Annotated in this window: 50 protein-coding genes, 2 pseudogenes and 2 riboswitches (2 of these 54 only partly in view); of the genes and pseudogenes, 34 read left to right on the forward strand and 18 right to left on the reverse strand. The window is 60.7% G+C overall.

The annotated features are described in order from the left end of the window. The 11 genes and pseudogenes from ACSQ9D_RS09525 to ACSQ9D_RS09575 all read left to right on the forward strand — a co-directional run. Window positions 1–363: the 3' portion of an ATP-dependent metallopeptidase FtsH/Yme1/Tma family protein gene (locus tag ACSQ9D_RS09525; protein WP_436282024.1), read on the forward strand. The gene continues 153 nt to the left of window position 1, outside the view; the window shows 363 of its 516 coding nt (coding positions 154–516); the start codon falls outside the window, past its left edge; its stop codon occupies window positions 361–363. After that, window positions 264–1,682, forward strand: coding sequence for an ATP-dependent zinc metalloprotease FtsH (gene ftsH / locus ACSQ9D_RS09530; RefSeq protein ID WP_436283804.1), 1,419 nt, complete (start codon window positions 264–266; stop codon window positions 1,680–1,682). The genes ACSQ9D_RS09525 and ftsH overlap by 100 nt, the downstream gene beginning before the upstream one ends. Continuing rightward, window positions 1,675–2,694, forward strand: coding sequence for a lysylphosphatidylglycerol synthase transmembrane domain-containing protein (locus ACSQ9D_RS09535; protein ID WP_436282025.1), 1,020 nt, complete (start codon window positions 1,675–1,677; stop codon window positions 2,692–2,694). The genes ftsH and ACSQ9D_RS09535 overlap by 8 nt, the downstream gene beginning before the upstream one ends. Window positions 2,695–2,806: 112 nt before the next feature. After that, window positions 2,807–3,475, forward strand: coding sequence for a CBS domain-containing protein (locus ACSQ9D_RS09540; protein WP_436282026.1), 669 nt, complete (start codon window positions 2,807–2,809; stop codon window positions 3,473–3,475). 135 nt (window positions 3,476–3,610) lie between these two features. Then, window positions 3,611–5,236: an MBL fold metallo-hydrolase gene (locus tag ACSQ9D_RS09545; protein WP_436282027.1), complete on the forward strand. Its 1,626-nt coding sequence runs from the start codon at window positions 3,611–3,613 to the stop codon at window positions 5,234–5,236. Beyond that, window positions 5,223–5,513: a hypothetical protein gene (locus ACSQ9D_RS09550; RefSeq protein WP_436282028.1), complete on the forward strand. Its 291-nt coding sequence runs from the start codon at window positions 5,223–5,225 to the stop codon at window positions 5,511–5,513. Before ACSQ9D_RS09545 ends, ACSQ9D_RS09550 begins: the two co-directional genes overlap by 14 nt. A 23-nt stretch (window positions 5,514–5,536) precedes the next feature. Continuing rightward, window positions 5,537–6,745 carry an acetate/propionate family kinase gene (locus ACSQ9D_RS09555; RefSeq protein ID WP_436282029.1) on the forward strand — a complete coding sequence of 403 codons (1,209 nt, stop codon included), beginning with the start codon at window positions 5,537–5,539 and terminating at the stop codon, window positions 6,743–6,745. Beyond that, a complete protein-coding gene (locus ACSQ9D_RS09560) occupies window positions 6,730–9,105 on the forward strand; it encodes a phosphoketolase family protein (protein ID WP_436282030.1) in 2,376 nt (791 codons plus the stop codon). Before ACSQ9D_RS09555 ends, ACSQ9D_RS09560 begins: the two co-directional genes overlap by 16 nt. A gap of 1,062 nt (window positions 9,106–10,167) precedes the next feature. Next, on the forward strand, window positions 10,168–10,623 hold the full coding sequence (locus ACSQ9D_RS09565; protein WP_436282031.1) for a DUF2267 domain-containing protein: 456 nt from the start codon (window positions 10,168–10,170) through the stop codon (window positions 10,621–10,623). A gap of 59 nt (window positions 10,624–10,682) precedes the next feature. Continuing rightward, window positions 10,683–12,614 (forward strand): annotated as a pseudogene (locus tag ACSQ9D_RS09570) (mechanosensitive ion channel family protein). Between the two features lie 358 nt (window positions 12,615–12,972). Beyond that, window positions 12,973–14,919 (forward strand): DNA cytosine methyltransferase, encoded by a 1,947-nt coding sequence (locus ACSQ9D_RS09575; protein ID WP_436282032.1) that lies wholly within the window; start codon window positions 12,973–12,975, stop codon window positions 14,917–14,919. 274 nt (window positions 14,920–15,193) lie between these two features. Here the strand turns inward: ACSQ9D_RS09575 and ACSQ9D_RS09580 are convergent, their stop codons facing one another. The 3 genes from ACSQ9D_RS09580 to mauJ form a co-directional block, all read right to left on the reverse strand. Continuing rightward, a complete protein-coding gene (locus tag ACSQ9D_RS09580; protein ID WP_436282033.1) occupies window positions 15,194–15,976 on the reverse strand; it encodes a universal stress protein in 783 nt (260 codons plus the stop codon). Between the two features lie 697 nt (window positions 15,977–16,673). After that, window positions 16,674–17,315 (reverse strand): GNAT family N-acetyltransferase, encoded by a 642-nt coding sequence (locus tag ACSQ9D_RS09585; RefSeq protein ID WP_436282034.1) that lies wholly within the window; start codon window positions 17,313–17,315, stop codon window positions 16,674–16,676. A 190-nt stretch (window positions 17,316–17,505) separates the two neighbouring features. Continuing rightward, window positions 17,506–18,984 (reverse strand): methylamine utilization protein MauJ, encoded by a 1,479-nt coding sequence (gene mauJ, locus ACSQ9D_RS09590; protein ID WP_436282035.1) that lies wholly within the window; start codon window positions 18,982–18,984, stop codon window positions 17,506–17,508. A gap of 150 nt (window positions 18,985–19,134) precedes the next feature. Between mauJ and ACSQ9D_RS09595 the strand changes: the two genes are divergently transcribed. The 3 genes from ACSQ9D_RS09595 to ACSQ9D_RS09605 all read left to right on the forward strand — a co-directional run bounded on the left by ACSQ9D_RS09595 (window position 19,135) and on the right by ACSQ9D_RS09605 (window position 23,747). Next, window positions 19,135–20,808: a RecQ family ATP-dependent DNA helicase gene (locus ACSQ9D_RS09595; protein WP_436282036.1), complete on the forward strand. Its 1,674-nt coding sequence runs from the start codon at window positions 19,135–19,137 to the stop codon at window positions 20,806–20,808. 460 nt (window positions 20,809–21,268) lie between these two features. After that, window positions 21,269–22,249, forward strand: coding sequence for a Vgb family protein (locus ACSQ9D_RS09600; RefSeq protein WP_436282037.1), 981 nt, complete (start codon window positions 21,269–21,271; stop codon window positions 22,247–22,249). A gap of 307 nt (window positions 22,250–22,556) precedes the next feature. After that, window positions 22,557–23,747, forward strand: coding sequence for an aminotransferase class I/II-fold pyridoxal phosphate-dependent enzyme (locus ACSQ9D_RS09605; RefSeq protein ID WP_436282038.1), 1,191 nt, complete (start codon window positions 22,557–22,559; stop codon window positions 23,745–23,747). A gap of 134 nt (window positions 23,748–23,881) precedes the next feature. On the opposite strand, the gene ACSQ9D_RS09610 is transcribed toward ACSQ9D_RS09605, so the two are convergent. Further along, entirely contained in the window at window positions 23,882–24,220 is a 339-nt protein-coding gene (locus ACSQ9D_RS09610; protein WP_436282039.1) for a gamma-glutamylcyclotransferase family protein, read from the reverse strand. Between the two features lie 87 nt (window positions 24,221–24,307). Between ACSQ9D_RS09610 and ACSQ9D_RS09615 the strand changes: the two genes are divergently transcribed. Continuing rightward, entirely contained in the window at window positions 24,308–24,589 is a 282-nt protein-coding gene (locus ACSQ9D_RS09615) for a universal stress protein (protein WP_436282040.1), read from the forward strand. A gap of 12 nt (window positions 24,590–24,601) precedes the next feature. Here the strand turns inward: ACSQ9D_RS09615 and ACSQ9D_RS09620 are convergent, their stop codons facing one another. The 3 genes from ACSQ9D_RS09620 to ACSQ9D_RS09630 form a co-directional block, all read right to left on the reverse strand. Further along, a complete protein-coding gene (locus ACSQ9D_RS09620; RefSeq protein ID WP_436282041.1) occupies window positions 24,602–25,531 on the reverse strand; it encodes a universal stress protein in 930 nt (309 codons plus the stop codon). 118 nt (window positions 25,532–25,649) lie between these two features. Beyond that, the gene (locus tag ACSQ9D_RS09625; protein WP_436282042.1) at window positions 25,650–27,170 is read right to left on the reverse strand and encodes a MutS-related protein; all 1,521 of its coding nucleotides are present in this window, start codon (window positions 27,168–27,170) and stop codon (window positions 25,650–25,652) included. Continuing rightward, window positions 27,167–28,780, reverse strand: a complete 1,614-nt coding sequence (locus ACSQ9D_RS09630; RefSeq protein WP_436282043.1) for a MutS-related protein — start codon at window positions 28,778–28,780, stop codon at window positions 27,167–27,169. The genes ACSQ9D_RS09625 and ACSQ9D_RS09630 overlap by 4 nt, the downstream gene beginning before the upstream one ends. A 118-nt stretch (window positions 28,781–28,898) precedes the next feature. After that, a riboswitch (Fluoride riboswitch) is annotated at window positions 28,899–28,960 on the reverse strand. Window positions 28,961–29,068: 108 nt separating this feature from the next. Next, window positions 29,069–29,147: riboswitch (Fluoride riboswitch) on the forward strand. A 115-nt stretch (window positions 29,148–29,262) separates the two neighbouring features. On the opposite strand from ACSQ9D_RS09630, the gene ACSQ9D_RS09635 reads away from it, so the two are divergent. Genes ACSQ9D_RS09635 through ACSQ9D_RS09645 form a run of 3 tightly spaced genes read left to right on the forward strand, consistent with a single transcriptional unit; the run spans window position 29,263 to window position 31,966 of the window. Further along, window positions 29,263–31,095, forward strand: a complete 1,833-nt coding sequence (locus ACSQ9D_RS09635) for a DUF190 domain-containing protein (protein ID WP_436282044.1) — start codon at window positions 29,263–29,265, stop codon at window positions 31,093–31,095. Between the two features lie 47 nt (window positions 31,096–31,142). Next, a complete protein-coding gene (gene crcB / locus ACSQ9D_RS09640) occupies window positions 31,143–31,532 on the forward strand; it encodes a fluoride efflux transporter CrcB (protein WP_037063547.1) in 390 nt (129 codons plus the stop codon). After that, window positions 31,529–31,966, forward strand: coding sequence for an EamA family transporter (locus ACSQ9D_RS09645; RefSeq protein ID WP_436282045.1), 438 nt, complete (start codon window positions 31,529–31,531; stop codon window positions 31,964–31,966). The genes crcB and ACSQ9D_RS09645 overlap by 4 nt, the downstream gene beginning before the upstream one ends. A 145-nt stretch (window positions 31,967–32,111) precedes the next feature. Here the strand turns inward: ACSQ9D_RS09645 and ACSQ9D_RS09650 are convergent, their stop codons facing one another. The 3 genes from ACSQ9D_RS09650 to ACSQ9D_RS09660 all read right to left on the reverse strand — a co-directional run bounded on the left by ACSQ9D_RS09650 (window position 32,112) and on the right by ACSQ9D_RS09660 (window position 33,202). Continuing rightward, window positions 32,112–32,444, reverse strand: a complete 333-nt coding sequence (locus ACSQ9D_RS09650; RefSeq protein ID WP_436283805.1) for a hypothetical protein — start codon at window positions 32,442–32,444, stop codon at window positions 32,112–32,114. A gap of 64 nt (window positions 32,445–32,508) precedes the next feature. Beyond that, window positions 32,509–32,640, reverse strand: coding sequence for a hypothetical protein (locus tag ACSQ9D_RS09655; RefSeq protein ID WP_436282046.1), 132 nt, complete (start codon window positions 32,638–32,640; stop codon window positions 32,509–32,511). A gap of 244 nt (window positions 32,641–32,884) precedes the next feature. Beyond that, complete coding sequence (locus ACSQ9D_RS09660; RefSeq protein WP_436282047.1) at window positions 32,885–33,202, reverse strand: hypothetical protein; 318 nt, start codon at window positions 33,200–33,202, stop codon at window positions 32,885–32,887. Window positions 33,203–34,725: 1,523 nt separating this feature from the next. Here ACSQ9D_RS09660 and ACSQ9D_RS09665 point away from each other — a divergent pair. Beyond that, window positions 34,726–35,691 (forward strand): hypothetical protein, encoded by a 966-nt coding sequence (locus ACSQ9D_RS09665; RefSeq protein WP_436281172.1) that lies wholly within the window; start codon window positions 34,726–34,728, stop codon window positions 35,689–35,691. Window positions 35,692–35,951: 260 nt separating this feature from the next. Here the strand turns inward: ACSQ9D_RS09665 and ACSQ9D_RS09670 are convergent, their stop codons facing one another. The 4 genes and pseudogenes from ACSQ9D_RS09670 to ACSQ9D_RS09685 form a co-directional block, all read right to left on the reverse strand. After that, window positions 35,952–36,335, reverse strand: a complete 384-nt coding sequence (locus ACSQ9D_RS09670) for a phasin family protein (RefSeq protein ID WP_436282048.1) — start codon at window positions 36,333–36,335, stop codon at window positions 35,952–35,954. A 110-nt stretch (window positions 36,336–36,445) separates the two neighbouring features. Next, a complete protein-coding gene (locus tag ACSQ9D_RS09675; protein WP_436282049.1) occupies window positions 36,446–36,883 on the reverse strand; it encodes a universal stress protein in 438 nt (145 codons plus the stop codon). A gap of 149 nt (window positions 36,884–37,032) precedes the next feature. Next, window positions 37,033–37,224: a hypothetical protein gene (locus ACSQ9D_RS09680; protein WP_436282050.1), complete on the reverse strand. Its 192-nt coding sequence runs from the start codon at window positions 37,222–37,224 to the stop codon at window positions 37,033–37,035. A 162-nt stretch (window positions 37,225–37,386) separates the two neighbouring features. Continuing rightward, window positions 37,387–37,467 (reverse strand): annotated as a pseudogene (locus tag ACSQ9D_RS09685) (hypothetical protein); the annotation flags it as partial. 143 nt (window positions 37,468–37,610) lie between these two features. Between ACSQ9D_RS09685 and ACSQ9D_RS09690 the strand changes: the two are divergent. The 8 genes from ACSQ9D_RS09690 to ACSQ9D_RS09725 are packed head-to-tail and all read left to right on the forward strand — an operon-like array spanning window position 37,611 to window position 46,049. Next, window positions 37,611–37,916: a helix-turn-helix domain-containing protein gene (locus tag ACSQ9D_RS09690; protein ID WP_436282051.1), complete on the forward strand. Its 306-nt coding sequence runs from the start codon at window positions 37,611–37,613 to the stop codon at window positions 37,914–37,916. Then, window positions 37,913–39,928, forward strand: a complete 2,016-nt coding sequence (hyfB, locus tag ACSQ9D_RS09695; protein ID WP_436282052.1) for a hydrogenase 4 subunit B — start codon at window positions 37,913–37,915, stop codon at window positions 39,926–39,928. Before ACSQ9D_RS09690 ends, hyfB begins: the two co-directional genes overlap by 4 nt. Next, the gene (locus ACSQ9D_RS09700) at window positions 39,919–40,875 is read left to right on the forward strand and encodes a respiratory chain complex I subunit 1 family protein (RefSeq protein ID WP_436282053.1); all 957 of its coding nucleotides are present in this window, start codon (window positions 39,919–39,921) and stop codon (window positions 40,873–40,875) included. Before hyfB ends, ACSQ9D_RS09700 begins: the two co-directional genes overlap by 10 nt. Continuing rightward, a complete protein-coding gene (locus ACSQ9D_RS09705) occupies window positions 40,875–41,540 on the forward strand; it encodes a hydrogenase-4 component E (protein WP_436282054.1) in 666 nt (221 codons plus the stop codon). Before ACSQ9D_RS09700 ends, ACSQ9D_RS09705 begins: the two co-directional genes overlap by 1 nt. Beyond that, a complete protein-coding gene (locus tag ACSQ9D_RS09710) occupies window positions 41,537–43,000 on the forward strand; it encodes a hydrogenase 4 subunit F (protein ID WP_436282055.1) in 1,464 nt (487 codons plus the stop codon). The genes ACSQ9D_RS09705 and ACSQ9D_RS09710 overlap by 4 nt, the downstream gene beginning before the upstream one ends. A 15-nt stretch (window positions 43,001–43,015) precedes the next feature. Continuing rightward, window positions 43,016–44,527 (forward strand): hydrogenase expression protein HypE, encoded by a 1,512-nt coding sequence (locus tag ACSQ9D_RS09715; protein WP_436282056.1) that lies wholly within the window; start codon window positions 43,016–43,018, stop codon window positions 44,525–44,527. 12 nt (window positions 44,528–44,539) lie between these two features. Then, window positions 44,540–45,073, forward strand: coding sequence for an NADH-quinone oxidoreductase subunit B family protein (locus ACSQ9D_RS09720; RefSeq protein WP_436282057.1), 534 nt, complete (start codon window positions 44,540–44,542; stop codon window positions 45,071–45,073). A 13-nt stretch (window positions 45,074–45,086) separates the two neighbouring features. Next, window positions 45,087–46,049: a DUF4365 domain-containing protein gene (locus ACSQ9D_RS09725; protein ID WP_436282058.1), complete on the forward strand. Its 963-nt coding sequence runs from the start codon at window positions 45,087–45,089 to the stop codon at window positions 46,047–46,049. Window positions 46,050–46,216: 167 nt separating this feature from the next. On the opposite strand, the gene ACSQ9D_RS09730 is transcribed toward ACSQ9D_RS09725, so the two are convergent. Next, the gene (locus tag ACSQ9D_RS09730) at window positions 46,217–48,895 is read right to left on the reverse strand and encodes a cation-translocating P-type ATPase (RefSeq protein WP_436282059.1); all 2,679 of its coding nucleotides are present in this window, start codon (window positions 48,893–48,895) and stop codon (window positions 46,217–46,219) included. A gap of 368 nt (window positions 48,896–49,263) precedes the next feature. On the opposite strand from ACSQ9D_RS09730, the gene ACSQ9D_RS09735 reads away from it, so the two are divergent. Together ACSQ9D_RS09735 and ACSQ9D_RS09740 are read left to right on the forward strand one after the other, a co-directional pair. Then, window positions 49,264–50,613, forward strand: coding sequence for a cation diffusion facilitator family transporter (locus ACSQ9D_RS09735; RefSeq protein ID WP_436282060.1), 1,350 nt, complete (start codon window positions 49,264–49,266; stop codon window positions 50,611–50,613). A 76-nt stretch (window positions 50,614–50,689) separates the two neighbouring features. Next, the gene (locus tag ACSQ9D_RS09740) at window positions 50,690–50,968 is read left to right on the forward strand and encodes a metal-sensing transcriptional repressor (protein WP_436282061.1); all 279 of its coding nucleotides are present in this window, start codon (window positions 50,690–50,692) and stop codon (window positions 50,966–50,968) included. An 86-nt stretch (window positions 50,969–51,054) separates the two neighbouring features. Here the strand turns inward: ACSQ9D_RS09740 and ACSQ9D_RS09745 are convergent, their stop codons facing one another. Further along, window positions 51,055–51,726 carry an ArsR/SmtB family transcription factor gene (locus ACSQ9D_RS09745; protein WP_436282062.1) on the reverse strand — a complete coding sequence of 224 codons (672 nt, stop codon included), beginning with the start codon at window positions 51,724–51,726 and terminating at the stop codon, window positions 51,055–51,057. A gap of 37 nt (window positions 51,727–51,763) precedes the next feature. On the opposite strand from ACSQ9D_RS09745, the gene ACSQ9D_RS09750 reads away from it, so the two are divergent. The 3 genes from ACSQ9D_RS09750 to ACSQ9D_RS09760 are packed head-to-tail and all read left to right on the forward strand — an operon-like array spanning window position 51,764 to window position 54,105. Beyond that, window positions 51,764–52,540 (forward strand): MBL fold metallo-hydrolase, encoded by a 777-nt coding sequence (locus ACSQ9D_RS09750; protein ID WP_436282063.1) that lies wholly within the window; start codon window positions 51,764–51,766, stop codon window positions 52,538–52,540. 3 nt (window positions 52,541–52,543) lie between these two features. Continuing rightward, the gene (locus ACSQ9D_RS09755) at window positions 52,544–53,830 is read left to right on the forward strand and encodes an MFS transporter (protein ID WP_436282064.1); all 1,287 of its coding nucleotides are present in this window, start codon (window positions 52,544–52,546) and stop codon (window positions 53,828–53,830) included. After that, the gene (locus ACSQ9D_RS09760; protein ID WP_436282065.1) at window positions 53,827–54,105 is read left to right on the forward strand and encodes a hypothetical protein; all 279 of its coding nucleotides are present in this window, start codon (window positions 53,827–53,829) and stop codon (window positions 54,103–54,105) included. Before ACSQ9D_RS09755 ends, ACSQ9D_RS09760 begins: the two co-directional genes overlap by 4 nt. Before the next feature lie 205 nt (window positions 54,106–54,310). Here ACSQ9D_RS09760 and ACSQ9D_RS09765 read toward each other — a convergent pair whose 3' ends face one another. Then, on the reverse strand, window positions 54,311–55,675 hold the full coding sequence (locus tag ACSQ9D_RS09765) for an ATP-binding protein (protein ID WP_436282066.1): 1,365 nt from the start codon (window positions 55,673–55,675) through the stop codon (window positions 54,311–54,313). Then, window positions 55,672–56,331: a response regulator transcription factor gene (locus tag ACSQ9D_RS09770; RefSeq protein WP_436282067.1), complete on the reverse strand. Its 660-nt coding sequence runs from the start codon at window positions 56,329–56,331 to the stop codon at window positions 55,672–55,674. Before ACSQ9D_RS09770 ends, ACSQ9D_RS09765 begins: the two co-directional genes overlap by 4 nt. Window positions 56,332–56,487: 156 nt before the next feature. On the opposite strand from ACSQ9D_RS09770, the gene ACSQ9D_RS09775 reads away from it, so the two are divergent. Both ACSQ9D_RS09775 and ACSQ9D_RS09780 read left to right on the forward strand, forming a co-directional pair. After that, a complete protein-coding gene (locus ACSQ9D_RS09775; protein WP_436282068.1) occupies window positions 56,488–56,811 on the forward strand; it encodes a hypothetical protein in 324 nt (107 codons plus the stop codon). Window positions 56,812–56,846: 35 nt separating this feature from the next. Beyond that, window positions 56,847–57,095 carry the 5' portion of a DUF2271 domain-containing protein gene (locus tag ACSQ9D_RS09780; RefSeq protein WP_436283806.1) on the forward strand. 222 nt of this gene lie beyond the right edge of the window, so the window shows 249 of its 471 coding nt (coding positions 1–249); it begins with the start codon at window positions 56,847–56,849; the stop codon falls past the right edge of the window.

Here is a 57,095-nt window from a genome sequence, read left to right on the forward strand (position 1 = left end):
ACAGTGACGGAAACCACGATCGAAGGCGTCTTCAAGGAATCGCAGTCCGGCAAGACCCATTTCGTCTCCGCTCGCGTCGATCCGGTCGCCGCTGAGGTCTTCGAAAAAGCCGGCGTCGAGGTCTCTGGTGGCACTGACAGCAACTGGCTCACTATAATGCTTTCCTGGGCAATCCCGACTCTCCTGCTGTTCGGTCTTTGGCTTTTCATCTTTCGTGGGATCGCCGAACAGCAAGGCATGGGCGGCCTGGTCAGCATCGGAAAATCGAAGGCCAAGGTCTATCTGGAACGCGCGACTGGCGTCACCTTCGACGATGTGCGGACGAGGCGAAGGCCGAGTTGCAGGAGATCGTGTCCATTCTGAAGGACAAGGTGCGCTACGGGCGTCTCGGCGCTCACATTCCGAAGGGCATCCTGCTCGTCGGGCCGCCCGGAACGGGCAAGACGCTTCTGGCTCGCGCGGTTGCGGGAGAAGCCGGCGTCCCTTTCTTCTCGATCTCCGGATCGGAGTTCGTCGAGTTGTTCGTCGGCGTGGGCGCCGCGCGGGTGCGCGATCTCTTTCAGCAGGCTCGTCAGGCCGCGCCATGCATCATATTCATCGACGAACTTGACGCACTTGGGCGCGCTCGAAGCCAAGTCGGTGGATTTGGCGGAAACGATGAAAAGGAGCAGACCCTCAACCAGCTTCTGTCCGAGCTCGACGGCTTCGACCCGCGCGTGGGCATCGTGCTGTTGGCCGCAACCAATCGCCCCGAGATCCTTGACGCGGCACTACTTCGTGCAGGACGCTTCGACCGGCAGGTCGTGGTAGAACGGCCCGATCGCAAGGGGCGTGCGGCAATCCTGTCGGTGCACGCGAAGAAGGTAACAATCGAGCCCGGCTTGCACATGGACGACGTAGCCGGTCTGACGCCCGGCTTCACAGGAGCGGACCTCGCAAACCTCGTCAACGAGGCGGCCATATGCGCGACGCGCCGGAACGCGGCCGCTGTTACCATGGCGGACTTCATACAGGCGGTGGAGCGGATCATCGTCGGAACCGAACGCAGAAGTCGAATGCTCACGCCGGACGAAAGGAGACGGGTCGCCTATCACGAGATGGGCCACGCGCTGGCTGCGGCCTCGCTCGTGAAGACGGATCCGGTTCAAAAGGTGTCGATCATCCCGAGGTCGATCGGCGCTCTCGGCTACACGCTGCAGCGGCCGACCGAAGATCGCTTCTTGATCACCACGAGCGAACTCAAGGAGCGGATGATCGCGCTGCTCGCCGGGAGGGCGGCGGAAGCTCTGGTCTTCGACGAGGTCTCGACGGGCGCTGCGGACGATCTCGCGAAAGCGACCGATATAGCCAGAGAATGTGTCACACGGTTCGGAATGAGCGAGGTCGGACAAGCGGTTCTGGAACCTCGCCGGCTGCAATGGCTGAACGACGGGCACCCCGGCGCGTATGACAGGGACTATTCGGAGGCCACCGCCCGTCAGGTGGACGTCGCCGTCCACGAGATGATCGATGGCGCGTTCGAAGAGGCCAAGAAGATCTTGTCAACGAGAATGAAGGACCTAATCGCCGGTGCGGACTTGCTGCTCGAGCGCGAGACGATCACGCCCGAGGATTTTCCGCCACTTCAACGGAAGGCTGGCGATCCCAAGACCGCGACGACCACGGAGGCGACCGTTGGCTAACGCGAAGGGACATTCGGCTGCGTCGGACGACCTGCTTCTGAAATCTGAGCAATCTTCGGGACGTGCGATCATGGGTTGGCTCGCCGGCGCGCTGATATTTGCCGGCGTGATGGGACTCTTGTTGCACTTCGCCGACATCGCCGAACTGCTGGCCGTGTTGAAAGCGGCGAGTCCGCTTTGGATCGCAGCGGCTATATCGTGTCAGCTTGGCACCTACGCCTGCGCCGCCGCCGTCTGGCAGATGGTCACGAGGCGTGCAGGTTTTCAGCTTCGACTTGCGGACCTTCTCAAACTGGCTGTCATGGAACTCTTCGCCAACCAGGCGATCCCTACAGGCGGCCTGAGCGGAAGTCTGCTGGTTGCCCGCGGCCTCGTGCGGAGACGGATCCCATCTTCCATCGCCATAACCGCCTTGCTGGTCGCCGCCCTTTCCTACTACGCCGCCTACTTTCTAATGGCGGCGCTTGCCTTCGTCCTACTGTGGTCAACCGGCGACCTTAGCGACACGTGGGAATGGCTCTCGATCATGTTTGCCGCGATCGTTATCTTGATCACCGTCTCCCTCGTCGCCGTGACGGTTACCAAGGGCCGTTGGATCCCAAGGTCTCTCCTCCGCAGGCCGCTGATGGCGCGCCTTGCAAAAGCGCTTGCACAGGTTCGGACCGACATGGCTAGCGATCCGAAGGTATTGGGCCCGACAATCTTCTTTCAACTGGCGATTTTCGTTCTGGACGCGACCACGCTCTGGTTCGCCGCGCGAGCTCTCGGGGCGAGCATCGGCCCCTCTCCTGCGTTTCTCGCCTTCGTTCTCGCGTCGGTCGTTGCAACCGTCTCACCTATCCCGCTCGGCCTGGGCTCGTTCGAAGGAGGCTGCGTCGCAGTCCTCCACTTGCTTGGAGTCAGCATCGAAGTCGCTCTTGCTGCCACGCTGATCTTCCGAGGAATGTCGTTCTGGATGCCCATGTTTCCGGGAATGTGGTTAACCCACCGGGAGGCACGGGCGGATCTTTGACCTCCGTCAATGCGTACGTCGTGCAGATGTATGATTGTATCGGCCGTCCCTCTTCAGCCGATGTCGTGGATCGAGCAGCTTGAGAAAGAGGTTCTGGATCGGAGAACCACACATGATAGTCGAGAACGCAATGACCCCGTCCCCGATCACCGTCGGCGCATCCTGCACGGTGTTGGAGGCGGCCGAAATAATGCTCGCCAACCGGATCAGTGGCCTTCCTGTCGTCGATGACGACGGAGTGCTGGTGGGCATGATTACCGAAGGCGACTTCCTGCGGCGATACGAGCTCAACACGGACCGCAGACGGTCCTGGTTGCAAAGCTGGCTTGCAGGCCCCGGAACGATCGCCGACGAATACGTGCGCTCTCACGGACGGCGTGTTGACGAAATAATGAATTCGCACCTCGTGGTCGTGCCTCCGACCGCGGCGCTTTCCGACGCCGTGCGCCTGATGGAGCGAAACGAGGTGAAGCGACTCCCCGTGATCTCGGACGGAAGACTCGTCGGCATAATATCGCGTTCAGACCTGCTGCGCGCCCTGACGAAAGTGGAAAAGCCTTCGGCTCCATCCACTCAGGACGCCCAAATCCAGGAGGCGGTCGATGCCGAAATGGCGAAGCAAGGCTGGAGCAGGATACGCTGCCAGGTCAGAAACGGAGTAGCCGAGCTCTCCGGTACTATCTTCGACGAACGGGAGCGTCTCGCCGCGAAGGTTGCCGCTGAGAATGTGCCAGGCGTCAGAGCGATCACGGACCATCTCACCTGGATTGATCCGTACTAGGGAGTGGCTCGGCCGCCGCCGGTTGGCGAAGAGGATCGCATCTGAGCTTTCCGATTGGATCGAGGCCAGATTGATCTCCGTCAAGGAAGCGGTGCCCTCCTCCTGTATGCTCTCGTCAAAGCTTATAGGTGGAACATGCAGGAACCAAAGTTATCCTTCCATGGCGCGGCCGGCTCGGTCACCGGTTCCTGCTTCCTTCTCCAGGTGGCGGATTCCCGGATTCTGATTGACTGCGGCATGTTCCAGGGTTCGAAGAGCGAGAAGGAGCTCAATTACCGGCCCTTCCCCTTCGATCCGGCGGAAATCGACGCCGTTCTCCTGACTCACGCCCACATCGACCATACCGGTCTGCTTCCAAAGCTCGCAAAGGCAGGATTCGGCGGACCTATATATGCTACCCGACCGACCATGGAACTGTGTGGAGTCATGCTGCAGGATTCCGGACACATCCAGGAATCCGAAGTCAAGCAGCTCAACCGCCGCAACCGCAGGCGGTCACGGGAGCCTGTCGAGCCCATCTACACGGCTGACGACGCCCGCATGGTGATGCCCCAGTTCGTATCCGTTCCGTACCAGCAGTGGCGAGAAACGGTGGGCGGGGTCAAGTTCCGCTTCTGGAACGCTGGACACCTGCTCGGATCGGCCTCTATCGAGATCGAAGTGGCCGTTGCCGATGGTCCGCGGCGTCTTCTCTTTTCGGGCGATATCGGCACCCGCTACAAGATGCTGGAAGGGCTGCCTCAGGCTCCTGCGGGCGTCGACTACCTCGTCTGCGAAAGCACCTATGGCGACCGCGAGCGCGAGGACTACACGCAGGACGCTCGCCGCAACCGCTTGAGAGAGATCGTAGGCAAGGCGAACAATCCGAACGGCGCGCTTCTGATCCCCTCCTTCGCCGTGGAGCGCACGCAGGAAGTGCTGACGGACCTGGTTGCATTGATGGACGACGGCAGTCTTCCTCGTTCGCCGATCATGATCGACTCGCCACTGGCCTCCAGAGCGACCGAAGTGTTCAAAGCTCAGGCCGGAGAGCTTGCAAACGCCGCCGCGTTCACACGTGCGCTCAACGCGCCTAATGTCAGGTTCACCGAATCCGCAGAGCAGTCGAAGGCTCTCGATCTCGTGCGCGGATTCCATATCATCATTGCGGCAAGCGGCATGTGTGAAGCAGGACGCATCCGGTACCGCCTGCGCAACTGGCTCTGGCGACAGGAGTGCACGGTTCTCTTGGTGGGCTTCCAGGCAGCAGGAACCCTCGGTCGAATCCTCCAAGACGGCGCCCGCGTGGTGCGTATCCAGGGCGACGAGATCGTGGTGCACGCGAAAATCATAGCCTTCGATGCCTACAGCGGGCATGCAGACGCCAGCGATCTTGAGGAATGGGTTTCTGCGCGGGCGCCTATTGAAAAAGGAGTGTTCCTCGTTCACGGCGAGCCCGCAGCGCGCAGCGCTCTGACGAGACGACTGTCGAAAACCCTGAAGGTTCCCGTGATGGAGCCTCGGCTCGACGATGGTTTCCTCCTCACCGAGGACGGCGCCCGTCTGATCGAGGATGCGGCACGTATCCGGCTTGCAGCCGAGCAACTTGGCCGCCCGGATTGGCACAACGACTTCCAGAGCTTCGTCCTCGACCTGTCCGACCGTTTGACGCAGGCGGCTGATCAGAAAGGACGGGCCATCATTCTCCGCAAGGTCAAACGGGCCCTGGAACCGGAGCAAGATGCCGTCGGTGCAAAGGAGAACGAAAATGCTGTCCACTGATCGGGATTGCAGACCTGGCGGCGAACACTTCGCCGTTCCGAGCCAGGGCGAAGTGGAAGGCAAGCTTCTTGTTTGCGAGGTTGTCGCTGTCGCCTGCCTGCAGGAACTCCTGAAAAAGGAGCATGCGCCTGTCGTAGGCAGAGTTCGGCGTCGGATCCTGCACGACCTCAAGCATCGATGCCGGTCGCTGAAGCTTTGCGCGGACGACGAGAAGGCAACTGCCGAGTATGCGTTGCAGATTCTGGAGTCCGCCGTGACAGAGGCCGGCTCCCGATAGGCCAAAGGCCGAGCGAGGTCATCATGAACAAGGAAGTTGGGATTGCCATCAATGCCGGTTCGTCGAGCTTAAAGATCGGCATCTTCGACATCAGTTCCGGTGCTGCCAAGCGCCTCGGCCGGGCTATCGTCTCCCTCGGCGAGCACCCTCGCCTCAAGTATGGCAGCGATGACGATATCCAAGAGATCGATCTGCCCGCCGCCTCGGAGGGCCTTAGCATCCACGTCATCTCAAGCGTTCTTGATCGGCTGTTGCACGGCGATTACCATATCGGCTTTGTCGGACACCGCGTCGCGCATGGTGGGCTGATTTTCAAAGGGCCGACGCTTCTCACCGGCGGCGTCATGTCGCAAATTGGAAGTTTGACGCCAATGGCCCCGCTTCACCAGCCTCAGGCGCTGAACGTGATGGATGCCGTCTTCTCCCTCTATCCATCCGTCATTCAGACGGCATCGTTCGACACGGCGTTCCACACTTCGCAATGCAGTCTCGCGACAAGGCTGGCAATTCCCAGCGCAATGCACGACGCGGGCATACGTCGATACGGCTTCCACGGCCTCTCTTACAAGTACATAGCCAACTATCTTCAAAGATTCGCACCTTATATCGGCGGCGCCAGGGTGGTCTGCGCTCACCTTGGATGCGGCGCAAGTCTGTGCGGCATGGTCGACGGCGTCAGCATCGACACCAGCATGGGATTTTCCACTCTTGACGGTATCCCGATGGCGACACGGCCGGGCACGCTCGATCCTGGGGTGCTGATCCACCTGCTCAGATCCGAGTTTGCGGATGCCGACAAACTGGAGACCTTTCTTTATCACCAATGCGGCCTTCTGGGGGTTTCGGGAATAAGTGGCGACACTCAAGCGCTGCTGGAAGATTTCCGCCCCGCCGCAAAGGAGGCACTCGATCTGTTCTGTTTCAGAATTGCCGGCGAGGTTGGCCGTCTTGCCGTTTCAACAGGCGGCGTCGATGCGCTGGTGTTTACAGGGGGCATCGGGGAACATCAGCCGGAAATCCGTAGAGGCATCGAGAGGCACCTGTCATGGATGGGACTCTCGCTGAACGTGGCCGCCAACAAGACGAATGCGACAGTCCTGAACGCCAAGGACAGCGCCATCGAAGCGTTCGTCATCCCCACTGACGAGGAGCAGGTGATCGCCGACGAGGCACTCACCGTCATCAGCCAACATGGACTTCATCGAGGAGAGCGACAATGGCAGACAATGTGACCCTGCTGGGACAGGAACTCGATCTGACCGACCGCTATTGGCGCGCCGCCAACTATCTGTCGGTCGGCCAAATCTATTTGATGGACAATCCGCTCCTGCGCGAGCCGCTAAGACCCGAGCACATCAAGCCGCGGCTGCTCGGCCACTGGGGGACGACACCCGGACTCAACTTTATCTACGCCCACCTGAATCGCATTATCAAGCACCGTGACGTCGACGTTCTCTATGTCTGCGGCCCCGGTCATGGCGGGCCGGGAATGGTGGCCAACACCTATCTCGAAGGCACCTATAGCGAGATTTACCCCGAGGTGTCAGAAGACATCGCCGGTATGCGCAAGCTCTTCAAGCAGTTCTCCTTTCCGGGTGGAATTCCAAGCCATGCAGCACCCGAGACGCCCGGTTCGATTCACGAAGGGGGAGAACTCGGCTACGCGCTCGTCCATGCCTTCGGGGCAGCCTTCGACAATCCCGGTCTAGTAGTCGCCTGTGTCATTGGCGATGGGGAGGCCGAAACCGGACCTCTGGCGGCGGCGTGGCATTCGAACAAGTTCCTTAATCCCGAGCGCGACGGCGCGGTTTTGCCGATCCTCCATCTGAATGGCTACAAGATCGCCAATCCGACCATTCTCGCACGAACGCGTGACGGCGATCTCGAAAGTCTGTTCTGGGGGCACGGCTATCAGCCAATCTTTGTCGAAGGACACGAGCCCGCCGAGATGCATCGGAAAATGGCACAGGCGCTCGACCAGGCATTCGATCTAATCGAGGCATTCCAAAGGGATGCTCGGTCCCAGCCCGAGTACAGCGACGTGCCCCGATGGCCGATGATCGTGCTGCGCAGCCCGAAAGGATGGACTGGCCCCAAGGAGGTGGACGGCAAGAAGGTCGAGGGCTTCTGGAGGTCCCATCAGGTTCCGGTTGCAAACTGCCGAGGTGACGAGGACCACCGAAAGATCCTCGAGGACTGGATGCGGAGCTACGAACCAGAGGACCTTTTCGATGGGGACGGCCGCCTGAAAGCGGAGCTGCGTGCGCTTGCTCCGCAAGGTGACAAGAGAATGGGCGCTATTCCTTACGCGAATGGGGGTCGCCTCCGAACCGAACTGATCCTGCCGAAGCTTGCCGAACATGCAGTTGAAGTGGGCGAGCGCGGGTCACTCCAAGTCCAGTCGACCGAGGTTCTCGGAAGATACTTGCGCGACGTCCTCAAGCTCAATGCCGGCCGAAGCAACTTTCGAATCTTCGGACCGGATGAGACCGAATCCAACCGCCTCGGGAGCGTCTTCGAGGAGACCAACCGGGTATGGTTGCAGAAGATCGAGGACTACGACGTCCATCTCGCTCGAGACGGGCGGGTCATGGAAATCCTGAGCGAACATTTGTGTCAGGGATGGCTCGAAGGCTACCTTCTCACAGGTCGGCATGGGTTCTTCTCGTGCTACGAAGCCTTCATCCACATCGTCGATTCGATGTTCAACCAGCATGCAAAGTGGCTCAAGGTTTCGCGGGAGCTGGCATGGCGGAAGCCGATTTCCTCGCTCAACTATCTGCTGACGTCGCACGTCTGGCGGCAGGATCATAACGGCTTCTCGCATCAGGATCCGGGTTTCGTCGACCTCGTTGCTAACAAGAAGGCCGACATCGTTCGCATCTACCTGCCCCCGGACGCCAACACGCTGCTGTGGGTTGGCGACCATTGCCTTCGGACCTTTAACCGCGTCAATGTCATCGTTGCGGGAAAGCAGCCGGAATCTCAGTACCTGTCGATGGACGAAGCGATCGGGCATTGCGAAGCCGGCCTAGGCGTTTGGGAGTGGGCGAGCTTCGAGGAAGACACGGTCTCGCCCGATGTCGTCATGGCCTGCGCGGGTGACGTGCCGACGATGGAAACGCTCGCCGCGGTCATGCTTCTTCATGACGCGATCCCGGCGTTGAAGATCAGGACCGTCAATGTCGTCGATCTCCTGGCCCTGCAGGATCAGGATCAACACCCCCATGGCCTGGACAACCAGACGTTCGACGAAATCTTCACCAGGGACAGGCCAGTGATCTTCGCCTACCACGGCTATCCCAGCCTCATTCATCGCCTGACGTACCGGCGGACGAACCATGAGAACATCCACGTTAGAGGCTTCGTGGAGGAAGGCACGACCACGACGCCGTTCGACATGACGGTGATGAATCAGCTTGACCGGTATCACCTCGCTTTGGAGGCGATCGCACGGGTAACGGGTCTGGCTGCGAAGGTGCCGGACGTGACTGAGAAGCTGAAGGCCAACCTCGCCGAGCACGCCGCATTCATCAGGGAGTACGGCGAGGATATGCCGGAAATCACAAGCTGGAGATGGCGACGGGCGTGAGGCGACGATCTCGAAGGCCTAGCGAAGCCGCGACAACAACGTCTGGAGGAGTGCTGCCTCGTCCCTGCCCGACCCGGCAGCAATGTCCGCCAGGGCGACGTCGGGTGCGGCGGCCTTGAAACCGGCGCCGGCCAGTTTCGGAACGACGGCCTCCGCGTCGTTCCGAGAAGAGGCGCGACCTCGGAGACGGAATTCTTGAGGATCATGCTGGCGAAGGCGAAATGGGGTGGCCGGCCGGCGCGGCCACGCTCAGTTCCTGGACCTGGAACTACATAGAAAAGTGCCGCGGCGAGCGAGAGCGATCGAAACGAGGAACAAGCCAGTAAAGAACGGCGTCGCGTAGCGCTGAATGTTGATTGTCATTCTCCACCTCTCGGCAACGACGCTACCACGGCACGGAAAAACGGTTGATCCATAGTCAAACATTGTTCATGTCGCCAACGCACTCTCATCCGCGGCGGAGCGCACCGGCGCCGAGGGTTCGATCTTCAGCCTCCTCATCACATCTAAGCGCCACCCTTCCCGATCTATCCGAAGATCCGCTCGCTCGTGCTGACACCTCCGTTCTATTGAGTAACGCGCAGAGGTGATGAGCTTCTCTGCGCGTGAGGAGCACCGTCGTAACGGCTATTTCGGCAGGCCCTCCACTCGTCGTATCAATCACGTTGAAGAGACCATACTTCGTCGGGACACAGACATATCTTGCTCTCCGCTTCATGACTGCTGACCTCAACTCAGCGCGTGCCCGCCCCGAGGGTTCCTGTGCTATTCGTTGCAACGGTTGCAGCCGAATTGAGTGAAATGGCACGGACATCTGCAAGACTATCACCGGACCGCGCACACGCTTTGAGCAAGATCAAACAGGAACTGCGGCTCGTGGACTCGAGTGTCTTTTGCGGATTCCTCGGTGGCCTCCTCCTGCTGCTTTTGCTCGAGATTTGACTGAGAACGACGCAAGTCCACGCCCCGCCAAGTTTGACAAAGATCAAGGACAGCGATCGCTGTAGAATCCATCCTGCAACGAACGTGCCGCGGGTCGCACTTTCGAGACAGGAGGGTCTGATGCGTTATAGCCCCATTCTTACGTTTCCGGACGCTGCACAGGAAGGCGCGATGTGGGTTCGAGAGCTTGCGGAACTGCTTGGCTGCGAGCAGCGGGTCGCCTACGAGGTGTTGCGGACAACCCTCCATTCGGTGCGTGACAAGCTTTCAGTGGATGACAATGCCAAAGTTGGCAACGATCTGCCAACGCTGCTTCGAGGGCTCTACTTTGAAGCATGGAATCCGATGAAGAGCCAGGGACATGATGATCTTCACGATCTACCGGCGTCGCTCCGTGCGGCATTGCCACACTCCGTTTGCACAGACCCGAACGTGTTCTCCAAGATCGTGCGTCTATTTGAAAGTCGTCTCCGTGACAAGACGCCTACCAAGCTCGATGTCGCACTAAAGCTCTGCGTCGCCCTATGTGAAACCAGCAACTCGGTTGGGGATGCCTCCAAAACTCAGCCGTCGTAGTGCTCGACCTCACCGTCGCCAAGTGTCGCGCGCTGGACTTGGACCGCGGGGATTTTGAAATGAGATGGATGATCGTCGGGTTCGTTGCTCTGTTCGCTTCCTTTGGGTCGGCGGCGCAGTCGGCAGCGCCTGCCCCCGCGCCGGATCAAAAGATCCAGCAGTTGGTGAGCCTATTGGAGGATCCTGACGTTCGAGCCTGGCTTGAAAGTAAGAAGTCTGGCCCCCCAACATCTGATGTGGTCGTAAGCGGGTTCAGCTTCGCAACATGGGAAGCGTCGATCCGCGCGCGTATCAACGGCGTCCTGTCCGCCCTACCGCGAGTGCCTGAAGAAGTTCGCATGGCTGCGACGCGGACGCGCGCAGAAGCCACCGCGCAAGGGTACGCGCCCGTTTTTGTCATTTTTCTGGGCCTCGTCGCCGTGGGTTTCGTGGTCGAATCCATCTGGCGTCGACTCGTTGCCCCCACCGACAGCACGTTCGTCAGACTCGCGTCCATCGGCATATTCTCTGCCGGGATGGCCGTGATCTTCTTTGCCGTCGACTGGCCTCCGCTGGCACGCTTGACGCTCCTCGCCTACATCTGCGCGCTCGTTGTCATTCGGTCGACGGCCTTGATGCCAATGACGGCCCTTCCACCTTCACAGCGCCGTCGTTTGTCGTTCCTAACGGCAATCGTCTCCGTCGCCGTTGCAACGTCTGCACTCGCGGGGCCATTGGGCATTGAACCCGGCGCCGCCGAGGCCATCTCAATCTGTTTTTCGCTGATAGTCCTCGCGCTGAGCCTTGAGACCGTCTGGGCTACGATCGAAACCTCGGCGTCGTGGAAGGCGGCGATAACCGCGTTTGGCGTGGCACTCTGGGTAGCATGGTGCCTCGAAATGAAAGGACTTTTCTGGCTCGGCATCTACGCGATCGCCCTTCCCCCCATACTGCGGGGAACCACACGCATGTCGGCGGCGCTGTCTGCCGATGCCGGCACACTCCGACGCCTGCTCGTCGCCCATGCTGTGCGAGTGGTGGTCGTCGGCCTGGCAATCGGTTGGCTCGCCCTCGTCTGGCGCTTCAATCCGGACGCGCCTGGCCGACAAGACCCTTGGGTGGAAGCCCTTGTCTACGGAGGCATGAAGAGCGTCGTCGTTCTCCTTCTTGCCGACCTTGTCTGGCAGTTAGTCAGGCACTGGATCGACCTGTCGTTGAGCACCGCCTCCGACACCGCGTCCCTTTCCCCCGCCGATGCCGCGCGCCGGGCACGGTTCCGCACCCTGCTACCTATTTTCCGAAATGCCATCGCGGTGACGGTTCTTGTTATCGCTGGCCTTGTCGTGCTTGCGCAGCTCGGGATTCAGATCGGACCTCTGCTTGCAGGTGCCGGGATCTTCGGCGTCGCGATCGGCTTTGGATCGCAGACCCTCGTGAAGGACATCATCAGCGGCGTTTTTTACATGTTCGATGACGCCTTCCGTGTTGGGGAATACATTCAGGCAAAGGACTACAAGTGAACAGTCGAAGGCTTCAGCCTACGATCAGTCCGCCTCAGGCATCATCGGGGCCCGGTGTTCACGGTCCCATTCGGCGAGCTCGGCGCGATCGAGAACATGAGCCGCGACTGGGTCATCGACAAGTTCCGGATCTCGGTCGGCTACGACACCGACATCGAGAAGGCTCGCAAGCTTACAAAGAAGGTTGGCGCCGAGTTGAAGGCAGACGCGGAGCTGGGGCCGCTGTTCATCGAGCCCCTAAAAATGAAGGGCGTCGAAGAGTTCGGCGATTACGGCATCGTCTTGAGCTTCGGAATGACCACAGTTCCCGGCATGCAGACCTACATCCGACGCAAGGCGTACGCGAAGCTACGCGAGGCTTTCCTGGCGAACGGCGTCAGCTTCGCCCAGCCGAGGGTCCAGGTCGGCGGTGAAGACAAAACCGGGGCAGCGGCCGCGGCGGCTACGGCTGTACGCGCGCACCAAATCGATGTGGCGGCGCCGTCCGGCTGAGTCCAGCTCGTCTATCGAGAATGCGAGTTCAAAAAGCAGGCCGCCTAGGCGAAACGTGGTTCTACGCTCCGCGTTCGCCTTCCCAGGCAAGGCTCGTTCGATGAGAACGGATCCGAGCCCCTTCCTGGGTCCATCATCCCATGGAATATCATATTCGCATCCTGGCCCATCATGCTTTGGCCGCTCATGGCCATTGCCGTTGGCACCAACATGTAGCCCTGGCCCGGCAAGCGCGGCCACGGGATTCCGAGTTTAACGCATGCGCCGAATCCTTTGAGATCGCTAGCATTTTACCGATCCGTTTACCTGCCCCGAAAGATCCTGTGTCGTATGAGACGTCCCGAAAGGGGACATTCTCATGGCGGACATCGACATCAAGGCGCAGGCGCTTTCCGACGCCCGGACGCGAATCCTGAAGCTTCAGGAGCAGATGACCGATCGCCTCCTGCAGATGGCCGCCGAGGTCGAAACGTTGATGGAGATCGTCCCACCAATGGAGGCGAGGACCTTCCTCAAGGCCCGGTGCAATCTGCCAGCAGTCGAACTGTCGACCTACGTAGGATTCGCGAAGACCCTGAAGGGAGCGGAGGAAGTCCTCCGTAAAGCTCGGGTTTCCTTCCCTGTGTTGAAGGCGCTCGTCGCGGCGGACCCCGAGGCCAAGCAGGAAGTCCTCGAGCGCATGCAGATCGGCGCCCAGATCGACACGAAGGACGTTGCCGCGATCCGGCGGAGGCTTTCCGACGCCAAACTGACGGTCGCCGAAGCGATCGCCATCCGGAACCGGAGACTGGCCGCCGCCGCGGCCCGCAAGCAGATGAAGGCGACCATAGCCCTCTTCGAGGAGAAGATGTGGTCCTTCGTGCGTAGCGTCAGGATGCTGCCGCCGGAAACTCCGGTCGTTCCCGACGACATTCGCAAGCGCGCCGGATCCCTCCTCGAAGAGTTCGAATCCGTATTCGGGGCCGAGCACCCGCAGCCGCGCCCGCTGAAGCGGAACTCGCCCGGACAGCGGATCGGACGCGCGCACCATGCTCTCACGCGGTTCCGCAATGGCGATTTCGGAAATACGTTCGGCTTCGGCCTGAACGATTCCGACATCGGGCCGACGGCGGTCGACGCTCTTCTTGTGTTAACGGGGAAACCGCAACCGGTATACGGGCTCGTAAAGGCGCCGTCGCCTCTGACGGAACTCCCGCCCCCGCGGTACCATCTCAAAGCGCTGGAAATCTGCGCGGGCGCGGGCGGTATGGCCGTTGGTCTCGAGCGAGCAGGATTCCATCATGTCGGACTGGTCGAGTTAGACAAGAACGCTGCGGCGACGCTTCGGAAAAACCGCCCGCACTGGCCGGTGATCGAGGCCGATGTTCGCACGATCGACTTCACGCAGTTTCGGAGGAGCGCGGTCGATCTCCTCGTAGGCGGGATTCCGTGCCAGCCTTATTCAACCTCGGGCAAGAGCGAAGGCAAGAACGACGAGAAGGACCTGCTGCTGGAAGGCGTCCGGGCCGTCAAGGAATCGAAGCCGAAGGCGTTCGTCTTCGAGAACGTCGAGGGCTTCCTCCATGCCAAGCATGCCGACCACGTCGCGTCCGCTCTTCGGCGTCTGTCGAAGGCAGGCTACGAAGTTTCGATCCACCGGATCAACACACGGGACTACGGCATCGCGCAAGACCGCAGCCGTATTCTCGTGATCGGATTGCGAAAGGAACTGGCTGGCGCCTTCCGTATGCCCCCGCGGTTCCCCGGATGGCGAACGAACATTGGTGACGCACTGGCCGACCTTATGGGCGCAAACGGATGGTCCGACGTCGACAAATGGGTCCGGGCCATGCGGGAACAGCCCTTCCATGACAAATTTAGAAACTTCGTTCAACGCGGCGCTCTGTCAGCGACAATTCGCGGACGGAAGGGAGCCGGACTACCGAAGGAAACTGAACGCTGGCTCCGGAAGGGATTCACCTACGCGCCAATACCAAAGGAGGCTCCGACTGATACCGACGCCCAGAAACGGGGCTTCGTCCCCGGCCTTACACTGAGGATGCGCGCTCGACTGCAGGACTTCCCCGACGACTGGCAATTCGTGGGTGGCGTGGCGAGCGTTGCCGAGCAGATCGGGAATGCAGTAGCACCGAGGATGGCGCAGGCGGTCGGGCTGGCGATGTTCTCGGCTCTGCGCGCGATGGAACTCGATTGGGATGCACTGCTATTCGGCCGGCCTCGGCGGCCGCTTGTCGTAGCGCCGCCGCTCGATTTGCACCCTGAAATTTCACATACTTCATCCATTCTTCACGAGGACGCGTTGTGACGACCGCAATTCAGAAAATCATCGACACATTGTGGAGAGCCGCGCATTTCGAATGGAAGTGGCGATCGCGGTAATCGGATCCGTGCGGGTCGTCGATCATCCTTTGTTGTTGTCGTTTTCCGTAACCGCCGGTTGTCGAATTGGCTGAGATAGGGACGCTCTCAGGCATTTTGCCGAATCCATCCTCGACGAACTAGCATCAAGGGCTGTGTCGCGTGCCGGCGTCACGCGCTCAAAGAAGTCATCGAGCATTGACCAGCCGCAAGGCCGCGATTTAATGCGACATCAGGACCGGCATTGAAATGTTGTTCAGCAAATCGCGCGTCGCGCCGCCAAACATATCTTCGAAAAGCGGCGAGTGGCCATAGGCGCCGCAGACGATAAGATCTGCACTCTCTCGGTCGAGGCCGGCAAACAAAGCACTGGTGAAATCGTTCTCTCCCGTGTTGCGCCATCCCGCTAAGACTACCGCTATCCCATGGTGCTCGAGATGGCTCTTTATCTCCTGAACGTCTGCATTCTTGTCGCTATAGTTGCTCGCAAACACGAACAGGAAGACTTTGCGTGCGGCCTTGAGGATCGGCATTGCGTCGTGAACTGCCCTGGTTGACTCGCGGCTGAAATTCCAGGCAATGACCACCTGCTCGCCGATTGCGTCTTCTCCTGCCCAGCCCGTTGGAAGGACCAACATGGGAACCCCGGCTGTCATCAAGATTTCTTTGGGGACTGCTGAATTGGAAAGATGGAGGTGGTCCGGATGCGGCTGTGTTGTTACCAGAAGGTCCGCGCAATGGGAAAAAAGCTGCTCTGCGGTATGAGCCTCCGGCCGTGCCACGTGATATTGGAAATCAAGGCCAGCCTTTCGAACCGCGGTGGCGAATTCGTCTTCAATCGCGAGCGCCTGCTCTCGGCTCTCCCCCTCAAGTGCTTCTTTCGTGCTGACGTCGACGCCGATCAGCCTGGCCTGGTGCTTGGCTGCGACATTGATGGCAGTGCGCACACGGGCCGTGGAATCTGCTCCAGCGTCCAAATAGACAACGATATCTCTGTAGGCCATAACTTCCTCCATTCGCGGACGCACAGGGCCGAGCGTTACCTTCTCGCTTCTCTGTCGTAGGAGTCTCCAGGACAATCGCAGCGAACCCATGACCCTGAACAGTTAATGTCCCTTGACGCTCTAGGTTCCGGACGACTGCAAGAATTAACGATGTCGTCGGGTTGGGTTGAGAACCCGTTTCTCCCTTCCAGACGAGATCGAAAGACGGAGAGTACCTGCACGAGCTGTCGGAAGTCCACTTCTTCTCAAAGGACTCGAGGCCGACGTAGCGGTCATCCTAGATGCCGCAGATTTCGATAGGACGCCGGCAATCGTTCTCAACTTTCCGAACAATCAGATCCGCGCTCTGAACTTCGTCGCGCAGGAGCTTTCAAGAAGGTACAGGGGTGCATTCACCTGCATACCCGACAAACAGCTAGCCACCCAGGAGGAGATCAACCGCCTCGCGGACTATCGTTCAGAGGATAGGATTTACGACGCAAGGCTGCTCCTTGGGGCAGATCCATCTGTTCAGCATCGTCTCCGACGACTGCTGCCGCAGATCGCCTCGGAAAATGTCCCTGACCACTCCTATACCTATCCGTCGCTTTTGGACGGCTTGCATGAACGGTATGGTAAGTATCGGGCGAACCGGATGGCGGGCTTCAGTCCGTAATCGGATATGTTTGCGCTGATGCACCCTTCCGTCCTCGGTTCTTCAATCATCTTCATAGAAGAACAAACTGTCGTCCGGATGCGCGACAGGTTCATCCCAGACGCCGACCAGCCACCCCGGCCGTTTCTTTTTCGACACGGGGACGAGTCCCAGGGACTTGTCCGACTGATAGTATGCCGCGAGCTTGAGGTTGTCTGCGCCGGAGACGTCGTCTCCGTCCAGATGCGCTTTCAGAATGACTAACAACCCGTATCGGCCGAGTACATGCTTCGCCTCGCGCATCAACCGAATCCCGACGCCCTTTCCGCGCAATGAAGGGTCGACCCACATCCGCTCGAGATGCGCGACGGCCCCACATTCATCGAACGACATCGGTCGTTTCAAGCCTTTCTTTATGAGCGTCGTATTCGCGGTGAGGATTTCCAGGGCTTGGACTGCGTGCTCGCTTCGCATGTCAAAAACCGCGAAGTACCAGTCGTCGTCTTCCTCGGGCAGATAGCCGGGCTGCGCCAGGAAGCCCTTCAGTCGGGCCAGCGGCGGACCCGGTTCGTCGTTTGATGCGGGATACCGTCGCAGTTCCACCGACCAGTCAAGGATGTCGGGTTCGTCGGAATGTTTCCTAAATCTCGTCTCGAAAGCGAGATAGCTGTCGTCGTCTTCCGTATCCGAAGCTCCATCAGTCACCAACGTGCCCTCGTTCGATATCCCGTCACGCGACGACCTTCTGCGACGCCCATCGTAGCCGCAGGTTTTCGGATTGCAATTGGCAAAGATTGCTCAACTTAGGATCAGAACGCGTTGATCTAATTTGAGGTCATAATCGACACCGGTCGTGGCTCAAATCGCCCACCTTCCCGTCTATCAAGTTGACGGTTCATCGCGCGTCGTCTGAAAAATACGAGTCTGATAAGTGGAACTCGGTCTTCAGATAGTGGCGCGCCAAAGCATGAATGACCTCCGCGGCCGAGTAGAGCCGCCGGATCTCAAGCGACGCATCGGCGTCCGACGGAAACTTCTCGGAAGCATGTGCTGTAGCGACCCGGCAGTTATCGAATATGTATTTGTGACCTGGCTTGCCCCCACGAGCTTCCTCGAAACGCTTGAGGGCATCTGGACTGAGTTTCGTAGCGACGGCGTCGAAATTGTCTCGGATCCAGATCTTTGTCGGATTGGGAGCCTTCCCATCACCTTTAACGCGCTGCTCGAAGACTTTGAAAAAGCTCAGGACCTCGTAAGAGACGAGGCCCGCCTCGTGGGCATTGAGTCCTTCGCGATAGTACGCAAGACGTTGCAATATTTCCTTGTTCTCAGGCAGCGATCGATCAAAGACCCACTGCCCCGCGATGGTACCACCCTTGTCGTACCTCCGCACAGGAACCGGCACAGGATTGCCCGACCAGCCGTCACCAAGGATCGCATGCTGATCCTGGCACCAGCTAAGGATGCTTAGGAACCTGTTGAGCAGGGTCCGCGCCTCCACGTGCGAAAGCCGTTGGTTCGTCAGATCGATACTGATCGAATGAGAATTGTCCTTCGTCCTCGGAAAAAGCACGAACTGGTGGCCTGCGAAGGTGACAAGCGTCGGCTCCTTCGGCCAAGCCACAGCGGTGTCCACCGGCAAATTCATAAAGCGCGAGGATACGCGCGCACCGAGCTTTCGATGAAACTCGCTTTTCTCCTCTTCGCTCTCGTATTCGGTCCAATCGGTTTTGAGGGGAAGGTCTAGGTGCCGGGAAACAGCGATGTCGCGCCGCAGTCTTAGAAAGAACTCCCGCCCTAGGGCGAGCTGTCTTGCCGACGGGGCGTGAATCCTATCGTGGTCGTGCGTCTTCTCGGCGCCCTCGCGCAGCAGGGACAATGCCATGTCGGAGACAAACGAGATGGTCCTTCGCACTCCCTTCTCGTCGAAAACCGCACGAGCGTGATAGTCGTCCCCCTGGTTCGTGCGATCAATCGTCAATGTCAATGCGACCACCGACGTGCAGGCATCGTCGCTGGCTAGAATGGCCGCCATCGTGTCCTGCAGCGTCCTGCAGTTCCGGAAGCCGGCGACGGCACCACCGACAGAGCATAGGCCTCCCAGGGACAACGACGCGAGCCCAGCGAAACCCAGTCCGATCGGAGCGAATCCTAGAACCGCGCTGGCAATCTGCTTGTCGTCCAACCGCACCCCGGCATTCTCGCGTCCTCTTGGTAGAAGGCCGAATCCACGCAGATGCTCAAATCTTTTGAGCGTGTCGCTCAGCGGGTCTGGCCGCACGAGAGCTTCATGAAGAAAGTGGGCGAGGTTCTTGGCGTACATCGTCGTCGTATAGCCTGAGCGTCCGGAGCGTTCCAGAGGGCCATCATTCACTGCTGGATCGTGTGACGGCATTCTATGCGCTTTCATGGTGGGACTGACGCGCCTCGGCCGGGACGAGTGGAAAGCAGCGTGTTCAGTTACGCTTTTTCAGGGACTCTGTTCCAGACTCCGCCAAAACAGTCGTCTGGAAAGATTCGTATCGTGAGCACTTGGGAAGAGACGCGTCGGCTAGTTCACGAGCGAGACGGCTTTCGCTGCGTCTCCTGTTCTCTGAAGCTGGCTTCCCGCGACGCCGACGTCCATCATCTTCTTCCGAGGTCTATGGGCGGCTCCGACGAGCTCTCCAACCTTGTCACCCTCTGCGATGGCTGTCACGCAGCGCATCACCCGAACCTGGCCGGGGGGCTGGCACGCCGGGTTATCGAACGCTGGGCGATGCGTCTCGCCCGATGGCTGGACGACGAAGCGCGGTCGCTCGAAGCCGGCATGAACTTCGGCCCCGTACTTCGACTCTTTGGCGCGTCGCATTTCCGCGGAGGACAGCTTCCGATCGTCCTCGCGGCGCTCTCCGGGAAGTCGATCCTAGTCGTCAGTCCGACAGGATCAGGGAAGTCACTGTGCTTCCAGCTTCCTGCCCTGCTCCGTCATGGGGTGACAATCATCATCAGCCCGCTGAAGACCCTTATGAGCGATCAGGTCTCAGGGCTCTTGCGAAAGAAGATACCGGCCACTTTCATTAACAGCGCGCTCGGTCCTGAGGAAAAGGAAATCCGCTACGCTTGGATTGGGACGAACGCGGTGAAGTTCCTTTACGTCGCTCCTGAGCGATTTTTCGTGCGGCGACAGGAAGAACGCGACGCACTCTCGCGCAGCCGACCCGAATACCTCGTCGTGGACGAAGCGCACTGCGTCGATCAATGGGGCCGGGACTTCCGGCCTGAATACGGCCGCCTGAGCGAAGTCCGCTCCAGTCTCGGTTCGCCGCCGGTCCTTGCGTTTACAGCCACTGCCGGCCAGGCCATGCAGAAGCGAATCCTTTCCTCCCTCTGCATCGAAGACGCAACAGTATTCGTCCGCGGCGTCGATCGTCCCAACATCGCGCTGATCAGATGGAACGCGCCGTCGGGAGCTCGTCACCATGACATTGCCAAGCTACTTCGGCTCCCGGTGTTTGCGGACCGAAAGGCGATGATCTTCGTACCGACGGCACGTGTCGGCCAGGAGCTTCAGAGCGACCTCCGCAACAATGGCCTCGACGTACCCTTCTACCACTCGAAACTTGGAACCGAGTGGGAACGGCAGGAACTGCTGAAGCGGTTTCAAGGAGAGAGCCGTCCGCTCGTCAACCACATCATCTGCACGAACGCCTTCGGTATGGGGCTGGATGTTCCCGACGTCCGTTTGGTCATCCACTGGCAGCAGCCAGCATCGGTCGAGGACTATCTACAGGAACTCGGCCGAGTTGGTCGCGACGGCAGGCAGTCTGTTGCCGTTGCGTTCACCGAGGCCGGCCGCGGCGCCGGCCGAGACGTCGGACTCCTTCGGTTTATGGCCGAAAAAACCGCGAGCGGTTCGGGCCTGGATGAGATCACTGCGCGGGCGATGCTGCTGCAGCGGTTCTCTCAGATCGATGACCTCACCGCCCTGCTCGGCTCAAAAAACTGCTTCCGAAAAGAACTCGTCGAGTATTTCGAAGGACCGAAGGTCGCTGTCCGACAGGGACTTGGGCGCGCCATTTTAAACTGGGTTTTCAGCAATGAAGGCAAGCCGCTGCGTTTCAGATACTGCTGCGACCAATGCGCAGGCCTCGATCAACGTCAGGAATCCTTGCCGGATCATGTGATGTCGGTCTTCGCCAGACGAGTAAACCGATGACCATTGTCGCTCGTCGCGATAATGACGCTCGCGATCGTTGCGTCGGGAGGACCCCGCGCTGCCACCATGGCGGCCACGTGAATAGCGAAACGCCCGCCGCTATGTTCATCCACCAAATCTGTTGCCGGACGGCTTCCCGACCGAATGTCTGCTCGTCCCTATCGGATCGAAGATCACTGGGTCGCGCAGGAACTCCGCGCTATCAGTCAGCAACGGTCACTAGCGACAGCTTCTGCCCCAATACAGCCGGGGCGGATGACCGCAGTTGGCGCAATACAGCAGCCGTCGAGAGCCTCTGTTTTTGACCGACCCGCAAATTCGCGGCTCATCTACCCAGCGACCGCTCGCAGCGAATGGACAGCGGCGCGCTTATCTTGCGAGGGAAACAGATTAGGTCCAGTATCGAGGCTTGCATCTCCTGCGCGAAATCGCGGCCGGCCAACTTGTCCGGAGAATTACGATGAAGTCCGCATCAGTATTTTTCCTGAGCATACTCTTCGCTGCGGCCACGAACCTGGACGTCGCGCAGGCGGACGAGCCAGCGATGGCGCACGAAAAGCAGGAGTTAAAGGTTCAAGCAAAAATCTTGCGCAGGGGTGATTTCATCGCTTTTGGATTTGGCTCCGTATGGATGATGAGCGGTAATCACCTCGGCCGTTTCAACCCTGCTGACAACAGCACAATCGACATTCCGGTCGAGGGAGCAATCGGGCCATATAGGGGGATCGCAACCGGAGAGCGCGCGGTTTGGGTACCGGACATTGAGAGCAAGACCATTTTCAAGATCGATCCGCAGGCAAACCGGGTCGTGATGCGCATCCCCGCAGACTTGTCCGACAGCGAAGGCAGCATTGGTGTCGGCGCGGGAGCCGTCTGGGTCGTTACAATGGCCGGAAAGAAAATCACGTCCAAAGACTACAATCGCGAGCTTAGCCGCTTCAACGCCGCAACGGGTGTACTGGAAGCAACGCTGCAATTGCCTGCACGTGGGGCCGCCGCCATTTTCGATCATGGCTCGGTTTGGGTCACCGGGTTCAACAAGAATGAACTCTATCGCGTGGACCCGGTGACCAATCGTGTTGTCGCAACGATCGCCCTGCGCGAACGCCCGCGCTTCCTGGCATCCGGTGAAGGGTCGGTTTGGGTCGTCAACCAGGGTGACGGCACGGTGCAGCGGATCGACGCCAGAAGCAATGAGCTGATGGCGACGATTGAGACCGGCGCAGCAGGCGGTGGCGGTGATATCGCGGTTGGCGGTGGCTTTACATGGGTCACCTCGCGCGAGTGGCCCGTCATCAAGATCGACGCCAAGAACAATCAACTTGTTGGAACGTTCCATGCGCCCCGCGACGCGGAAGGCATGGGAGACGCCATCCGTTATGGCGCTGGCTCGGTGTGGGTTTCGGGCACATCGCTATTTCGGATCGACCCCTCCCAATAGCGTTTGAACGACACTAACTCCTTGGTGCTAGTGGAATAACCACGAGCGTCCCCTGGTGGCACAGTTGCCCTTCACATTGCTTTGGTATGGATCTGAGCTGGCGCGTCAGCCGCAAACCGCGTTACCGCAGTGCGCCGTTGCTTATTGTCCGATTGGCCGGGCCCTCAAGGCCATCTGCAGAATCCGCGCCCTGGCATCGGGAAAGCGGCGAGAGCTTTCCTGCGACTGGGAGGCAGACAGATGATACTGTCGGAGTCGGGCGGCGTATTTGACCGAGGGACAGGCGCCGCCCGCAGGGGGGTGCGCCATGCCGATCGCCGCCGTGTCCAGCCGGATGCTCGCCGTAACAGAGGAAATGCGCGCGGTCATGGACTTCGCGCAACGGGTGCTCGAAGGAGATGGCCTCGGTCCAGATGCTTGCGATTTCATGTTCGGCAATCCGCAGGAGCCACCGTTGCGCGGCCTCGTCGATGCGCTGGTCCGCCACGCTGAACCGCACGACGTTCACTGGTTCGGCTACCAGAAATACGATGCCTTGGCGCGCGAGACGGTCGCTCGCAAGCTGAGCGAAACGCGCGGCCGGTCCTACGAACCGGCCGACATCGCCATCACCGCCGGAGGGTTCGGCGCGATAGCGGCGGCGCTGCTCGCCGTGCTCGAGGTGGGCGACGAGGTCATCTATCCGCGCCCCGGCTGGTTCGCCTATGGCGCTCAGATTCGCGGAGCCGCCGGCACGCCCGTTGCCGTGGACCTGTCGCCCGTCAATTTCGATCTCGATATTGAGAAGATCGCGGCGTCGATCACGCCGCGCACGCGCGTCGTCGTGGTGAATACCCCACACAACCCAACCGGTCGAATATTCCCGCGCGCTCAACTCGATGCGCTCGCCGATATGCTTGCCGCGGCATCCGAGCGACACGGCAAGGTGATCTACTTGCTTGCCGACGAGCCCTATGCGCGGCTAGTGTTTGGCGGTAACGCCCATATCAGCCCGGCCGATAGCTATCCGCACACGCTGATCGCCTACTCCTACGGCAAGACTCTGCTTGCACCCGGCGAGCGCCTCGGCTGGCTCGCCCTCGGGGCGGACATGCCAGAGGCCGATCGCATGAGGCTGCGCGAGGCGGTCGACATAGCTCAGGTATCGCATGGCTGGGCCTTCGCCGGTCGAACCCTGCAGCGGGCCCTGCCCGATCTTGAGAAGCTCTGCATCGATGTTACCGCCCTCGAGCGGCGCCGCGATCGTATGGTCGAAAGCCTTAGGGAAGCAGGCTACGATCTACCGGTGCCCGAAGGCACCTTCTATCTGATTCCGCGATCTCCGATCCCGGACGACATGGCCTTCGCGGCGCGCCTTGCGGCCGACGGCGTCTGGGTTCTGCCGGGGAGCGTCGCGCAGTTGCCCGGCCGCCTGCGGATCAGCCTCACCGCGAACGATGTGATGGTCGAGCGCTCTTTGCCCGTCTTTGCGCAAGCGATTAGGGAAGTCGCAGCGTAGCGAAGTGGACAACGAGGCTCAACACCGGCCCAACCACTTCATAATGGATCAACTCGAGATCGGGCTGCGGACATTGGCCGCGATGCTAAATGCTGGAGAGGACGATGTCAGTTCGACCGAATGGACGCCTATAGTTAGGTCATCTTCGCCAATGCGTAGACGAATGCTTCAACTTGCTGGCCTCCAACCGTGACCTTGGCGACACCACGCTGATAGCTGTCGCCCTCGAACTCGTCGAGACGCTTCCAGTGTTTCGGAAGGTCCGGGGATTCGAATACTGAAACAGGGACTTCGAAGGCTTCGTCATCAAGCACCAGACCGGGAAAGCCGATCCCCGCTCCCCATCCGGCCTCAAGAAGTCGGCCACGAACGGTGCCTTTACGCCAGGTGCCACGAAGGCCGTCGAGCTGTCCGTGATTGACCTCGCCGGGCGCAAGGCTTCCATACGTCGCGAGACGATGTTCGGCGTCCATGATGCTTTGGTGCGCTCCTAAAGATCCAGAGCCGGCGACCCGGCCAGGCGTTGCTACAAGTTTGGCACGTTTGTAGCAAGATGACGTGTGGTCACAGAAAGAGAGCGCGTCTCAGCCTGCCCTTGGTGTCTATCGCAGGCGTTGAAGGAGCGTCCGCAGCCTGGCTGGGCGACGGCGCATGTGACGATCGAGACGCATGTCAGGGTGGGGCATGCCGTGCCGGTGATCACCGATTTCATCGAACGGGAGCGCTTCGATCTGCTGGTCATCGGCTACATGGGCCACTCGGCGCTCTACAACCGTCTGATCGGCAGCACCACCGACAGGCTGGTCGAATTGGCGCCCTGCCAGGTCCTGGTCGTCAAATGATCGCAGCCGGACCTAATGCTTCATCATCAACGGAAGCGTGGCATGCGACAGCAGATGACGCGTGACACGACCGAGAAGCAGTTCCAGGAAATAGCCGTGCTTGAAGGCGCCGATCAGCAGGCAGGTGGCATTCGCCGAGCTGGCGAAATCGAGGATGGCTTCAGCTACGGACCGGCTTCCCGAGCCGATTGCGACGACGTCGCCCTTGAGTCCAAGCTGGTCAAGCAACTCCCTCGCGGTGAACTGATAGCTTCTATCCGGCTTGTCGTTGACGCATAGAACCGTGACCCGATCGGCCGCGGCCAGCCAGCGTCGGGCGGCGACGACCGCACGCTGCGCATGATCATGCGGTTTCCAGCCAATCACCACATGTCCCAGCAGGCTGCCTCGATAGGGACCGGGTGGCGGCGCCAGGACGAGCTTGTGTTCATTGAACAGAAGATCATGGAACGCGTCGCGGGCATCCATGTTGCCATGCCACGGGGCGACGACGAGCGCCGTCTCATGGCATTCGCTGGTCACGCAGCGATTGAGATCGCCGCGGCAGTCGTCCAGAAGGAGACGTTCTCTATCGGGATTGTCCTGCTTCCAATTCTCGAAGGCGGCGGCGACCCGCTCCAATCGCTGTGCTGGCGAGCCTTCGTCCAGGTCTCGCAGCATCTGCAGGTCGATCTCCTCCGGCGCGGCGATCATCCTTACGGGATCGGCGCCGACATGTGCGGCGGCCATGGTGCCGCGGACGGCGCCGGCTGCGTCTTCGGCGACATCGAGACAGGTCCGCGCTGTTTCCGGATCCGGCAGCAGAGCGAGAACGTCGGCATGGACGGTCACTTCGTGCACATGGCCGGCGAAGACGACGCCGGCCTCTGCCGAGGGGGGGTCCGCGGGCTGTCGCTCGAGGGCGCGTTGTTCATTCCGGACCTCCTTCCGCGATGCTCCCATACCGCTCCTGGTCCACTGATCCTCGCCGCAAGCCAACGTGCCCTGCTCGAAGGATCAAGATGAATCTTACTCCTGCACACCAGATCCAGCAACGCTGCCGTTCCGCACGACTCTCAAGTCACGCCTGCAACCGCGTATCGGAGGTGCTTTCAAAAATATCTCGATAGAGGTCCTCCCCGAAGCTCGTGCGCAACGGCGTGCCCTCGATCAGTCTGAAGCTTCGCGATCCGTCGTCGTGCCGTTCGGCGCGCAGGAAGGCCACGTCCCGTCGGCCTTCTTCGGCAAATCCGTTGGCAAATTCGAACATGTGGGTGACGAAGAACATGCGCGTGCGGTGGTCTAACAACGTGCCGACGATCTGGCGGGCGATCTCCGTGCCTTCCCGCTCGTTGGTCGCGGAAAAGGATTCGTTGAACAGGGTCAGGGCATCGCTGTCGAAATGGTCGACGATCGCGCTCATGCGGCTCAACTCTTCGTCCAGTTTGCCGCTGCGCATCGAATTGTCTTCTTCGCGCTTGTAGTGGGTGATCACCCCGTCGCAGAGACTTGCGGCGAAGTTCTCGGCCGGGACGAACATGCCGCATTGCATCATCAACTGCGCCAGGCCGATGCTACGCAGGAAGGTCGACTTGCCGCCCTGGTTTGCGCCGGTGATGAGCACGAGCAGACGCCCGCCGCTGTCGAAGGCGTTGCCGACGACGCTCCTGCCCGTGTTCAAGGCGAGGCAGACGTCGTAGAGACCCGCGAATTGACATTGCTTTAGCGACTCATCCGTCGGGGACGGGAACACGGACGGCGCGCCGAGTTCATCGAGCCGTTCGTGCAAATTGAGGCAACCGACGTAGAAGGCCAGCTCCAGCCGCAGCATGTCGAAGAAGCTGTTGATGTGATCGAGCGCATGCGACGTTGCGTTGGCGACGAGGTCGACGCCGCAGTCGGCGAGCTCCGCCAGCGATCTCGAGCCGCTTTCGTCGCGCGGATGGAGCGCGAAGGTGAAGCCCTCTTCGTTCCAGCCGAACAGCTTCTCGAACCAGCGTCGCCGATCCGGAAGCGGCTTGCGGAGCACGTAGTCCGCACCCTTGTTGCCTCTCCCCAGCCGGGCGCTCATCAGGACGCCGTTCGTGAACGCCAGTCTCTCGAGGTGGCTGGCGACCGCCGCGAGATAGCTGTCGTCGAGCTCGCTTCGCAGCATGGCGAAAAGGTTGCACATGCCCTCGGAGCGGAAGGTGCCGGAATGGGTATCGGCGACCTCTCTTAGAATTTTCAGGCGTTCCATCAGCACCTGCAGCTTGTCGACGGCCTGACGGAGCGTGGCAGACGGCTGGTTGCCATACCAGCTCCAGCTCGACTTCGCCTTCGGGCCGATCGTCCCAACGGCGATGGCATAGAGCTCGCGGCAGACCGCCGGATGCTCCAGGCAGCCCTTCAGGATCTCATGACGATACTGGATGGTGTCGGTCGAGCCGGAGCTCCCGAGCAGGATCGCGCATCGCGCCACCTCCCGCAGGAAGGCGTCGCCGCCGGACATCGCATCGAACAGCGTGTCGAGCGCCAGGTCCTCTATCAAGGCCTGATGGTTCCATGGCAATTGCGCCTTCACGTCGAAGTCGCGATCTCGGTGCATCAAGAGAGCTTTCATCGCTCAATGCGCTCCTTCAGGCGCTCGGTTGTCAGTCCGTATTTCTCCGCGATGGACAGGGCATAGGACCGGCCGCTCGCTTGCTGCCGGATCACCTTATACGTCCGGACGGCGTGATCGCCCGGATCCACCGTGCTGACCATGCTGACGGTTCGGTCCGAATAGGCGGCGAGTTCGTGGATGAAGGTCACCCAGACGCAGAACGCATCTAGTTCGAGGATTCGTTGCAGCACCTCGCGGCTGAGGAAGGTCGCGTCCCGCAGCGTCGTCGAGGTGAATATCTCGTTCATGACGACGACGCTGTTTGGCGTCGCCGCAGCGAGAATGTCGTGGATGCGGACGAGATCGTCCTGCAGCTTGCCGCGCAGGTTTCGGCTGTCTTCCTGCCGCTCGAAATGCGTGAAGACGCGATCCGCAAGAAAGAACCTGGCATCGCGTCCGGGAACCGGACATCCGAGCCGCGCCAGATAGGCAAGTTGTCCGAAGGTGCGGGCGAACGTCGTCTTCCCGCCCTGGTTCGGGCCGGACACGACCAAAATGCGTTCGTCGCCTGTCAGCGCCACGTCGTTGGTCACCACCCGGTCGCCGTCGGCTTTCAGTTTCGCCGCCAGCGCAAGGTCGAAACAATCGAGGGCCTTCATCTCCTTGATCGCAGCGCTCATCACCGGATAGCTGAATGGCAGGCCATCTTCCTGCAGGGGTGCGATGTGGGCGAGATACGACAAGTAGAACTGGATTTCCCGGTCGAAGGCGGCAACCCTCGGATCGACGAATCGGCGGTCTTCGGCGGTGCAGAACTCTTGCAGGCGGTCGAAGAGCGCCGGGTTGAGGGCGGCGACAAGATCGAGGATCTTCGCCTCGATATGGTTCATCCAGCTCCAGTCGCGCAGCTCGTGCAGGTAATCCTTTGGCGCGGCCTGGCTGAACTTTCCGAAAACACCCTCGATTTCGGCGCTGTAGTCGCCCTCGCCCTTGTAGTTGCGGACCGTTACCTTGCTGCCGTTTATGAGAACGCAATAGCGGACGGCCGCCAGGCGGGCCTGCAGCTCTTTTGCAGTAGCTGCCAGCGTCACAAATCTCGAACTGCCGACATAGCCCCGCAACCACGCTGAGAAGGCCCGAAGGCCGCGCGACTTCGGCGAAAGCTGTTCCAGCGAGCGCGAAAGTGCCACGGAGGAGCCGCAGTAGACGTCGATCGCATCGAGCAGCACCGCCCGCTTCTGGAGGTCGTAGTGCAGCTTGCCGATTTCCTCGAAATTGCCGCGGACCGCCCGCATGCCGGCGGCGAAGGCTTTGATCACCGCGCTTACCTCCGCATCCTCGACGTCGCGCGCGATTTCCTGACGGTAGACGATCGCGTCGCAGTCGGTCAGCGCGGAATGGAAGAACGGCTTCAGGTCATACTCCTCGTACCCGATCGTGATCGAAGCGACGATCTGGTCGAGGTTCAGATCGGTAAAGCATTCAGGCTGGTGCGATTGACCGACGCTGGGCTGACGATCCGTCTCCGAAAACAGAATGCTAGTGAACGGAATCGAAAGGGCGTTTGGCTCGCCAGTTTCCGACGACACGACGGCACCCGGCGCGGTTCCAAGCTCGCTGCGGTTCAAGCCGGGTGTCCTTGACAACGGTGTTTGGTTGGGCGCGACAGGATCGCGAATCTCTTGGGGGCGAGCGCGACCGTCCAGGGATGTGTTGTGATCGTCCATTTGACGGACTCCTGCTGTTCATCGAGCAGGAGTCATTGGCCGGACCGGCTGTTTAGGGTGAACTCCACCACCGCATGTCCCTTCATAGTTATGCTTGTTGCGACGAAGTTCAAGCGAAGCCGCCACGGGAAGTGGAGATGAAAATCGAAGAGCCGCGTTGCCTTGACAGCATTGCTGTCCTATCGATATGGAGGATTCGGTAATGGATTCTGCCGGGCCATGGTGGCCGAACCGCTTCCTCGACGAAGCTGATGACTCCTACTCAACTCGCCGTTCCGGCGAAGGAGTAGAGTCGTGCCTGAATTCAACCTAGTACCGTTCTCCCTTACAAAATCCGATCTCGTTTCGATGGTCGCCAGACCCCTTTGCGGGGAGGCCCGCTGATGCCGGTCGCAGAATTCGTCGACGCACGTTTCATGCAGCTCCGAAGCATGGCCAAATGGATCGCGGTGATCGGTCCGATGGCGGCCACCGTCGGAACTCTGTGCGCCTTCTTCCTCTGGGCGCTCGACCAGGCAACCGGGATTCGTTTCGACCATCCATGGCTCATCTACGGGATGCCCCTCGCCGGTTTCGTAACAGTGATGACCTACCAGCGCTTCGGCCGGGCGGCCGAGGGCGGAAACAATCTCATCGTCGAGCAGATCCATGAACCGGGCGGCGGCGTCCCACTGTGCATGGCGCCCTTCATCCTCGTCTCGACGCTGCTGACCCATCTGGTCGGCGGCTCGGCGGGCCGCGAGGGAACGGCGGTCCAGCTCGGCGGCAGCATTGCGGGCGCTTTCGCCAAGCTCTTCCGGCTCGACCGGGCGGATGTCCGCATTCTGCTGATGGCAGGCGTCGCCGCCGGCTTCGGAGCGGTGTTCGGCACGCCGATCGCGGGTGCGATCTTCGCCCTCGAGGTCCTGACGATCGGCCGGATGCAGTATGAAGCCCTCATTCCCTGCCTTATGGCGGCGATCGCCGGCGACTGGACCTGCCACGCCTGGGGCATCGAACATATCCACTACCATATCGGCTTCCTTTCAGGGACTGGAGACGCCGTCGGCTTCCACCTCGACGCTCTGCTGCTTCTGAAGGTTGGAGCAGCGGGCGTGGCCTTCGGTCTCGCGGCCCGATGCTTCGCCGAAACCTCCCATGTCATGTCGTCGGTCTTCAAGACCATCTGCCCTTATGCCCCGATGCGCCCGGCGATCTCGGGGCTGATCCTCGTCGGCCTCGTCCATGTACTCGGCACCCGCGAATATCTCGGCCTCGGCGTCTGGTCGCCTAATCCGGCCGACGCGACGATCGCCGGCTTCTTCGATCCGGCGCATATCCACTACTGGAGCTGGCTATGGAAGGCGGTCTTCACCATCGTGACCCTCAGCGCCGGGTTCAAGGGCGGTGAAGTGACGCCGCTGTTCTTCATCGGAGCCGCTTTGGGCAATGCGCTCGCGGGTCTTCTCGGCGCTCCCGCCGATCTCCTGGCCGGGCTCGGCTTCGTCGCGCTCTTTGCAGGAGCGACCAATACGCCGCTGGCCTGCATGGTGATGGGGATCGAGCTCTTCGGATCGACACATACCGTCTACATCGCCGTCGCCTGCTTCCTGGCCTATCTCTGCAGCGGCCACTCTAGCATCTATCTGTCGCAGCGCCTCGGCATCCCGAAGACGGCCGCGGCGAACGACATCCCGCCGGACGTATCCGTCCGCCATCTCCGTGATCTCAAAGCTCAGGCGATCGGCGACTTCGTCGGCCGCGTTCGCCTGCGCTCGATCAAGACCTCGTCGACCAGCACCCTCCCCCCAGAAAAGGTGATCGCAATGACACGCCACAAGCTTGCCCTGAAAGAAATCGGCATGGTTCGCATCTACATGAAGCCCCGCGAGAAGACACCGGGCAGCGGCGGGCGGATCTTCGGCGGGCGACCACTGTACCGCGAACTCGTGATGCAGGCGAAGACCGCCAGCATCATGAACGCCACGGCCCACCACACCCATTTCGGATATAGCAATGGCGGCAAGCTCCAGAACGAGGGCTCCGAGCTCCCCAATCCGGATCTCACCATGTGCGTCGAACTCATCGCGCCCCGCGACCAGCTCGAAGCTTTTTGCCGGACGCAGGGCGATCTTCTCAAGGGCAAGGTCGTCATCTACAAGCATATCGAGCATTGGGACGTCGTCGGACATGATGCCGGCACCGAGGAAGCACTGGAACAGGAAGCCGTCGCCTGACGCGGCACAGACTCGACTGAGTGGCGGGAACCTGAAAGGCACGACCCATGGCTTATGTGATTGTTTTTCTGGGTGCCGGAATTGGTGGCGCAGTTCGCCACGGCGCCAACCAGCTTGCCGCACACCTGTTCGGCATGGGATTCCCCTATGGGACGCTGGCCGTGAACGTCACGGGCTCGTTCTTGATGGGCGTCCTGGCCGAATATTTTGCAATCCGAGGCGGGTTTTCGCAGGAGCTTCGGCTCTTCCTGACGACGGGGATGCTTGGTGGCTTCACCACCTTCTCGACCTTCTCGCTGGATTCGATCAGTCTCTGGGAACGCGGCCAATGGGGTGCCGGCGCAGCCTATGTCGCGTTCTCGCTTCTACTCTCGCTTGGTGGACTGTGCGCCGGTCTCGCGATCGTCCGCTTCCTCGCTCAGGGGCAGCCCGCATGAGAAATCTGCTTCTTTTTTGGCCCTTCTGGGCGCTTCTCTCCGCCGGGTTCGCGGCCTTGACGGCAATCTTCGCCAAGGTCGGCATCGAGAACGTCAACTCGGACTTCGCGACATTCGTGCGCACGATCGTCATTCTCCTTGCCGCCGGTCTAATGGTTTACGTCACCGGCAACTGGCAGGAGCCATCGAGCGTGTCGCCGAAGAGCTGGGCCTTTCTCGTGCTTTCCGGTTTTGCCACAGGAGCCTCGTGGATCTGTTATTTTCGAGCGCTCAAGCTCGGCGACGCCGCTCGTGTCGCCCCGATCGACAAGCTGAGTGTCGTGTTCGTGGCGCTGTTTGCAGTCCTGTTCCTCGGCGAACGGTTGTCTTTGCCGAACTGGCTGGGTGTTGTCATGATCGCCGGTGGCGCAGTGCTGATTGCCTATCGTGCTTGAGACAAGCATCTGGACAGGGAGGACGCTGTGGGTGGGCGGCACTGTATTTGGGAGAAGTGATACGCGTGGTTCCCAGACGACGGCATGAAGATGCATGGCATCGTCACCCGCCATTCCCGGTCCTTGGTTCGACGGTCTACCTGCCTTAGAAGCTCATTGGCGGAGCAAGGAAGCAACGAACTCTGTTTTCGCTGGGAAACAAGCAGAGGTGATAAGCCCCGTCGGGCGACTCCAGTGCTTGGCTCTGCGGGATCAGGAAGACGTGCTTGCGCGTTGCTAAGCGGTGATCGCCAGGCAGAAGCGTTACTTCATATCCCCCCGCGCGGGGACGAACAGTCTTGGACGGAATTCTCTGGCAATCGCCGCTGGTACCGTCTCCGTTGCAACAATAACGGGTGTAAGCGAAGCCCGATGGCGCGTTATGGGCGTCAGCGGCAGCAGCAAAAAGCATCACCATCCCCACAAGTATCATTCGCATGGCGTCCTCGCTTTCAAATGTGCAATTGTTGAACTGGGCGGCATACAGCGCCGATTGGGGCACACTATTCCCTTCCATCGAATGGATCGGCCAGCGCCGCCACCGGGCGACTGATTGGATACTTGATGACGGAGACCTTCTCCGCGAGCTTGACGTCGCCGTTTTCCTTGAGAAGAGCACGGAAACTCGGGCGCATGCCTGCTGGCCATCAGCTTCGGCGGGATGTCGTGCGAAGCCACGCCGAGATCGTCGAGCGACTGTACGCAGCCGCTCGGGACTATCGCGACGACGGCAAGCGCCAGCCGGCGAAGGCGTCGCCCACCCCGGTCTGTTTGATTCAAAATGTTCAACAACGAAGATAGACCACTGAGGTGGCTTGCAAACATAGACACGCGCAAGGTCATGCCCTTCCCTTTGGTCGGAAATTCGAGCGAACGAGATCAGACGGAAGCGATGGGAGGACGTTGCTCGACAGGTTCGAGAGCGCCTGCAAAGGCGGCCGAAGCGACGACGCCAAACGCGACGGCTTTGGGCTGCGAATAAAGGACTTCTGGCGCTTGTGCGACGATGCCGTCCTGCTGGCAGTGTGCTCCCCAAACAGATCGGCCGTCACCGCGATGGTGTCCGTCGGAGGTCGTAGCGACACTGACGACGAGCCGGTCGGCGTGCGCACGATCGACAGGCTCGGCGATGCAGGGCGCGGCAAGCGAACCCAGCAGCATCATGGTCGCGATAAAGACGTTGATCAGCAGCCGCATCGACTCGGTCCTGCGCAGGGTCGTTCGGGGAGGTCGGCATGTCCGGGAAGAAGAAGCCCGCCCGTTCCAATATCGCTCTTGTTCGAGGGCATCGTCTTCGCCCGAAACCAGGGGTGCGCTCCCGTGTTTTTGAGAAGGGCCGATCGTCGGCCATCCGCGATTTTCCCCTAGGCGGCGATCACTTCCACGATCCGGTTGCTTGGAAGCTGGAAGTAGTCGGAAGGATCGATCGCGAAGCCGCCATGGCGACGAACAGGCGGTCGAGTGCGGGACCGGCCGTCTCGCCTATCTTCCCTCCGTCATCGCCGGCTCGGCGAAAACCGGGTGCCATTGTCGCTCATGCAACGGGGCCAACTTGACGTATCCTCTCCAGGGCGCAGACGGATCCTTACGGAGGTCTCCCATGTTCGCCAGCATCAAGGAATGGTTTGGTTTCGGTCACGCCGATCACGCCTATGGCCACAGCCACGGCTCGCACGCACATTCGCATGGCGTCGCCGGCATATGCACGGTGTCGTGGATCCGAGCATCGCATCTTCGACAGCTTTCGCTATGGACTGGCGACCCTTCTCATGTGCTGCCCACATCTTCGTCCCTATGCCCATATTGCCCATTGGTGGGTCGAAGATATCGAGAACTACGGTGACCCGTCAGGCTTGAGGAGAAGAGAAGGTGCAGTCCTATTTTGGCGCTTCCGGCCTCGACCTGCCGTGACGAATTCTCTCCCCAGCCCGCTGCCATGAGCGTATGATGACGGAGTGCCAATGATCCCCGTCTTTGGCACTCTTGGGACGACTTCAGGTTACCCTCCACACGCCTGAGGTCTTCCTGGCGTCCTGTCGTTCAGGGCAGGACGGGTTGAGGGGCCAGGTTCATGACAGCGATCCCCTGCGCGTACGCCTAGCTGCGGAACCTCCCCCTCGATTTCTTGCGCTGGGGGCTTTGGTCCAACTAGCGATCCCGGCAAATCGGCGCAGTGTGATTGTTCTGACCCGCTGGAGAGCCAGGACAAGAACGGAAGCTTTAGTGCACGTTGCAGCAGACCTCGCCGAGGGCTTCCCTTCCAGAGCCTCGCTTTGATTTAAACCGTCCCGAGGGCGGGCTGATAATTAGCTCCGTGATTGTGGCGTTGCTGCTGCCTGGCGGTGTACGTTAGCTCGGCTCCATCGAGCTTGAAGCCGGCAACGACCTCGCGCACTTGGGGCACGTCGTTGACGAAGAGAATGAACGCACCTTTGACGCGCCGAAGACACTCGGCAATGTAACCCCTTTTGCTAACTCATTTCATCATCGGAAAACTAACGCATGGTGAAGAAAAGCTTCGTTTATCTACGCCCAGCGCCGGCATCGATTGCTTGGGATCAAGCAACAGAGATTCGTTAATCAGTTCAATTAGTTGGTATCTCCACAAGGACGGTGCAATTTCTATGTTGCATTGCATCATGGGCCAAAACCGCGTAGCTTCTGGGCGGGCTGTGGAATGAAAGGCGCCGTGGGACACGCTATTCGCATAAGGAGATCAGATGCTTGATACGCCTAAATCCAAGCCGAAAGACCTCGAAGCAATTGCCCGCACTGGTGGGCCCCTTCGTCGTATGGCAGCGCGCGTACCCACCTACTTAACGGACCTGCGGGAAAATCCTGCCTGGCTGCCGATGTTCCTGTTGGCCCGCACGATACCTTTCCGTCGGGCACATTGGCTCACCGCCAAACCTGTTCCGCCCTCAGCGACAACAGCACCATCGATGTTTGGGGAGATCAAGGCGGGGGAAGTCGCGTCAGAACTGAAAAGAATGGGGATCTTCACCGGCCTGACACTACCTGCATCGATCCATGAGGAAATCGCCCGCTTCGCGCATGAGACGCCGTGCTTTGGTAATTTTGACCGCAAACTGGAGTTTGTCGCCGGAGAGCATGCTGAAGCCGAACGTCGCTTCGGGCGCACCATCTTAAGCGGTCATCATTTCGAACGGGTCCTACAATGCGAGGCAGCCCTTGCCGTTCAGAAAGACCCGCTACTTCTTGATGTTGCAAGGCATTATCTTGGCGGTGAGGCGAAATTGATTACCACTCGCACATGGTGGAGCTTTCCGACGAAAACGGCTTCTGAAGCCGATCTAAGTCGGGCCTCGTTCAAGTTCCATTTCGATCTCGATGACTGGCGGATGCTGAAGTTCTTCTTCTATCTGTCCGATGTCGATGCCGATGCAGGCCCGCACGTCTACGTCCGAGGCAGCCACAATCGTCGGCGAGTAAAGCACCAATTGACGCTGCTCGTGGGCCACCCAGCCGAGGAAGTTCTGGGCTTTTATGGTGACAGTAATGCCGTCACGTTGACGGGAAAGGCCGGGTCCGGTTTTGTCGAGGACCCCTTTGGTTTCCATATGGGAACCTTGGCGAAGAACACTCCGCGTCTCATGATGGAAGTCGGATTTGGCGTATCCAAGCCGTCAAAGCGACGTTATCACGGTGAGCCAGTGATACGATAATCGATCAAGCTCTCTCCAGCCGGCCCGATTGGGCCGGCACCGACCGGTGGGTGGCGCAAACCAGTCAAATGGTTGATATGGAAATCTCCATTCGAAGAAATTAACAAATCTACAGGAAAGAGTGGGCATCAACTTAACTTGTGCTGCGTCGATGAGATCGCGCACTGAACCGGGAGCAAAGCGGCGGGTTCAGGACTGCGGCATTCACCATCCGCACTTTGACTCGGTCAAAAAACCGATTGCACTGTGATCTGACGCGCTCAGGCGAGCGATCTCGCCGCCATATCCTCGAACGTCGTTTTGGCTTCCTCGCTCACGCGTGTGGCTGTTTGAGAAGCCAGCCTCGAGCCGATCATGGCCATTCTAGCTGCTTCATTTGCGTATTCGGCGCTGGCGTTCTGGACGAAGTTGCTGACAACGTCGAACGCGTCTTGGTATTCGAGGCTTTTGGTAAGATCGTCCATCAGTTTCATATCCTGTTCGCAACGGTGCGTAAGGAACTCCAAACTCTCGATCTGATAGCGCATGACAGCCCTGAAAGCGTGAGTCTGAAAACGAACTCCAGCGCCAAATACCTGCTCGGCGCTCGCAACCGCCGGCAGATAGAACAGCCCGAAAGGCGGGTATTCGGTCCATGTTGTCATAATTCGATCTCCACTTCTTTATCCATGGTCGTGCTGACAGGAAGGATCGTGTCCAGGCATTCATCGAGAGGCTAGTATTTCGCACGCCGAGCCGGGTCGCCCTGCTGAGGCTAGCGATAGACGAGAACCGGAATCCGCGAATGGCTCAGCACCTTGGCTGTGACGCTGCCTATCAGGAGGCTAGCGACGCTCCCGCGACCATGCGATCCCGTTGCGATCAAGTCGCATCCATTCTGTATAGCAGCGGCGACTATCGCGGTGTGTACCTGATCGCTCTGAACTTTCACTGTGTGGCTGACGACACCCTGAAGACGCGCTCGCGCTTCAACGTCACTCAGGAATTTTGTGGCCTGTGCGTCTGCGAACCGATCGTAATCATCCTTGGCAATCGTAAGCTTCTCACTATCCGTCGTAAAGATATGAAACGGTTCGATTACGCAGACGAACACGACCGACGCCTTGGCGTCTCGAGCAAAGGCGACAGCGTTCTCGGCGGCTGTCTCGGCAAGCTTCGACCCATCTGTTGGAATGAGAATGTTTGTAAACATTGGAAACCTCCCAGATCGGTGACCCGCTTACAAAGTCCTCGAGCAGCGGTCTTTGATTCTCATCAATCTATTTCGGAACATTCGGTTGCGGCGAAATGCTAAGGTCGAACTGCGCCTCGCTGTGGTGGGACATGGTAGACGCCGACTGGCTAGCCGTCTCCATTGCCTAGCGGCGCAACAGCCTTGTTGATCTCCAGTACACTGAGAACCTGATCCACGAGTCTGTCCGTGGCTAGTGCCACATCGAGCTTCAGCCATCCGGTCTCCGCCGTTTCTCTCGCCAGTTGATCGGCGAGAACGTCGAGCGTGGCGTCGGAGGGACCACCGCTGCGCGTTGCCACACACTGCCAAAGCACACCGGCTCTGCCTGCAGCCAAAATCCTGAAATTGGTGCCCGCTCTCGGCCCGCGGCTTCCATCATACGGCGGTTAGCAGCATTGTCGAAGACCAGCATGGGCTTTTCCGCTCTGGACGGGGTTCCCATGGCGGCGGAGCGATCGACCACGTCCAGTCAGGAGATAGCCTTCAAGCCATCCCTGGCACAGGTGCTCGCTGAGGATCTCCACGACACGAACGTCGAAAGACGGAGATTTCCCGACTCTCCAACACGAAATCTCTGCATTTAAGGCTCTGCATCGAATACATCAAAATTCTAATTTGAGACATCACTAAATATATTGTATGCTGCAAATATCAGGGCTCATGCAAGATAGGCGATCGTTCAATCGTGATCACTGCAGCTCAGATGCGGGCTGCAAGGGCCCTCCTCGGCATCGATCAGCGCCAACTGGCCGAGCGGGCGGGAATTTCGGTTCCCACGGTCCAGCGTATGGAAGCAAGCGTCGACGTCGTTCGCGGCAACGTGGAGTCGCTGATGCGGTTGCTAGCCGCTCTGGAGAGTGCCGGGATCGAACTCATCAACGAGGGGGCTGCCAGCAATGACGGCGGACGAGGGGTCCGGCTGAAAACGAGGCCGCTCGAACACAGGACAGGAACATCACCCTCCCCCAGTAAGGCGAGGTCGCGTTCATGACATCGCTCGTTGTCATCCTGTCATGCATTGCCATGTTTCTGGTGACGGGGGGGCTCGCGGTTTTGATGAGCCGGTCGCACCGGGCGACCCCGGCAATCTACGGTCTGAGCCTCCTTCTCTCGGCCATTGCTTTCGTGACCAGCCTGACGCATCTCGCGACACCTTTCGTTAACGCGCCGACCCTCGTCCTTCCCATCGGCCTGCCGTGGCTCGGCGCTCATTTCCGGCTCGACGCGCTCTCGTCCTTCTTTCTCCTCGTGGCCAATCTCGGCTGTCTGCTTTCCAGCCTCTACGGTCTCGGTTACGGCCGGCACGAACACGCGCCGCACCGAGTGCTGCCGTTTTTTCCAGCCTTCATCGCCGGCATGAATCTGGTACTGCTGGCCGACGATGCGTTCACTTTCCTGATCTCGTGGGAATTCATGTCGCTCGCCTCGTGGGCACTGGTGATGGCGCATCACCGCAATGCCGACAATCGCAGGGCGGGTTATCTCTATATTGTCATGGCAAGCTTCGGGACGCTGGCTCTGCTGCTTGCCTTCGGCCTGCTTGCCGGACGCGACGGCGCCTACGGTTTTGCCGCCATGCGCGCGGATGAACATGCACCGCTCACGGCAGGCCTGGTCCTGATCCTCCTGCTGCTTGGCGCCGGTTCCAAGGCGGGGCTCGTGCCCTTGCATGTCTGGCTGCCTTTGGCCCATCCCGCCGCACCGAGCCACGTCTCGGCGCTGATGAGCGGCGTCATGACGAAAATCGCGATATACGGCTTCATCCGAGTAACCTTTGATCTCCTCGGGGCGCCGATGTGGTGGTCGGGGCTCATCGTCCTGCTGCTGGGCGGAGTGACCGCGGCGCTCGGCATCCTACATGCCTTGATGGAACGCGACCTCAAACGCCTGCTCGCCTACAGCACGATCGAGAATATCGGCGTAATATTTGTCAGCCTCGGGCTGGCACTGGCGTTCAAGGCAAACGGCATGGGCCTGGCAGCGGCGCTGGCTCTGACTGCGGCCTTGTTCCACGTCTTCAACCATTCGCTCTTCAAGAGCCTCCTGTTCTTCGGCGCGGGTGCCGTTCTGACGGCAACCGGCGAGCGGGACATGGAGAAGCTCGGCGGCCTCATCCATCGCATGCCCGTCACCAGCTTCGCCTTCCTTGTCGGCTGCGTTGCGATTTCCGCCTTGCCGCCGTTCAATGGATTCGCCTCCGAATGGCTGGCCTTCCAGGCGATATTGCAAAGCCCCGATCTGCCGCAATGGGCGCTGAAGATCGCCGTGCCGGCCGTCGGCGGCCTGCTGGCCCTGTCGGCTGCGCTGGCGGCCGCCTGCTTCATCAAGGCCTTCGGCATCACGTTTCTCGGCCGCCCCCGGACCCCTGCGGCGAGCGTGGTCCCGGAAGTGGATCGTTTCTCGCTTAGCGCGATGTGCGTGCTCGCGAGCCTGTGCCTGCTTGCCGGCATCCTGCCGGGAATCGTCATCGACGGTGCGTCGCCCGTAGTGCTTTCCTTGATCGGCGATCGGATGCCGGTGCAGATGGACATCCCGTGGCTGTCGATCGTACCGATCGCTGAAAGCCGCAGTTCCTATAACGGCCTGCTGATCTTCCTCTTCATCACCGGCTCGGCCTCTGCGACGATCTATATTGTCCATCGCTACGCCTCGCGGACGCTTCGTCGTTCTGCCGCCTGGGACTGCGGTTTTCCCGAAAGCAGCCCTTGGACACAATATACGGCGGGCAGTTTTGCCCAGCCCGTCAGGCGCGTCTTCGGCACACTCGCCATGCGTGCCCGCGAGCGGGTCGACATGCCGGCCCCCGGCGATCTCAGGCCGGCCGCCTTCTCCGTCGAGCAACACGACCTGGTCTGGGAAGGGCTGTATTTGCCGATCGCGGGCGCCGTGGGGTTCGCCGCCGAGAAGCTCAACCGCCTGCAATTCCTCTCGATCCGGCGCTATCTGAGCTTGGTCTTCCTTGCGCTTGTTCTCCTGCTTCTGGTGCTGGCGCTATGGTCATGATCTCCGCTCTTCTCGTTCAGGCTTGCCAAATGGCACTTGTCGTGCTGCTGGCGCCGCTGCTGACCGGTCTCATCCGCAAGGTCAAGGCGCGGCTGCTGCGCCGGCAGGGCCCTTCGCTGATCCAGCCTTATCGCGATCTCCTGCGGCTGTTTCGCAAGGAGGCCGTGGTGGCGGAGAACGCCTCCTGGCTGTTCAGGGTGGCACCTTACCTGATCTTCGCCTCGACATGGGTGGCGGCCGCCGTTATCCCGACATTCGCGACCGGCCTGATCTTCAGTTGGACGGCCGACCTGATCGCGATCATCGCCCTTCTGGGCAGCGCGCGGTTCTTCCTGGCGCTCGCCGGCATGGATGTCGGCACCAGCTTCGGGGGCATTGGTTCAAGCCGCGAGGCGATGATCGCGACGCTTGCCGAACCTTCGATGCTGCTCATCATCTTCGCCCTGGCGCTCGTTGCCGGCTCGACGCAGCTCTCGACGATCGCCGCATTCATGAGCTCACCCGCCGTGGGTTTGCGGGTTTCGCTGGCGATTGCGCTCGTTGCCCTCGTCATGGTGGCGCTTGCCGAAAACGCCCGTATTCCGGTCGACAATCCGGCGACCCATCTCGAACTGACCATGGTGCATGAGGCGATGGTGCTCGAGTATTCCGGGCGGCACCTCGCGATGATCGAATTGGCAGCATCGCTCAAGCTGCTCCTCTACATTTCACTGATTGCCTGCATATTCGTGCCGTGGAAACTTGCGGCCGCCGAAGCGGGACCGGCCGCCTATCTGACGGGGTTTCTCGCCTATCTCGCCAAGCTCGCGATCGCGGGCGCGCTTCTTGCCCTGTTCGAAACCTCGGTTGCCAAGATGCGGGTTTTCCGCGTGCCGGAATTCCTGGGCGCTGCGCTCATGCTTGCCCTGCTTGCCACCCTCCTGCGGTTCGTTTCGAGGAGCCTGTGATGAATGGTCCGGTCTTCGACATCGCTCACATGCTCGCCGGCGGGCTGGTGCTGGTGAGCATGATGATGCTCTACCAGGATCGCCTCTACGCCCTGCTCAACATGTTCGCGCTGCACTCGCTGGTGCTGACGCTGTCGGTCGCCTGGCAGGCTTTCGTGCAAGATGCGCCGCATCTCTACGTGACCGCGGCCATCGCCCTCATCTTCAAGGCCATCGTCATTCCGGTGGTGCTCCATCACATGATCCGCCAACTCGGCATCCATCGCGAGATCGAGACGGTCGTCGGGATCGGCTCCACCATGCTGGCGGGCATCGGGCTCGTTGCGCTTTCGATCGTGGTCATGCTGCGCGTCACGCCGCAGGCCGATCCGCTTGCCCGCGAAGATCTCGCCTTCGCCCTCTCTGTTCTGTTGCTCGGATTGCTGATCATGGTCACGCGCCGCAATGCGGTCAGCCAGGTCGTCGGCTTCATGTCACTCGAGAATGGGCTGGTGCTTGCCGCGACTGGCGCCAAGGGCATGCCGCTCGTCGTCGAGATCAGCGTGGCCTTCTCGATCCTGATCGCCTTCATCGTCATCGGCGTCTTCCTGTTTCGCATCCGGGAACGGTTCGATACCGTCGATGTCAAGGCGCTCGACGATTTCAGGGGGAGGAGGCGGAAGTGAGCGCGCCATCCCCATTGCTCGCCTTCGATGCAGTGGCGGCGGTCCTGCTGATCCCGGTCGTGGCGGCGGCACTTCTGGCTATTTTGCCCGGATACAGGATCACGGCGCGGCTCAATGTGCTTGCAACCCTGCTGACGCTGCTCGCCGCCCTTTCCCTGTTCGTCACCGAACGGCCCGAGCCGGGACAATATCTACTCGTCGACGATCTCAACATCGTCTTCATCGTCCTCAATGCCTTCGTCGGGTTCACCACCAGCATATTCAGCGCGAGCTATATAGCGCACGAACTGGGTACGGGGCGGCTGACGCCGGCGAACCTGCGTTTCTATCATGCCATGTATCAGATCATGATGTTCGGCATGAACCTCGCCTTCGTCTCGAACAATATCGGGCTGATGTGGGTGGCGGTCGAGCTTGCAACGCTGACGACGGTGCTGATGGTCGGCATCTATCGCACACACGAGGCGCTTGAAGCTGCCTGGAAATATTTCATCCTCGGAAGTGTCGGTATCGCCTTTGCACTCTTCGGCACCATTCTTGTCTATCTCGCCGCACAACCGGTGGTCGGCGAAGGTTATGACGCCATGGTCTGGACCATCCTGGTCGAGCATGCCGCCGCCTTCGATCCGGCGCTCCTCAACGTCGCCTTCGTTTTCCTGTTGCTCGGCTATGGCACCAAGGTTGGCCTTGCACCGCTGCATGCCTGGCTGCCGGATGCGCATGCCGAGGGGCCGACGCCAATCTCGGCAGTGCTTTCCGGCCTTCTGCTGAACGTCGCGCTCTATGCCGTCCTTCGCTTCAAGATTCTGCTTTCCGTCAGTCCCGAAGCGATCGCCGCCGGACCGCTGATGATGACAATGGGGCTCACGTCGCTGATCTTTGCGGCTTTCATGCTCTACCGCCGCCGCGACATCAAACGCCTGTTTGCCTATTCCTCGATCGAGCACATGGGCATCGTCGTCTTCGCGTTCGGCCTCGGCGGGCCGCTCGCCAATTTTGCCGGGTTGTTGCACATGGTCATGCACTCGCTCACCAAATCGGCAATCTTCTTCGCCGTCGGCCATGTTGCTCAGATCAAGGGAACCCAAAGACTTTCCGCCATCCGGGGCCTGACGGAGACGCATCCGGGTCTGGGCTGGGGATTGCTCGCCGGCGTCGTCGCCATTACCGGTCTGCCGCCAATGGGGATCTTCATGAGCGAGTTCCTGATCGTCAGCTCCACCTTCGCCACGCATCCGCTGCTCGCAATCCCGCTCGTTTTCGGGCTCCTGGTGGCATTCGGGGCCCTGCTTCTGCGGCTGACCGGCGTGGCCTTCGGCCAGCCGCGGGGCAGTTTCGCTCCGGGCGAGGCATCCTACATTCCGATGTATGCGCATCTAGCGCTGGTGCTCGGCGCCGGCATCTACCTGCCGCCACCGCTGGTCGCCTGGTTCCAGCATATCGCCAACCTTCTGCGATGATTGGGGAGATTGGGTATGCCGATGCTAAGCAATGTCATGAAGGCAAGCCATTCCGCCCCGGCACACCAACCCTGGCCGCGCGTTGTTGTTGACGTGCCTGCCTGGATTTCCGTGGCCGGGGCGCTTCGGGACGGGCATCTGATCCTGCTTGGCCTCTGGGGAGAGAGGGACGCCGTCCATATGGCGTTGCTCGATGCGTCCGATGCCTCGGTCGGCGTCGTGAGCCTCAATGAGCTGGAGGGCACTTATCCCTCCATTGCAGGATATCATCCCCCGGCGCTCCGATTGGAGCGGACGATCCGCGATCTCACCGGCCTCGAACCGCAGGACCTACCGGATACCCGGCCCTGGCTCGACCACGGGCGCTGGGATATTCGCTTCCCGCTTGGGCAGGCGGTGTCTCGAAGTTCGGAGGCCGTGCCCTACGCGTTTCTGCAGGCGAAGGGAGAAAGCCTGCATCAGATTCCGGTTGGCCCCGTCCACGCCGGCATCATCGAACCGGGACATTTCCGGTTCACGGCCAATGGGGAGACCGTCGTGCGCCTCGAAGAGCGCCTGGGCTATGTGCACAAGGGGATCGAGACGCTGATCTTGGGTGCCGAACTCGGCAAGGCGGCTCAGCTTGCCGGCCGGACATCCGGAGACAGCACAGTCGCCTATGCCTACGCGTTCTCACGAGCCGTGGAAGCGGCACTTGGGATGGAAATCCCCTCGCGTGCGGTCTGGCTGCGGGCGCTCATGGCCGAACTCGAACGGCTCGCCAACCATCTCGGCGATATCGGCGCGATTTGCAACGACGCGGCCTTCTCGCTGATGTTGGCCCATTGCGGTGTGTTGCGTGAGCGGGTGCTGCGGGCCGCAGACGTCGCCTTCGGACACCGACTGATGCGTGATCGCATCATCCCCGGCGGCGTTGCCGTCGATCTCGAAGACACCGGCATTTCCGCCCTGCGCGGCTTGGTGTCGGAAATCCGCCGCAGGTTTCCCGCTTTGGTGGAACTCTACGACAATACCGCGTCGCTGCAGGACCGGACGGTCGGGACTGGGCGCGTCGTTGCGGAGCTTGCCCGCCAATATGGTGCAGGCGGTTATGTCGGGCGCGCGTCCGGCCGCGATTTCGACGCGCGGCGAAATTTGCGCTATTCGCCCTATGACGAGCTTGCCTTCGACGTGCCGGTCTTCAGCGAAGGCGACGTGAATGCGCGCATCTGGATCCGCATCCGGGAGGTGGAGAACAGTCTGTCCCTGGTCGAGCAGATATTGGACCGGATCCCGACAGGGCCAGTGCGGATCGAGGTCCCGGAAAATGCAGAGGCGCGGGAAGGCATGGCGGTCGTTGAAGGCTTTCGGGGCGACGTGCTGATCTGGCTTCGGCTTTCCGGAAACAGGATAGAACGCTGCCATCTGCGCGATCCCTCGTGGTTCCAGTGGCCGCTCCTGGAGGCTGCCATCGAGGGGAATATCGTCGCCGATTTCCCCCTCTGCAACAAATCATTCAACTGCTCCTATTCCGGCCATGATCTTTGAAGGCAGGCCACCATGCGCAAGCTCCTTTTTGGAAGTCTGATCCGACCGCCGCTAACCGAACCGCCTCCAGGCGTCTCCGACGCCGCGATGGAGGAGCTCGCGACCTCGATCGACAAGGCTGCCCGCAGGCGGCTCGGTCACAGCCTGTCGATCCGCGCCGTCGATGCCGGATCCTGCAACGGCTGCGAACTCGAAATGCACGCGCTCAGCAACGCCTTCTATGATGTCGAGCGTTTCGGTATCCGTTTCGTTGCCTCCCCGCGGCATGCCGACGTTCTGATGGTGACGGGACCGGTGACCGGGAACATGGGCGAGGCACTGCTGCGGACCTATAATGCCACGCCCGATCCCAAATGGGTGGTCGCGCTCGGCGGCTGCGCCCGCGACGGCGGCTGCTTTGCCGGCAGCTATGCTGTCCTCGGCGGAGTTTCGACGGTTGTACCGGTGGACCTCCATATTCCGGGCTGCCCGCCTTCTCCGACGGACATCCTCAAAGGTCTGCTCGCGCTGCTTGAGCAGGTGAACAAGGGAGGCCGCGTTTCGTAACGGCAATCTTGCAATGCTTCGACTTCTCGGCGCAGGGCTCATCGCGATTGGAACCTGGCTCCAAGCAGCCTTGAGGTTCTTTTCGGCCGTTCGACATTGGATCCTGCCGCCAATACCACCACGACGGCTGCGCCATGGGAAAAGAGCGCACGACCAGACGGATCTGGCAACGCGCGTCGCAATCGAGGCGATCGAGAAAGTATTCGTCCGGGACTTCAAATGGTCCTTCCGCCGTTTGCAGGATACGAGCATCGGCATCGATGCACGAGCCGAAATCCTCGACGGCGGTTGGCCCACGGGCAGATTTCTGCCGCTGCAGATCAGGCTGATGCCGTCCCGAACGGACAACGGCGGCTACCGCCATCACGGAGAGAAGGGCCACTTGGACTACTGGAGGAGGCACGCATTGACGGTCTGCGTGATCCTAGCCGACCCTGAATCCGGGCTGATGCGGTGGCAACTTATTGAGACGGAGCGATACGCGCAAGCCGACGGCAAATGGTCGATCACCGTTCCGGCAGATAACACGCTGAATGCATCTGCCAGGCTTTGTTTCGAGGAAGCCGTGCCTTCCGATCCCGAGTCCTTGATGCGCTTAGCCTTTGCGCTTGATCGGCAATTGATGGAAGAAGTTCGGGACGAGATAACTTTTTTTGTATGGGACGAGTGGAGCGATGCAACTGCGATCTTCAGCAATCTGCGCATCTTTTTCGGCGAAGGCCCGGAGGAAGAACCGGATGAGCAGATCGACTATCACCTGCGCGCCCGCAGTCTCCATGAGGTCATGATCAAGCTCTTCCCCTGGGCAAACTATTCATATGCCGAACCGATAAGGGAATCTTCCGGGGGGTGTGCAGTGCACATCCTGGAGGTCGATCTCAGGCTCGAAGCCTACGCCTATCTCGATGCCGAAGAGTTTCTGGAGGCAGGTTATCCCGATGAGGAGGAGCCAAATGCACCGGAGTCCGAAGATTAGTCAGCGGGAGTTCAGCACTAGGATTCCCCGGCCTATGGTCGGCGGCGTCGTCCGCGAGCGGACGCCGCTGCGAGTATCTTAGTCCTCCAGAATTGCGCTTATTTGCCGTACATCCGGCAAGCCACGAAGCGCCCTCGCAGCAAAGGGATAGCGCTCACCCGTTAGTGTCACGCTCGACGGCTCAGGCCAAGCCAGGTCTGTATTATGAAGAATGGCAGCAAGCTGCAGGTGATGGCAAGGACCCAGCCGGCCGCACCGACAGAGACAATTCCGAGCGGCCCAACCAAAAGAGGTATGTTCACGCCGGCAAGGAGCAATACAAGGCAGAGTGCAACGGCCATCCATACGAACCGGTTCTCGGTTACGCTGTTGCGCCAGAACCGGCTTCCATGGCTGCGCATGTTAAAGACATGCCAGAGTTGAGCAAGGGCAATGGTGATGAAGGAAACGGTTGTCGCTTCCTGGGTAGAAAACCCAAGCCAAACCACGGAGACCGTCAGTGAAATAAGCGTGGCGGCGGAAATCAGCGCCCCGAAGAACCCGATCGCGAGCCATTGTGCGGTTGAAACAATAGCTTCCTTCGGCGGCCGTGGTGGACGGGAGAGCACGTCGCCTTCGCCCTCGCCGGTAGCGAGGGCGAAGGCAGGAAAGACATCGGTCACCAGATTGAGGAAAAGGATTTGCAAAGGAAGCAGAGGCAAAGGCAGTCCGGCAAGGATCGCAAGGCTGACGACGAGCACCTCGGCGAGATTGCAGGAAAGCAGATAAGCCGCAAAGCGCCGAATGTTGTCGAAGATGACCCGCCCTTCGCCAACCGCATGCACGATCGTCCGGAAGGCATCGTCCAGAAGCACAATATCGGCAGCTTCGCGCGCCACGTCGGTGCCGCGTTGGCCCATGGCAATGCCGATGTCGGCCTTGACCAGTGCCGGCGCATCGTTAATGCCATCGCCTGTCATCGCTACCACGTCGCCTTCGCGCTGGAATACGTCGATCAGCTCCAGCTTCTGTACGGGACTGACGCGCGCGAAGACGTGGTGACGAGCAATCACTCGGCGTCGTTCTTCATCTGAACCGGCGATGGAGGACAACCAAGCGCCGGTCAGAACCGGCGCGCCGGGTTCCGTCATGCCGACCGCGCGGGAGATGCTGAGGGCGGTGCTGGGATGGTCGCCGGTTGCCATAATCACCCGAATGCCTGCCCCACGCAGCGAGGCTATAGTCGCCGCGATATCGTGCCTCGGCGGATCACGAAAGGCGACAAGACCGAAGAAGATCAGGCCGTCAATGATCGGCTGATCCTTGGCCGCTTTTGGATGAACCGCAACGGCGAGGACCCGCAGCCCTTCCGCAGCAAGCCGCTCGGCATTGGCTAACCAAGCCGATCGCATGGCCTCATCCAAAGGCTCTTCTTGCGTGCCGATGCGGTCGGCCGCCTTCAGAACTTCCTCCGGCGCGCCTTTCACGGCGGCAAATTGGCCATCGCCGTGGCTATGCACAGTCGCCATACGCTTGCTTGCCGCGTTGAAGGGGTGCTCGCCCACTTCCGGATAAACGTCGATCTGCCGCCGGCGTTCGAGGCCGGCGAAGCTGCCGGCGCGCAAAAGCGCCACCTCCATTGGATCGCCGGTACCTGATCCAGCCTCGCGGTCGTAGTCTGCATTCGAGCAAAGAACGCCAATCAACAATGCCCGCATCAGCTCCGGATCAGAGACCGGATCGACGGCGATCCCGTCCTTGAAGATCGCGGCGCTTCGATGATCAATCGAAAACTCGCCGGACACTGTCTGGATTCGCTCAACTTCCATTCGGTTCTCGGTCAGCGTGCCGGTCTTGTCAGTGATGATGAGCGTGGTGGATCCCAGCGTTTCGACCGCGGCGAGGTTTTCGACGAGCGCATGCTGCCTGGCCATCCGAAGCATGCCTCGGGCGAGTGTGAGTGTGGCAACGACAGGAAGACCTTCGGGGATGGCAGCCACCGCGAGCGCTATTGCTGTTTCCACCATCGTAACGGTTGGGCTTCCAGAATAGACTCCTATCCCCGTAAGGACAGTAGCAAGCGCCAGAGTCGCCCAGACAAGCTGACGCGACAGCAATGCGAGTTGCCTCTCCAGCGGCGATTCTCCGTGTTCGGTCTCCTCGACAAGCTTAGTGATCCGACCAAGTTCAGTTGAGAGACCAGTGCCAGTAACGATAGCCTCGGCGCTGCCACGCACGACATGTGTACCCTTGAACAGCATGGCGCTTCGGTCGTGCAGTCCGGTGGATTCCGGGTTGGGGTCGGTGCCTTTCTCAACAGGGAGGGATTCCCCGGTAAGGGTTGATTCATCGGCACATATGCCTGCGCAAGTAATGCAACGCATATCGGCGGAAACCACATCGCCCGCATCAAGGAGGACCACATCGCCAGGTACAAGCTGATCCCCTGGAACCTGCTGCACACGGCCATTCCGGCGCACACGTGCGCTGCGACCGCCAAGCTTCCGTAACGCCTCCATAGAGCGCACCGCTCGCCGCTCGGTGTAATATCCAATTGCTGCATTGATCACCAGCACTGCGGCGATCGCCGCGGCCTGCTTGTGCTCGCCAAAAAAAAGCGAAAGTGCCATCGCAGCAGTCAGAAGCCCGACCACGGAACTGGCAAACTGCCGACATATCAGACTGATCTCAGAAACTCGACTTCGCACCGGAAGAAGGTTAGGTCCAAAACGGCTCAATCGCTGTTCGCTCTCATTCTGACTGAGCCCGACAGCGGGATCGACGTCGAGAACACCTGCAACGGCGGCCACCGAGAGCGCATGAGGATCGAGCACTGGAGAGGCGGGTGGACCTATATTTGTCTGCACGTCAAGATCCCCCTTGATACGGCAAATCCTGTCTTTCTCGAACCGGGGCGAATAGGACTTAGCGCATCCTATGACCACCGTACCTCGACGGGAGGTTTGTCGCCAATCGCTTCATTTGTCGTGTGCATCCGAGCCACGAACAGCGTCGCTGTAAAAACGTGGCCGACGGATCAAAAGCGGTCCGCACATCTATCCCGACGAGCACTTTAGCAACGACGACCTAGCGGGTCTGCAGGAACCGTTCTGGGGCAACCACCGCAAGGAATACCAGACGGAGTGCTGATCAAAGTTCCCCGTCAGTCTTCAACCAACTTGACGTATCCTCTCCAGGAGGATAGGTGCTGACAACATCCCGATAGAGGTCTGAAATGTTCCCCAGCATCAAGCAATGGTTCGGCTTCGGCCACTCCGACCACGGCCACAGCCATGGCCATGGGCCGCACGGCCACTCGCATGGCGACGAAGGGGGACACGGTCACACGCACGGCGTGATCGATCCGAGTATCGCGTCTTCTGAGCGTGGCATCTGGGCGATCAAGTGGTCGTTCGTCATTCTGGCGCTCACGGCGGTGCTGCAGCTCGTCGTCGCCTTCTATTCGGGAAGCGTGGCCCTGCTGGCGGACACGATCCACAACATCGGGGACGCCGCGACAGCCATCCCGCTCTGGATCGCCTTCACTCTAGTCAGACGGAAGCCAACCCCCACCTTCAACTACGGTCTCGGCCGGGTGGAGGACTACGCAGGCCTGGTCATCGTCCTCATCATTCTCTTCAGCGCGATCGTTGCGGGCTACGAGGCTATAGATCGCCTGATGAACCCGCAGCCGATCACGCAGCTTCTGGCAGTCGCCGTCGCGGGCGTCATCGGCTTCATCGGCAACGAGGCGGTCGCCATCTTCCGCATCAAGGTCGGCCGCGAGATGAACAGTGCAGCCCTCGTCGCCGACGGCTACCATGCCCGAACCGACGGCCTCACCAGCCTTGCCGTCGTCCTCGGCGCGTTTGGCGTCTGGATGGGTTTCCCGCTCGCCGATCCGATCGTCGGCCTGCTGATCACCATCGCGATCTTCGGCATCGTCTGGCAATCGGCGCGGGCCGTCATCACCCGTAGCCTCGACGGCATCGAACCGGGAACGGCAGAGGAGGTCCGTCACGCGGCCGAGCACGTGAAGGGCATCGAAAGCGTCGTCAATGTGAAGGCGCGATGGCTGGGCCACAAGCTACATGCCGACGTCACGATCGCCGTCGATCCGTCCCAGACGGTCGCCGAAGCGAACGCATTGGTCGTCGCTCTCCGGAACGAGCTGAACGCCCATCTGCCAGCGCTGGCAACAGCGACCATCCAACTCGATTCCGGCAGCGCTCTTGCGGCAGTCGACGATCGTGGACACGGACATCATCATGCGCCCGCTCCGTTCACGGTGAGTTCTCCTTTGGCGACCGGACTGATCGAGATTATCGATACTCCCGAGGGCGAGCGCATGCGGCTTTCGATCTCGAAACACGCGCGTGGACTGCAGGCGGTCGTTGAAATCACCCGCAAAAGCGGCGTGGAACGGCTGCCCCTCCTCCCCTCGCCGGTCGATCCTCACGCACTGCTCAGCACAGTCGCTCCAGCGGAGCCGCACGAGTTCGACGCCGTGTTGAAGCTGATGGCGGGCATCGAGGTGGACGACCTCACCTTCCGCATGGAAGAGCCGGAAGGACATCATCACTGACCTTCCCACAGCGGGCCTGGCGGCGTAACGTCCGTCGGCCCGCGAGGCGATGGATTCTGGACTGGAAATGGACACGATGACCGAACCGCACACGCATGCCACTCATCCAGAGATTGTCAAGCGCCTGAAACGTGCCGAGGGCCACCTGCGCAGCGTCATCGCCATGATCGAAGGCGAGAAGCCATGCCTCGACATCGCCCAGCAGCTTTCGGCCGTGGAGAAGGCGATCGTCAACGCAAAAAGGACCCTGATCCAGGATCATCTCGACCACTGCCTCGAAGAGACTGTCGGGCCCTTGCCACGCGACAAGCGACAGTCGATCGATGAGTTCAAGACGATCACGAAATATCTCTAGGTGATCTGGACATCGCCGCGTCCGGAGATTCTTCCTCATCTCCTTCGCCGCCGCGACGATTCTCGGCACGGCGCACCGCCCGTCCTTCATCGGCTCGCCGCTTCGATCGGCAGGCCGGCGGCCTTCCACTCCGGATAGCCGTCCTCAAGGCGATGAACGCGATAGCCCCGCTCCCGCAAGGCGGCGACTGCCTCGAAGGAGAGGACACAGTAAGGGCCGCGGCAGTAGGCGATGATCTCTCCGTCGGCAGGGAGCTCGCTTAGGCGGCGCTCCAGTTCGGCGAGTGGGATATTGAACGCGCCCGGAAGATGCCCGAGCGCAAATTCGTCCTCCGGTCGCACGTCGAGAAGCGTGACAAGGCCGTCCTGCAGCCTTGAGAGCAGATCGTCCCGCGAGACAGCCTCCAGCGCGTCGCGGGCGCTGAAGTAGTCGGTCATGACGCGGTTTACCTCGGCGACGTTGCGTTCGCCGACACGGCCGAGCGCCTGCATCAGCGCCACCACCTCAGCCTCACCAGCAAGTCGATAGAGCACGTGTTTGCCACGACGTTCGGTGTCGACCAGCCGCGCACGACGCAGGATCTGCAAATGACGCGAGGTATTGGCAAAGGTCAGGCTGGCGCGGGCGGAGAGTTCCTCGACGCTGCGTTCGCCCTGGGCCAGGTGCTCCAGCAGCTCGAGCCGGTGCGCATGCCCCAGCGCCTGCGCCACTTCGGCGAGACTGTTGTAGATCGCTTGTTTTGGTCCGGTGCTTGACATGGGTCCTCGTCAATGAAACATTCCGCAGAATGATTGAATGTTCTTAGCTCTTCCCGATAAGGAGTGCAAGCCCGTGATCCTCCGCCAGTTCCTTCACAAGAACCCCGTCGGCATCTCCTACCTCTTCGGCTGCGGCGGCAAGGCGGCTGGGGCCGTCGTCGATCCGGTCGGCGACATCGAGCCGTATCTGCGCGCGGCCGAAGCCGCCGGCATGCGCATCCATTTCGTCATCGATACCCACGTCCATGCCGACCATCTCTCGGCGGGGCGGCAGCTCGCCGAGGCGTCCGGCGCCGAGTATGTCCTTGCGGCGCACGCCGACGTTTCCTTTCCATTCAGGGGAGCGCGCGACGAAGAGGTGCTGCCGCTTGGCAACGTCGTGGCAAAGGTGCTGCATACGCCCGGCCACACGCCGGAGCACATCTGCCTGCTCGTCAGCGACCGCACGCGGGCGGAGGAGCCGTGGTTCGTCATGACCGGCCACACGCTGATGGTCGGCGATCTCGGTCGAACCGAGCTTGCCGTCAGCGCCGAACAGGGGGCGAAGGACCTGTTCCGCAGCGCCAGCCGCCTCAAAGGACTCCCCGACTATCTCGACGTGCTGCCCGGCGCCTATGCTGGCTCGGTCTGCGGCCGGCGTCTGAGCGGCAAGCCGTGGTCCACCATCGGGTTCGAGAAGCGCCACAACGAGGCCTTGCGGATCGAGGACGAGGCCGCGTTCGTCCGCTTCATGCTCGCCGAGATCCCACCGGCACCACCGGAGGCCGCGGCACTGCGCGCCGCCAACTCCGGCCTCGCCGCCGCGGCGGCCTGATCGATGGGCGAAGCGGCGTCGGCAAAAACGACAGGCTCGTCGGTCAGGCTCGGCCTGAAGGAGAACTGGCGGCAGTTCGCGCTGCTCGTCCTGATCAACTCCTTCGTCGGCGGCATGGTCGGGATCGAACGCACGGTGGTGCCACTGATTGGATCGGAGGAATTCCATCTCGCGTCGACCACCCTCATCGTCTCCTTCATCGTCAGCTTCGGCGTGATCAAGGCCTTCGCCAATCTGATCTCGGGCCAACTCGCCGACACCTGGGGACGCAAGCGCGTCCTCGTGTTGGGATGGCTGGTCGGATTGCCCGTGCCGTTCATGATCATCTGGGCGCCGCGTTGGGAATGGGTGATCGCGGCCAACGCCCTTCTCGGCATCAACCAGGGGCTCGCCTGGTCGATGACCGTGATCATGAAGATCGATCTCGTCGGACCGAAGTCGCGCGGCCTGGCCGTCGGCCTCAACGAGTTCGCAGGCTACCTCGCCGTCGGCGTCACCGCGTTCCTCACCGGCTATCTCGCCTCGCAATACGGACTGCGGCCAGTACCGATCTATCTCGGCATCGGCTACGCGGTCCTCGGCGCCCTGCTGTCGATCCTGCTCGTCCGCGACACGCGCGACCACGTCCGGCTGGAGGTCTCCGGCCATCCGCAGCAATCCGCGCCGCTCAGCTTCCGCGAGGTCTTCGCGCTGACCTCGTTCCGAAACCGCAATCTGTTCGCCGCTTCGCAGGCCGGTCTCGTGAACAATCTCAACGACGGCATGAGCTGGGGCATCTTCCCGCTGTTCTTCGCTTCCTTCGGCCTCGGAGTCGAGCGCATCGGCATCCTCAAGGCGATCTATCCGGCGACATGGGGCATCCTGCAGATCGCCACAGGTCCATTGAGCGACAGATGGGGACGCAAGGGTCTGATCGTGGCGGGCATGTGGATGCAGGCCGCCGGTCTGTTCCTCACCGCGGCGACGGCCCGATTCGAGTGGTGGATCGTCGGCAGCTTGCTGCTCGGGCTCGGCACGGCCATGGTCTATCCCAGCCTGATCGCCGCCGTCTCCGACGCCTCGCATCCGACCTGGCGCGCCCGCTCGCTCAGCGTCTACCGGTTCTGGCGAGACCTCGGCTACGCGATCGGCGCGCTCTCCGCCGGCCTGATCGCCGACAGCTTCGGGCTGTCATGGGCGATCACATCCATTGCCGCATTGACGTTTTTCTCCGGTGCGGTCGTCGCCATCGCCATGCGTGAGACGGTCAAGGATTCGGGCGCCCCCACTTCATTGGAGAACAGCGCATGACATCGATCTATCTCGACCACAACGCGAGCACGCCGATCGATCCGACCGGGCGGCGGCCATGCGGCCGTTTCTCGATCAGGCCTTCGGCAATCTGTCCAGCGGTCATTGGGCGAGCACGCCGGCGTAGGCTGCGCTGGAGCACGCCCGGAGCCAGGTCGCCGGACTGCTCGGCTGTGGTCCCGACGAGAAGCGAGGCCAACAACCTGGCGATCAAGGGCACGTTCTTCGAACGCAGGCCGAAGGGCGTGCACATCGTAGCCGTCCAGGATAACTAGCCACCCACAACGCGCCTTCGTCTAGGGCGCGCTTCAGCTAAGATGAAGCCTTTAGCTCTAGCCTTCATTTGAAACTTGATGCTCGCTCTACAGGGATACCACTTCACTTGGCGCGGTTAGTCCAGCGCGCTTCCTCCCGGAGCTCGAAACTCGATCAGGGTCGGTAGCTCCTTTATTCGTTTCTTCTTGTTGGTTCTCGCGAAAGTCAGGCGAGCGGCAGCTTTACCTGAACCTGTACGCCTTCATGCTTGAGCGGCCTCGGGGAAACGATTTTCAAACTCATGCCCGTGCGGTCGGCGATGGCCTTGACGATGGAGAATCCCAGGCCGCTACCGCCGACCTTTCCGCTGCCGCGCTCGAACCGCTTCGCCAGCCTCTCCGTGGCGCCGGCGGGCAAGACCGCGCCATCATTGGCAACGCAAAGTAAGCCATCTGTCTGCAACACTGCCTCGACTAGACCATTCTGAGCCCCGTGTTTCAGCGCATTCTCAATCAGGTTTCGAAACAGAATGCCAACGGCGTCGGGGTCTAGCCTGGAAAGAACCGGTCCTTCCGGAAGGGTCAGCAGGATCCGTCCCTCTCCAGTCCGCGTGAAACCCTCAACGATCATCTCCAGGACGGGTCTCAGATCGGAAGGCTCATCGCTTTGCAGCCGTCCTCCCTCAGCTCGGGCGAGCTGCATCAGTTTTTCCGACGTGCGCATCAGTCGCTTCAGCGTGGTCTCTATCTCCGTTGCCCGCTGGCCTGTTAACTCCTCCCCTGTTTCAGTCCGAATGCGCTGAGCCTGCGCGATTGCGCCGGCAACCGGCGTGCGCAGCTCGTGCGCCGCGTTGGCCGCAAAGGCGCGCTCGGCGTTGAACGCCGCCTTCAGACGGTCCAACAACTGATTGACGCCCGCCGAGATCGGGCGAAGCTCGCTCGGCAGACCGCTATCTGGCAGGGGCGACAGATCCTGCGCACCACGGCGGGCAAGCTCTTGTCGAAGCAAGCGTACAGGGCGCAGGGAGCGGCGCACCGCCAGAACGATTGCGAGGAGGCTGAATGGGATCATCACGATCAGCGGCAGCAGAAGACCCAGCAGCATCTTGCGGGAAAGCTCCGTGCGACGATCGAGCGGTTCGGCAACGGCAATCGTCAGGCTGCCATCGAAGCTAGCATCGTAATAGAGTTGGTGCGTTTCGGTGCGGAGAAAGCCAGGCTTGACAAACGGCGGAAAGATGGAGGCATCCGCTCCTTTGGAGGCGAGGAGAACCTGCCCGTCGCGGTCGCGCACGACAAAAGCTACGTCCTCGCCATACCGCGCCTCGCGGCCGATGCGCGTCTCGCCATCGTCGCCTTCCTCATTAGCATCATGTTCGACAGGATCGCCACGTTCGTCGCCGTCACGCAGGTCGTGCCGGGCAATCGGCAAAACGCGCAGTGCTGTGGCCTTCAGCCCGTCGTCGAACACCTCTTGCATTTCCCCGCCAAGGCGGTGCGCCGTGACCGCCGCCGCCGCCAACCACAGAAGCGTCACCGAAAGCCCGATGGCAAGTGCCAGGCGCGTCTGAAGCGAAGCGCCGATCTTCACGGTTGCCCCAGCCGATAGCCGAGGCCGCGCTCGGTCTCGATCACGTGAGCGCCGAGCTTCTTGCGCAACCTGCTCACATGGACCTCGATGGCGTTGCTGTCGATTTCCGTATCGAAGGAATAGAGCCGCTCCTCGAGCTGTGCCTTCGATAGGAGCTGGGCGGGGCGTTGCAGGAAGGCCTCAAACAGGACCCATTCTCGCGCCGTAAGAGCCACGGCCTTGCCATTCAACGCGACGCTTCTGGCAGCGAGATCGACGGCGAGCGGGCCGAGCGTGATGTTCGGATTGGGATTGCCGGCATATCGGCGCGCCACCGATCCGATGCGGGCCGACAGCTCCGCAAGGTCGAAGGGCTTCACCATGTAATCGTCAGCGCCGGCATTCAGTCCGGCAATACGGTCAGAGACCTGATCGAGCGCTGTCAGGATCATGACCGGCGTCACGTCGCCCCGCCCGCGCAATCCCTTCAGGAAGGGAACGCCGAGCCCATCGGGCAGCATCAGATCGAGCAGCACCAGATCATAGGCAGCCGCAACGATCGCATCGCCCGCCTGGTCGAGCCGGCTGACCCAATCGACGGAGTGGCCATCGGCGGCGATCTGGTCGCGAATGGCCGCGCCAAGCGCCGTATCGTCCTCGATCAGCAGAACCCGCATCGCAGCCTTTCCTCTCTCCTTCTCTCTCGTCCCCTAGTCCACCCGCCAGCTTACGGGAACCTGAAGCAATGTCGCGCCGATTGTCAGGTGCCGGTCAGCTTAGGACGCAATTGATCAGCCCGAAATCCCCATCAGATACCCAACTGGAGATCACTTATGACATACCGCAAATTTCTTCTGGCCGCTTGCGCCGGCATCGGCTTTCTCGCCCCCCTCGGCAGTCTCGCAATGCCGTTCCCCGCAGCGAAGACCGCCGCCGCCGGGGCCATACTGGCCGGCTATCAAGAGAGCGAGGACGATGATCACAAGGAGGAGCATCGCCTCCGTCACGACGACAACGGCCGTTACGCCGCCGATGACTGCGAAGACGAGGATGACGATGCCTGCGGTCGAGGCGGCGCCTTGCAGCAGCAGAACGCCACCCCGCCCAGCAACGGCCTGTTCACGCCTGGCTCCGAGCCGCGCGCGCAGACGAACTGAACCGCCAAGTCCGACCAAGGAGATTATCGATGAGAATGAAATCCTTCATTGCCCTGCTTGCGGTCACTACGGCCCTTACCGTTCCCGGCCTTGCCATGGCCCGCGAGGTGACCTTCACCACCAACATGCGCAGCTACGGCGGCGATGGTGCCTACGTTGCCTATTACGTCACCGATGCGCAAGGCAAGTATGTCGGCAGTCTCTGGATGGCGGGCGGCAAGACCAGGTATTACGAGCATCTCAGCGGCTGGTACCGCGCCGCCGGCGGCGACACCGGCGAGATC

This window comes from Rhizobium sp. LjRoot258 (assembly GCF_964254185.1).
GTDB lineage: Bacteria > Pseudomonadota > Alphaproteobacteria > Rhizobiales > Rhizobiaceae > Rhizobium.

Bases quoted from the DNA above. Each gene is read 5' to 3' on its own strand.
- ACSQ9D_RS09540 (WP_436282026.1), top strand. From the start codon at position 2,807: ATGATAGTCGAGAACGCAATGACCCCGTCCCCGATCACCGTCGGCGCA.
- ACSQ9D_RS09545 (WP_436282027.1), top strand. From the start codon at position 3,611: ATGCAGGAACCAAAGTTATCCTTCCATGGCGCGGCCGGCTCGGTCACC.
- ACSQ9D_RS09550 (WP_436282028.1), top strand. From the start codon at position 5,223: ATGCTGTCCACTGATCGGGATTGCAGACCTGGCGGCGAACACTTCGCC.
- ACSQ9D_RS09555 (WP_436282029.1), top strand. From the start codon at position 5,537: ATGAACAAGGAAGTTGGGATTGCCATCAATGCCGGTTCGTCGAGCTTA.
- ACSQ9D_RS09560 (WP_436282030.1), top strand. From the start codon at position 6,730: ATGGCAGACAATGTGACCCTGCTGGGACAGGAACTCGATCTGACCGAC.
- ACSQ9D_RS09565 (WP_436282031.1), top strand. From the start codon at position 10,168: ATGCGTTATAGCCCCATTCTTACGTTTCCGGACGCTGCACAGGAAGGC.
- ACSQ9D_RS09575 (WP_436282032.1), top strand. From the start codon at position 12,973: ATGGCGGACATCGACATCAAGGCGCAGGCGCTTTCCGACGCCCGGACG.
- ACSQ9D_RS09580 (WP_436282033.1), bottom strand. From the start codon at position 15,976: ATGGCCTACAGAGATATCGTTGTCTATTTGGACGCTGGAGCAGATTCC.
- ACSQ9D_RS09600 (WP_436282037.1), top strand. From the start codon at position 21,269: ATGAAGTCCGCATCAGTATTTTTCCTGAGCATACTCTTCGCTGCGGCC.
- ACSQ9D_RS09605 (WP_436282038.1), top strand. From the start codon at position 22,557: ATGCCGATCGCCGCCGTGTCCAGCCGGATGCTCGCCGTAACAGAGGAA.
- ACSQ9D_RS09610 (WP_436282039.1), bottom strand. From the start codon at position 24,220: ATGGACGCCGAACATCGTCTCGCGACGTATGGAAGCCTTGCGCCCGGC.
- ACSQ9D_RS09620 (WP_436282041.1), bottom strand. From the start codon at position 25,531: ATGGGAGCATCGCGGAAGGAGGTCCGGAATGAACAACGCGCCCTCGAG.
- ACSQ9D_RS09625 (WP_436282042.1), bottom strand. From the start codon at position 27,170: ATGAAAGCTCTCTTGATGCACCGAGATCGCGACTTCGACGTGAAGGCG.
- ACSQ9D_RS09635 (WP_436282044.1), top strand. From the start codon at position 29,263: ATGCCGGTCGCAGAATTCGTCGACGCACGTTTCATGCAGCTCCGAAGC.
- crcB (WP_037063547.1), top strand. From the start codon at position 31,143: ATGGCTTATGTGATTGTTTTTCTGGGTGCCGGAATTGGTGGCGCAGTT.
- ACSQ9D_RS09645 (WP_436282045.1), top strand. From the start codon at position 31,529: ATGAGAAATCTGCTTCTTTTTTGGCCCTTCTGGGCGCTTCTCTCCGCC.
- ACSQ9D_RS09650 (WP_436283805.1), bottom strand. From the start codon at position 32,444: ATGCGAATGATACTTGTGGGGATGGTGATGCTTTTTGCTGCTGCCGCT.
- ACSQ9D_RS09655 (WP_436282046.1), bottom strand. From the start codon at position 32,640: ATGCGCCCGAGTTTCCGTGCTCTTCTCAAGGAAAACGGCGACGTCAAG.
- ACSQ9D_RS09660 (WP_436282047.1), bottom strand. From the start codon at position 33,202: ATGCGGCTGCTGATCAACGTCTTTATCGCGACCATGATGCTGCTGGGT.
- ACSQ9D_RS09665 (WP_436281172.1), top strand. From the start codon at position 34,726: ATGCTTGATACGCCTAAATCCAAGCCGAAAGACCTCGAAGCAATTGCC.
- ACSQ9D_RS09670 (WP_436282048.1), bottom strand. From the start codon at position 36,335: ATGACAACATGGACCGAATACCCGCCTTTCGGGCTGTTCTATCTGCCG.
- ACSQ9D_RS09675 (WP_436282049.1), bottom strand. From the start codon at position 36,883: ATGTTTACAAACATTCTCATTCCAACAGATGGGTCGAAGCTTGCCGAG.
- hyfB (WP_436282052.1), top strand. From the start codon at position 37,913: ATGACATCGCTCGTTGTCATCCTGTCATGCATTGCCATGTTTCTGGTG.
- ACSQ9D_RS09700 (WP_436282053.1), top strand. From the start codon at position 39,919: ATGGTCATGATCTCCGCTCTTCTCGTTCAGGCTTGCCAAATGGCACTT.
- ACSQ9D_RS09705 (WP_436282054.1), top strand. From the start codon at position 40,875: ATGAATGGTCCGGTCTTCGACATCGCTCACATGCTCGCCGGCGGGCTG.
- ACSQ9D_RS09715 (WP_436282056.1), top strand. From the start codon at position 43,016: ATGCCGATGCTAAGCAATGTCATGAAGGCAAGCCATTCCGCCCCGGCA.
- ACSQ9D_RS09720 (WP_436282057.1), top strand. From the start codon at position 44,540: ATGCGCAAGCTCCTTTTTGGAAGTCTGATCCGACCGCCGCTAACCGAA.
- ACSQ9D_RS09725 (WP_436282058.1), top strand. From the start codon at position 45,087: ATGCTTCGACTTCTCGGCGCAGGGCTCATCGCGATTGGAACCTGGCTC.
- ACSQ9D_RS09735 (WP_436282060.1), top strand. From the start codon at position 49,264: ATGTTCCCCAGCATCAAGCAATGGTTCGGCTTCGGCCACTCCGACCAC.
- ACSQ9D_RS09740 (WP_436282061.1), top strand. From the start codon at position 50,690: ATGACCGAACCGCACACGCATGCCACTCATCCAGAGATTGTCAAGCGC.
- ACSQ9D_RS09745 (WP_436282062.1), bottom strand. From the start codon at position 51,726: ATGTCAAGCACCGGACCAAAACAAGCGATCTACAACAGTCTCGCCGAA.
- ACSQ9D_RS09750 (WP_436282063.1), top strand. From the start codon at position 51,764: ATGTTCTTAGCTCTTCCCGATAAGGAGTGCAAGCCCGTGATCCTCCGC.
- ACSQ9D_RS09755 (WP_436282064.1), top strand. From the start codon at position 52,544: ATGGGCGAAGCGGCGTCGGCAAAAACGACAGGCTCGTCGGTCAGGCTC.
- ACSQ9D_RS09760 (WP_436282065.1), top strand. From the start codon at position 53,827: ATGACATCGATCTATCTCGACCACAACGCGAGCACGCCGATCGATCCG.
- ACSQ9D_RS09770 (WP_436282067.1), bottom strand. From the start codon at position 56,331: ATGCGGGTTCTGCTGATCGAGGACGATACGGCGCTTGGCGCGGCCATT.
- ACSQ9D_RS09775 (WP_436282068.1), top strand. From the start codon at position 56,488: ATGACATACCGCAAATTTCTTCTGGCCGCTTGCGCCGGCATCGGCTTT.